53 protein-coding genes and 2 tRNA genes (1 of these 55 cut by a window edge) are annotated in these 57397 nt (G+C 72.3%); 12 read left to right on the top strand and 43 right to left on the bottom strand.

Annotated elements, in window-relative coordinates:
* From ABH931_RS08175 to ABH931_RS08235, 13 genes are all read right to left on the bottom strand, one after another.
* Window positions 1-860: LuxR C-terminal-related transcriptional regulator (locus ABH931_RS08175; protein ID WP_370111365.1), on the bottom strand; the 860-nt coding region annotated here is incomplete at its 3' end.
* A 724-nt stretch (window positions 861-1584) separates the two neighbouring features.
* Window positions 1585-2928 (bottom strand): FAD-dependent oxidoreductase, encoded by a 1344-nt coding sequence (locus ABH931_RS08180; RefSeq protein ID WP_370111366.1) that lies wholly within the window; start codon window positions 2926-2928, stop codon window positions 1585-1587.
* 138 nt (window positions 2929-3066) lie between these two features.
* Window positions 3067-4251: a galactokinase gene (gene galK / locus ABH931_RS08185; protein WP_370111367.1), complete on the bottom strand. Its 1185-nt coding sequence runs from the start codon at window positions 4249-4251 to the stop codon at window positions 3067-3069.
* Between the two features lie 81 nt (window positions 4252-4332).
* On the bottom strand, window positions 4333-5322 hold the full coding sequence (gene galE, locus ABH931_RS08190; protein WP_370111368.1) for a UDP-glucose 4-epimerase GalE: 990 nt from the start codon (window positions 5320-5322) through the stop codon (window positions 4333-4335).
* Window positions 5319-6458 (bottom strand): galactose-1-phosphate uridylyltransferase, encoded by a 1140-nt coding sequence (gene galT, locus ABH931_RS08195; protein ID WP_370111369.1) that lies wholly within the window; start codon window positions 6456-6458, stop codon window positions 5319-5321. Before galT ends, galE begins: the two co-directional genes overlap by 4 nt.
* A gap of 196 nt (window positions 6459-6654) precedes the next feature.
* The gene (locus tag ABH931_RS08200) at window positions 6655-7329 is read right to left on the bottom strand and encodes a LuxR C-terminal-related transcriptional regulator (protein WP_370111370.1); all 675 of its coding nucleotides are present in this window, start codon (window positions 7327-7329) and stop codon (window positions 6655-6657) included.
* 141 nt (window positions 7330-7470) lie between these two features.
* Window positions 7471-7543 (bottom strand) — tRNA-Thr (locus ABH931_RS08205).
* A gap of 129 nt (window positions 7544-7672) precedes the next feature.
* On the bottom strand, window positions 7673-8404 hold the full coding sequence (locus ABH931_RS08210) for a hypothetical protein (protein WP_370111371.1): 732 nt from the start codon (window positions 8402-8404) through the stop codon (window positions 7673-7675).
* 22 nt (window positions 8405-8426) lie between these two features.
* Window positions 8427-8735, bottom strand: coding sequence for a hypothetical protein (locus ABH931_RS08215; RefSeq protein ID WP_370111373.1), 309 nt, complete (start codon window positions 8733-8735; stop codon window positions 8427-8429).
* A complete protein-coding gene (locus tag ABH931_RS08220; RefSeq protein WP_370111374.1) occupies window positions 8735-9502 on the bottom strand; it encodes a hypothetical protein in 768 nt (255 codons plus the stop codon). The genes ABH931_RS08215 and ABH931_RS08220 overlap by 1 nt, the downstream gene beginning before the upstream one ends.
* A gap of 11 nt (window positions 9503-9513) precedes the next feature.
* Window positions 9514-9996 (bottom strand): hypothetical protein, encoded by a 483-nt coding sequence (locus ABH931_RS08225; RefSeq protein ID WP_370111376.1) that lies wholly within the window; start codon window positions 9994-9996, stop codon window positions 9514-9516.
* 115 nt (window positions 9997-10111) lie between these two features.
* The gene (locus ABH931_RS08230) at window positions 10112-11896 is read right to left on the bottom strand and encodes an ABC-F family ATP-binding cassette domain-containing protein (RefSeq protein ID WP_370111378.1); all 1785 of its coding nucleotides are present in this window, start codon (window positions 11894-11896) and stop codon (window positions 10112-10114) included.
* A 64-nt stretch (window positions 11897-11960) separates the two neighbouring features.
* Window positions 11961-12485, bottom strand: coding sequence for a MarR family winged helix-turn-helix transcriptional regulator (locus tag ABH931_RS08235; RefSeq protein ID WP_370111379.1), 525 nt, complete (start codon window positions 12483-12485; stop codon window positions 11961-11963).
* Window positions 12486-12554: 69 nt separating this feature from the next.
* Between ABH931_RS08235 and ABH931_RS08240 the strand changes: the two genes are divergently transcribed.
* Entirely contained in the window at window positions 12555-13268 is a 714-nt protein-coding gene (locus ABH931_RS08240) for an SDR family NAD(P)-dependent oxidoreductase (RefSeq protein WP_370111381.1), read from the top strand.
* A 74-nt stretch (window positions 13269-13342) separates the two neighbouring features.
* On the opposite strand, the gene ABH931_RS08245 is transcribed toward ABH931_RS08240, so the two are convergent.
* From ABH931_RS08245 to rsmI, 7 genes are all read right to left on the bottom strand, one after another.
* Complete coding sequence (locus ABH931_RS08245) at window positions 13343-14311, bottom strand: 4-(cytidine 5'-diphospho)-2-C-methyl-D-erythritol kinase (protein ID WP_370111383.1); 969 nt, start codon at window positions 14309-14311, stop codon at window positions 13343-13345.
* A 67-nt stretch (window positions 14312-14378) separates the two neighbouring features.
* A complete protein-coding gene (rsmA, locus tag ABH931_RS08250) occupies window positions 14379-15296 on the bottom strand; it encodes a 16S rRNA (adenine(1518)-N(6)/adenine(1519)-N(6))-dimethyltransferase RsmA (protein ID WP_370111385.1) in 918 nt (305 codons plus the stop codon).
* A gap of 68 nt (window positions 15297-15364) precedes the next feature.
* Window positions 15365-16063, bottom strand: a complete 699-nt coding sequence (locus ABH931_RS08255; RefSeq protein WP_370111387.1) for a transglycosylase family protein — start codon at window positions 16061-16063, stop codon at window positions 15365-15367.
* Window positions 16064-16181: 118 nt separating this feature from the next.
* The gene (locus tag ABH931_RS08260) at window positions 16182-17057 is read right to left on the bottom strand and encodes a TatD family hydrolase (protein ID WP_370111389.1); all 876 of its coding nucleotides are present in this window, start codon (window positions 17055-17057) and stop codon (window positions 16182-16184) included.
* Between the two features lie 147 nt (window positions 17058-17204).
* Window positions 17205-18809, bottom strand: coding sequence for a methionine--tRNA ligase (gene metG, locus ABH931_RS08265; protein ID WP_370111390.1), 1605 nt, complete (start codon window positions 18807-18809; stop codon window positions 17205-17207).
* A 129-nt stretch (window positions 18810-18938) separates the two neighbouring features.
* Window positions 18939-19364 carry a hypothetical protein gene (locus tag ABH931_RS08270; RefSeq protein ID WP_370111392.1) on the bottom strand — a complete coding sequence of 142 codons (426 nt, stop codon included), beginning with the start codon at window positions 19362-19364 and terminating at the stop codon, window positions 18939-18941.
* A 226-nt stretch (window positions 19365-19590) separates the two neighbouring features.
* Window positions 19591-20436 carry a 16S rRNA (cytidine(1402)-2'-O)-methyltransferase gene (rsmI, locus tag ABH931_RS08275; RefSeq protein ID WP_370111393.1) on the bottom strand — a complete coding sequence of 282 codons (846 nt, stop codon included), beginning with the start codon at window positions 20434-20436 and terminating at the stop codon, window positions 19591-19593.
* Window positions 20437-20562: 126 nt separating this feature from the next.
* Here rsmI and ABH931_RS08280 point away from each other — a divergent pair, with 126 nt between their 5' ends.
* Window positions 20563-22374 carry a dolichyl-phosphate-mannose--protein mannosyltransferase gene (locus ABH931_RS08280; RefSeq protein ID WP_370111394.1) on the top strand — a complete coding sequence of 604 codons (1812 nt, stop codon included), beginning with the start codon at window positions 20563-20565 and terminating at the stop codon, window positions 22372-22374.
* 100 nt (window positions 22375-22474) lie between these two features.
* The gene (locus tag ABH931_RS08285; protein ID WP_370111395.1) at window positions 22475-24124 is read left to right on the top strand and encodes a penicillin-binding transpeptidase domain-containing protein; all 1650 of its coding nucleotides are present in this window, start codon (window positions 22475-22477) and stop codon (window positions 24122-24124) included.
* A 60-nt stretch (window positions 24125-24184) separates the two neighbouring features.
* On the opposite strand, the gene ABH931_RS08290 is transcribed toward ABH931_RS08285, so the two are convergent.
* The 5 genes from ABH931_RS08290 to ABH931_RS08310 form a co-directional block, all read right to left on the bottom strand.
* Window positions 24185-25738, bottom strand: coding sequence for a N,N-dimethylformamidase beta subunit family domain-containing protein (locus tag ABH931_RS08290; protein ID WP_370111397.1), 1554 nt, complete (start codon window positions 25736-25738; stop codon window positions 24185-24187).
* A 209-nt stretch (window positions 25739-25947) separates the two neighbouring features.
* Window positions 25948-27480: a glycosyltransferase 87 family protein gene (locus ABH931_RS08295; protein ID WP_370111399.1), complete on the bottom strand. Its 1533-nt coding sequence runs from the start codon at window positions 27478-27480 to the stop codon at window positions 25948-25950.
* A gap of 118 nt (window positions 27481-27598) precedes the next feature.
* On the bottom strand, window positions 27599-28255 hold the full coding sequence (locus tag ABH931_RS08300) for a response regulator (RefSeq protein ID WP_370111670.1): 657 nt from the start codon (window positions 28253-28255) through the stop codon (window positions 27599-27601).
* Window positions 28256-28317: 62 nt separating this feature from the next.
* Window positions 28318-29739 carry a sensor histidine kinase gene (locus ABH931_RS08305; protein WP_370111403.1) on the bottom strand — a complete coding sequence of 474 codons (1422 nt, stop codon included), beginning with the start codon at window positions 29737-29739 and terminating at the stop codon, window positions 28318-28320.
* A 46-nt stretch (window positions 29740-29785) separates the two neighbouring features.
* Complete coding sequence (locus ABH931_RS08310) at window positions 29786-29956, bottom strand: hypothetical protein (RefSeq protein WP_370111405.1); 171 nt, start codon at window positions 29954-29956, stop codon at window positions 29786-29788.
* A 265-nt stretch (window positions 29957-30221) separates the two neighbouring features.
* On the opposite strand from ABH931_RS08310, the gene ABH931_RS08315 reads away from it, so the two are divergent.
* Window positions 30222-31553 (top strand): glycoside hydrolase family 18 protein, encoded by a 1332-nt coding sequence (locus tag ABH931_RS08315; RefSeq protein WP_370111406.1) that lies wholly within the window; start codon window positions 30222-30224, stop codon window positions 31551-31553.
* 34 nt (window positions 31554-31587) lie between these two features.
* On the opposite strand, the gene ABH931_RS08320 is transcribed toward ABH931_RS08315, so the two are convergent.
* From ABH931_RS08320 to ABH931_RS08350, 7 genes are all read right to left on the bottom strand, one after another.
* Window positions 31588-33078 (bottom strand): APC family permease, encoded by a 1491-nt coding sequence (locus ABH931_RS08320; protein ID WP_370111408.1) that lies wholly within the window; start codon window positions 33076-33078, stop codon window positions 31588-31590.
* A 69-nt stretch (window positions 33079-33147) separates the two neighbouring features.
* Window positions 33148-34050, bottom strand: a complete 903-nt coding sequence (rbsK, locus tag ABH931_RS08325; RefSeq protein WP_370111409.1) for a ribokinase — start codon at window positions 34048-34050, stop codon at window positions 33148-33150.
* Window positions 34051-34149: 99 nt separating this feature from the next.
* Window positions 34150-35616 carry a penicillin-binding transpeptidase domain-containing protein gene (locus ABH931_RS08330; RefSeq protein ID WP_370111672.1) on the bottom strand — a complete coding sequence of 489 codons (1467 nt, stop codon included), beginning with the start codon at window positions 35614-35616 and terminating at the stop codon, window positions 34150-34152.
* An 83-nt stretch (window positions 35617-35699) separates the two neighbouring features.
* Window positions 35700-37037, bottom strand: coding sequence for an FtsW/RodA/SpoVE family cell cycle protein (locus ABH931_RS08335; protein WP_370111674.1), 1338 nt, complete (start codon window positions 37035-37037; stop codon window positions 35700-35702).
* 148 nt (window positions 37038-37185) lie between these two features.
* Window positions 37186-37695: a DUF1269 domain-containing protein gene (locus ABH931_RS08340; protein ID WP_370111411.1), complete on the bottom strand. Its 510-nt coding sequence runs from the start codon at window positions 37693-37695 to the stop codon at window positions 37186-37188.
* Between the two features lie 45 nt (window positions 37696-37740).
* The gene (locus ABH931_RS08345; protein ID WP_370111413.1) at window positions 37741-39258 is read right to left on the bottom strand and encodes an ATP-binding protein; all 1518 of its coding nucleotides are present in this window, start codon (window positions 39256-39258) and stop codon (window positions 37741-37743) included.
* Window positions 39255-39977 (bottom strand): response regulator transcription factor, encoded by a 723-nt coding sequence (locus ABH931_RS08350; RefSeq protein ID WP_370111415.1) that lies wholly within the window; start codon window positions 39975-39977, stop codon window positions 39255-39257. The genes ABH931_RS08345 and ABH931_RS08350 overlap by 4 nt, the downstream gene beginning before the upstream one ends.
* 138 nt (window positions 39978-40115) lie before the next feature.
* Here ABH931_RS08350 and ABH931_RS08355 point away from each other — a divergent pair, with 138 nt between their 5' ends.
* From ABH931_RS08355 to ABH931_RS08365, 3 genes are all read left to right on the top strand, one after another.
* On the top strand, window positions 40116-40535 hold the full coding sequence (locus ABH931_RS08355) for a RidA family protein (RefSeq protein WP_370111416.1): 420 nt from the start codon (window positions 40116-40118) through the stop codon (window positions 40533-40535).
* A gap of 136 nt (window positions 40536-40671) precedes the next feature.
* Window positions 40672-41532 carry a sulfurtransferase gene (locus tag ABH931_RS08360; protein ID WP_370111676.1) on the top strand — a complete coding sequence of 287 codons (861 nt, stop codon included), beginning with the start codon at window positions 40672-40674 and terminating at the stop codon, window positions 41530-41532.
* A gap of 131 nt (window positions 41533-41663) precedes the next feature.
* Window positions 41664-42155, top strand: a complete 492-nt coding sequence (locus ABH931_RS08365) for a hypothetical protein (protein ID WP_370111678.1) — start codon at window positions 41664-41666, stop codon at window positions 42153-42155.
* 269 nt (window positions 42156-42424) lie between these two features.
* Here the strand turns inward: ABH931_RS08365 and ABH931_RS08370 are convergent.
* The 8 genes from ABH931_RS08370 to ABH931_RS08405 all read right to left on the bottom strand — a co-directional run bounded on the left by ABH931_RS08370 (window position 42425) and on the right by ABH931_RS08405 (window position 48838).
* Window positions 42425-42498, bottom strand: a tRNA-Ala gene (locus ABH931_RS08370).
* Window positions 42499-42544: 46 nt separating this feature from the next.
* Window positions 42545-43777, bottom strand: a complete 1233-nt coding sequence (locus ABH931_RS08375) for a hypothetical protein (RefSeq protein WP_370111418.1) — start codon at window positions 43775-43777, stop codon at window positions 42545-42547.
* A gap of 78 nt (window positions 43778-43855) precedes the next feature.
* Complete coding sequence (locus ABH931_RS08380; protein ID WP_370111420.1) at window positions 43856-44449, bottom strand: GNAT family N-acetyltransferase; 594 nt, start codon at window positions 44447-44449, stop codon at window positions 43856-43858.
* A gap of 35 nt (window positions 44450-44484) precedes the next feature.
* A complete protein-coding gene (locus tag ABH931_RS08385) occupies window positions 44485-45000 on the bottom strand; it encodes a molybdenum cofactor biosynthesis protein B (RefSeq protein WP_370111422.1) in 516 nt (171 codons plus the stop codon).
* Entirely contained in the window at window positions 44997-45458 is a 462-nt protein-coding gene (moaC, locus tag ABH931_RS08390; RefSeq protein WP_370111680.1) for a cyclic pyranopterin monophosphate synthase MoaC, read from the bottom strand. The genes ABH931_RS08385 and moaC overlap by 4 nt, the downstream gene beginning before the upstream one ends.
* A gap of 225 nt (window positions 45459-45683) precedes the next feature.
* A complete protein-coding gene (glp, locus tag ABH931_RS08395) occupies window positions 45684-47105 on the bottom strand; it encodes a gephyrin-like molybdotransferase Glp (RefSeq protein WP_370111424.1) in 1422 nt (473 codons plus the stop codon).
* An 84-nt stretch (window positions 47106-47189) separates the two neighbouring features.
* Window positions 47190-48143, bottom strand: a complete 954-nt coding sequence (gene galU / locus ABH931_RS08400; protein WP_370111426.1) for a UTP--glucose-1-phosphate uridylyltransferase GalU — start codon at window positions 48141-48143, stop codon at window positions 47190-47192.
* Window positions 48140-48838: a GGDEF domain-containing protein gene (locus ABH931_RS08405; protein WP_370111427.1), complete on the bottom strand. Its 699-nt coding sequence runs from the start codon at window positions 48836-48838 to the stop codon at window positions 48140-48142. The genes galU and ABH931_RS08405 overlap by 4 nt, the downstream gene beginning before the upstream one ends.
* A 55-nt stretch (window positions 48839-48893) precedes the next feature.
* Here ABH931_RS08405 and ABH931_RS08410 point away from each other — a divergent pair, with 55 nt between their 5' ends.
* Window positions 48894-49571: a 5-formyltetrahydrofolate cyclo-ligase gene (locus ABH931_RS08410; protein ID WP_370111428.1), complete on the top strand. Its 678-nt coding sequence runs from the start codon at window positions 48894-48896 to the stop codon at window positions 49569-49571.
* Between the two features lie 133 nt (window positions 49572-49704).
* On the opposite strand, the gene ABH931_RS08415 is transcribed toward ABH931_RS08410, so the two are convergent.
* The gene (locus tag ABH931_RS08415; RefSeq protein WP_370111430.1) at window positions 49705-52530 is read right to left on the bottom strand and encodes a penicillin acylase family protein; all 2826 of its coding nucleotides are present in this window, start codon (window positions 52528-52530) and stop codon (window positions 49705-49707) included.
* Window positions 52531-52800: 270 nt separating this feature from the next.
* On the opposite strand from ABH931_RS08415, the gene ABH931_RS08420 reads away from it, so the two are divergent.
* The 4 genes from ABH931_RS08420 (at window position 52801) to mscL (ending at window position 56561) form a co-directional block, all read left to right on the top strand.
* Entirely contained in the window at window positions 52801-54300 is a 1500-nt protein-coding gene (locus tag ABH931_RS08420) for a potassium/proton antiporter (RefSeq protein ID WP_370111432.1), read from the top strand.
* Window positions 54301-54394: 94 nt separating this feature from the next.
* Window positions 54395-54712 carry an FmdB family zinc ribbon protein gene (locus ABH931_RS08425; RefSeq protein WP_370111434.1) on the top strand — a complete coding sequence of 106 codons (318 nt, stop codon included), beginning with the start codon at window positions 54395-54397 and terminating at the stop codon, window positions 54710-54712.
* 28 nt (window positions 54713-54740) lie between these two features.
* Window positions 54741-55607 carry an S-methyl-5'-thioadenosine phosphorylase gene (locus ABH931_RS08430; protein WP_370111435.1) on the top strand — a complete coding sequence of 289 codons (867 nt, stop codon included), beginning with the start codon at window positions 54741-54743 and terminating at the stop codon, window positions 55605-55607.
* 522 nt (window positions 55608-56129) lie between these two features.
* Window positions 56130-56561 carry a large conductance mechanosensitive channel protein MscL gene (mscL, locus tag ABH931_RS08435; protein WP_370111436.1) on the top strand — a complete coding sequence of 144 codons (432 nt, stop codon included), beginning with the start codon at window positions 56130-56132 and terminating at the stop codon, window positions 56559-56561.
* A 27-nt stretch (window positions 56562-56588) separates the two neighbouring features.
* On the opposite strand, the gene ABH931_RS08440 is transcribed toward mscL, so the two are convergent.
* Entirely contained in the window at window positions 56589-56912 is a 324-nt protein-coding gene (locus tag ABH931_RS08440; RefSeq protein ID WP_370111438.1) for a hypothetical protein, read from the bottom strand.
* 28 nt (window positions 56913-56940) lie between these two features.
* Window positions 56941-57397, bottom strand: partial view of a NarK family nitrate/nitrite MFS transporter gene (locus tag ABH931_RS08445; RefSeq protein ID WP_370111439.1) — the end only. 944 nt of this gene lie beyond the right edge of the window; only the last 457 of its 1401 coding nucleotides appear in the window; the start codon falls outside the window, past its right edge — the gene reads right to left on this strand; it ends in the stop codon at window positions 56941-56943.

Genomic DNA, 57397 nt, shown 5'->3' on the forward strand with positions numbered 1-57397 from the left:
GCGCCTCCGTGCGCCCCCCGGCCCCCCGCCGCGCCGGCCCCCCCGGGCCGCCGCCGGCCCGGGGGGGCGCCCCCCCCCCCCCCGCCCCCCACCGGCCCGACACCCGCACGGCGTGCGAGCGCGACCGCTGCGAGCGTCGAGTGCACCCCGAGCTTGCCGAGGACGTTCTGCATGTGCGTGCGCACGGTGTGCGGGGAGAGGTAGAGCCGGTCCGCCACGGCCTGCCGCCCCAGCCCCGCGACCATGCAGCGCAGCACCTGTTTCTCGCGCGGCGTGAGGCTGTCGACCAGGCGCTCGCTCTCCGTCCGGTCGCGGCGCGCGGCGGTGAGCTCGCGGACGACACCCGTGAGCAGGCTCGGCGGCAGGTGCGTCTCGTCGCGCATCACGCCCCGGATGACGGCCATCAGGCGGCCGAGCGAGCTCTCCTTGGCGACCCAGCCCCCCGCGCCCGCCTGGAGCGCCCGTACCGCCCGGTGGGGGTCGTCGGCGGACGCCAGCACGATCACCCGCAGCTCGGGATGGACCGCGCGCATCCGCCCGACCAGGGCGATCCCGTCACCGACGGGCGCGTGACCGGCGACCACGCCCACCCCACCCGGCGTCCGCCGCTGCGCCGGCACCTGGGCGGCGGCGCGCCCGATCGGCGCCACGGCGCTCAGGCCGCCCGCGCCCAGATCGGCGTCGACCAGCATCACCTGAAAGGCCCGCGCCTCCGCCGCGGCCCGCTCCAGCGCGCGCTCCGCCCCGGCGGCGCTGCCCGCCGCCGCGACCTCCACATCGGGCTCTGCGGCCAGCGCGGTCGCCAACGCCTCCGCGAAGATCCGATGTCCGTCGGCCACAAGTACCCTGATCCGCCCCACGTCCGCTCCCCCTGACGCAGCACCCGCCTCCTCCACCACCCAGCGTAGGCTCGCGCCTCCCGCCACGCGCAGCTATCAGCCGAACGAGTCCTGTTACCGGCACGCACCGGCCGAATCGACAGCACCACGACGGGGCGAGCCACGGGCCTCGTACGGACGCGGGCACGGGCACCGGGGGCGCACCGAGACGAGGCGGCCCGGCACGCCGAGGCGGCGGCGCGCCGGGCGAAGAGGCGCCGGGACGGCCGAGGCTCCCGTGCGACCAGGGTCCCGCGCCCCCGCGAGCGCGGAGCGCGCCGCGCAGCGGCAACGGGCGGCGTAGCGCGACCCGCGCATGCCCACCGCGCGGCAACGCCAGGCCCGATCGCGGAGCTGCGCCGGGACGGCCGAGGCTCCCGTGCGACCAGGGTCCCGCGCCCCCGCGAGCGCGGAGCGCGCTGCGCAGCGGCAACGGGCGGCGTAGCGCGACCTGGGCATGCCCACCGCGCGGCAACGCCCGGTCGGAGCGCGGAGCTGCGCCGGGACGGCCGAGGCTCCCGTACGACCACGGCCCCGCGCCCCCGCGAGCGCGGAGCGCGCTGCGCAGCGGCGACGGGCGGCGTAGCGCGACCTTCGCGTGCCCAAGCGCGGAGCGCGCTGCGCAGCGGCGACGGGCCGGCTGGGGCGACTCGCGCGTGCCCGCCGCGCGCCGCCCGCGGGCGCGGGCGCGGTGGGTGGATGGGGGCTACGCGCCGGAGGCGTCGAGCATGGCGTCGCGGGGGACGATCTTGACGCGGTCGCGGCCCTGCGCCGCGCCCAGCTCGCGTTCGCGGGCGTCGAGGCGCTGCCAGCCCTCCCAGGTGGTGAAGCGGACGCCGCGTTCCCGCAGGAAGGCGTCCACCGCCTCCGGCTCGGGGGCGGTCGCGCCCGCGAACTCGCCGGCGGCGTGGTCGGCGAGCAGCGAGGCGACGGTCTCGTTCGCGTCGCCCTTGGTGTGGCCGATCAGGCCGACCGGGCCGCGCTTGATCCAGCCGGTGACGTACGTGCCGGGCTCGACCCTGCCCGCGTCGTGCGGGACCGTGCCGGAGTCCACGTCGAACGGGAGCTTCGGCAACTCCTCGGAGTAGTAGCCGACCGCGCGGTAGACGGACTCGACCGGCCAGTGTGTGAACCGGCCCGTCCCACGGACGTTCCCGCTACCGTCCAGCTCGGTGCGCTCCGTACGGAGGCCCACCACCCGGCCGTCCTCACCGAGCACCTCCACAGGCGACTCGAAGAAGTGCAGGTAGAGCTTGTGCGGGCGGTCGCCGACATCCCGGATCGCCCAGTTCTCGAGCGTGGCGGCGACCATGTCGGCCTGCTTGTTGCCGCGCCGGGTCGCGATCGAGCCCTCGTCGTAGTCGATGTCCTCGGGGGCGACGATGACCTCGATGTTCGGCGAGTGGTCCAGCTCGCGCAGCTCCATCGGGCTGAACTTGGCCTGCGCCGGGCCGCGGCGGCCGAAGACGTGGATCTCCTTGGCGCGGTTCTGCTTCAGGCCCTCGTACACGTTGGCGGGGATCTCCGTCGGCAGCAGCTCGTCCGCGGTCTTGGCCAGCACCCGGGCGACGTCCAGCGCGACGTTGCCGACACCCAGCACGGCCACCTTCTCGGCCGTGAGCGGCCAACTGCGCGGGACGTCGGGGTGGCCGTCGTACCAGAACACGAAGTCGGCCGCGCCGTAGGAGCCCTCCAGATCGATCCCGGGGATGCCGAGGGCGCGGTCGGCGTTGGCGCCGGTCGCGAAGACCACCGCGTCGTAGAAGTTCCTCAGCTCGTCGAGGGTGAGGTCGTTCGGGTAGTCGACGTTGCCGAAGAGGCGTACCTGCGGCTTGTCCATCACCTGGTGCAGCGCGGCGATGATGCCCTTGATCCGCGGGTGGTCGGGGGCGACGCCGTACCGGATCAGGCCGAACGGGGCAGGCATGCGCTCGAGGATGTCGATGGACACGCCCGGGTCCTGCGCGACGTCCGACTTGAGCAGGGCATCGGCGGCGTAGATGCCGGCGGGACCGGACCCGACGACGGCGATCCGCAGGGGGCGAGTCATGACGGAGTACTCCTCGGAACGACAGCAGGACGGACGAAGGCGAGGGCGAACCTTCTGGTTAGGCAACCCTCACCTGGATCACCCTGCCACAGTAGTCAGTCGTTCTTTATGACCCCATAAGCTCGACTTATGAGTTGGTCACCCCAGCCGCCGCGCGCCGGGGGCGGGGGTCGCGGTGAAGAAGGCCGGGGCGTTCCAGCCGTCCTCGGCGGCGTAGGCCGCCTCGATCGCCGCCGAGATCCCCGCCACCCGGACCGGCTCGGTCAGCACGATCACGCAGCCGCCGAATCCGCCGCCCGTCTGGCGCGCGCCGAGCGCGCCGTGGGCGAGAGCGGTGTCCACCGCCGTGTCGGACTGCGGGCACGAGATCGCGAAGTCGTCCCGCTGGGAGGCATGACCGGCCGTGAGGACGGGCCCGAGGGCTCGCAGCTCACCGGCGGCCAGCAGCCGCTCGGCCGCCAGCACGCGGGCGTTCTCGGTGACCACGTGCCGAGTGAGCCGCCGCAGCTCCTCCTCCGGCAGCCGCGCGAGCAGCGCGTCCAGCGCGGCGCCGTCCGCCGCCTCGACATCGACGTCGCGCAGCGCCTTGACGCCCAGCAAGTCCGCGGAGCGCTCGCAGCCGGCCCGGCGGTGACGATAGGCGCCATCCGCGTGGCCGTGCTCCACCCGGGTGTCGACGACGAGGAGGACCAGGCCACCCGCGGCCAGATCGAGCGGAACCTGGCGCTGCGACATGTCACGGGTGTCCAGGAAGAGCGCGGCCCCCTCGGTGCAGCAGAGCGAGGCCGTCTGGTCCATCACGCCGACCGGCGCGCCCACGTAGTCGTTCTCCGCCCGCTGTGCGAGCCGCGCCAGCCGCGGCCGCTCGATGCCGAGGCCGAGCAGCTCGTCACAGGCCAGCAGCACCGCGCACTGCAGCGCCGCCGAGGAGGAGAGCCCGGCTCCGAACGGCACCTCGCTGTCCAGGTGCAGGTCGATCCCGGGCACCGCGTGCCCCTCTTCGCGCAGCACCCACAACGCGCCCGCCGGATAGGCGGCCCAGCCCTCGACGGACCCCGGCGCCATCGAGTCGACCGTGAACTCGACCACGACCCCGTCGCCCTGTGAACTGTGCACCCGCACCCGGCCGTCGTCCCGACGGGCCACCGCGACACGGGCGGCGTGCGGCAGGGCCACCGGCAGCACGAAGCCGTCGTTGTAGTCGGTGTGCTCGCCGATCAGGTTGATCCGGCCGGGCGCCTGCCAGACGCCCTCCGGCTCCCGCCCGTACAGAGCGACGAACTCCTCGGCGACCAGGACGGCGGACTCGTGCGGCGTGTTCACGGGCGGGATCTCCTAGGGCTGCGGAGTCGCACCGCACCGGGCCCCGGCAGCTGGACCGGGGCTCGCGGCGGGGGCGGGGTGTCAGGGATGCTGCGGTACGGCGGACGCGTTCTCGCCGGCGAGGGAGAGCGCGAACTCCCAGGCGTCGGCGACGATGCCGTCCAGATCGGCCCGGCGCGGACGCCAGCCGAGGGCCTGGTGCGCGCGGTCGGCGGAGGCCACCAGCACGGCCGGATCACCGGGACGGCGCTCGGCGACGACCGCCTTGATCTCACGGCCCGTCACCCGGCGCACGGCCTCGATGACCTCGCGCACCGAGAAGCCGTTGCCGTTGCCGAGGTTGCAGATCAGGTGCTCGCCGGACCTGGCGGCGCCAAGGGCCAGCAGGTGGGCCTCCGCCAGGTCGGCGACGTGGATGTAGTCGCGTACGCAGGTGCCGTCGGGCGTCGGGTAGTCCTCGCCGAAGACGGAGATGTGCGGGCGACTGCCCAGCGCGGCCTGGATGACCAGCGGGATCAGGTGCGACTCCGGGTCGTGGCGCTCGCCCTGGCGGCCGTAGGCCCCGGCGACGTTGAAGTAGCGCAGCGACACCGCGGCCAGGCCGTGGGCGTTCGCCTCACTGGTGATCATGTGGTCGACGGCCAGCTTGCTGGCGCCGTACGGGTTGGTCGGGCTGGTCGGCGCGGTCTCGACGATCGGCGTCGTCTCCGGCTCGCCGTAGACGGCGGCCGTGGAGGAGAAGACCAGGCGGCGCACGCCCGTCTTGCGCATCGCTGTCAGCAGCTCCAGCGAGCCCGCCACGTTGTTGCGCCAGTACTTCTCCGGGTCCACCACGGACTCGCCCACCTGGGAGCTGGCGGCGAAGTGCAGCACCCCGTCGAAGGAGCCGTCCAGCACCTCGGCGGCGTCCTGGACCCGGCCCTGCACGAAGGTCGCCCCGTCGGGCACCGACTCGCGGAAGCCCGTCGACAGGTCGTCGAGAACGACCACCTGGTGCCCCGCCTCCAGCAGGTGCGCCGCAACGACACCCCCGACGTAGCCGGCGCCACCGGTGACCAGGTACTGACTCATGGCTTGACCTCCCGCAGGCGTCGCGCGGCGTTCTCGGGCGCGACGTCGTTGATGAACACGTCCATGCCGGACTCCGAGCCGGCCAGGAACTTGAGCTTCCCTACGGTACGACGGATGGTGAAGAGCTCCATGTGAAGCGCCAGCTCATCGGCTCCCTCCCGGGCACCGGCGCCGTGCCGCACGGGGGCCTGGTGCCAGGCGGCGATGTACGGCGTCCTGTTGACCGCGCCCCCCGTGCTCCCCTCCTGCCCCGGCTCCTCCGCTGTGAACAGCAGGTCGAAGCGCCGCAGCAGGTCGAGGTACACGTGTGTGAACTCGGCGCGCTCGTCGTCGTTGAGCGCGAGCAGGTCACGGACCCGGCGGTTGGGATACAGATGCACTTCATAGGGCCAGTGGGCCGCGAACGGCACGAAGGCGGTCCAGTGCTCCCCCGCGACGACGATCCGCTCGCCGGACACGCGCTCCGCCGCCAGCTGGTCCTCGAAGAGGTTGCGTCCGGTCTCGCGCCGGTGCGCGGCGGCCGCGGCGGTCATCCGCTCCGTGCGCGGGGTCACGAACGGGTAGGCGTAGATCTGCCCGTGCGGGTGGCCCAGGGTGACCCCGATCTCCGCTCCACGGTTCTCGAAGCAGAAGACCTGCTCGACTCCGGGCAGCGCGGACAGCTCGGCGGTGCGGTCCGTCCAGGCCTCCAGCACCGTGGCGACCTGGCGTGGCGTGAGGTCGGCGAAGGAGGCGTCGTGGTCGGGGGTGAAGCAGACCACCTCGCAGCGCCCGGCCGCCGGCCTGATCACGTGTGGCGGCGTCGCCCGGACCTGCTCGGGGTGCGGGTGGGTGGCCAGAGAGGGGAAGCGGTTCTCGAAGACCACGACCTCGTAGTCGGGCTCGGGGATCTCGCTCAGGCGCCCGTCCCGGGAGGGACAGAGCGGGCACTCGTCCGCCGGCGGGTGGTAGATCCGGCCCTGCCGATGGGCGGCGACGACCACCCACTCGTCGAGTACGGGGTCGTGGCGCAGTTCGGAGAGGGTCTCACCGTGCGGCAGCGGCCGGCGGTCCTCGGCGTCGCGGACGGCGTCGTCACGGGAGTCGTAGTAGATCAACTCACGGCCGTCGGCCAGTCGCGTGCTGGTCTTCTTCACTACGGGGTTCTCCAAGGTCGGCCTCGCAGACGTTCTCGCTCGCTCGGTTCAACATAATCGAACATAAACAAGCAGCAGTCAACAGGCCGGGGGGAGACTCCTCGCCCAAGTGAGCAGCGGGCATCGAGAACCCTCCGAGATTCGGAAGGAACTGTTCGGAACTGTTCGTTTTCACATCGACATGTCGAACATCCGCTCAGTCGGCGGAGCCGCCGACCTGCTCCAGCAACCCGGTCCGCGCCGCGACGGCGGCCGCCTCCAGGCGGGTGCGCGCGCCGAGCTTCACCAGAACCCGCTGCACATGGGTCCGCGCGGTGCTCGGCGCGATCCGCATGCCTTCGGCGATCTCGTGCGTGTCCTGGCCTTCGGCGATCCTGGCCAGCACCTCCGCCTCGCGCCGGGTCAGCAGCCGCAGCAGGCGCAGCGCCTCGTCGTCCGGCTCCGAGGCCGGTCGCAACAGCTGGTCGAACGCGACCCGCAGCAGCTCCGGCGAGACCGCGGCCTCCCCCGCCCGCACCCGTCCGAGCGCGCGCTCGACGACCTCGATCCGCTCGTCCTGCCGGACGTACCCGGCCGCCCCGGCCGCGAACGCCGCGGCCACTCCGGCGAGGTGGTCCACATTGCCCATCACCACGACCGCGACCTCCGGCCGCTCCCGCCGGATCCGCCGGATCGCGTCGAGCGCGGCCCCGTCCTGCGGCCGGGCCACCCCCAGCAGGCACGCCTCCGGCCTCCGGCTCGCCACCAGATCGGCGGCGACGCCCGTCGGCGTCCCGACAGCGAGCACCCGGTGCCCACGCAACTGCAAGGCCGCGGCCAGCGCCTCCGCGAGCAACCGGTGGTCGTCCACGACCACGAGCCGAACACCCACGGCGCCCTCCGCCCTCCCCTGGCACGATGTGTGACGACCCATCACAGCGCATTGTGCCCGAGGTCCGCCACAACACCGCCCGAACGGGGGATCAGAACGCCGAAGGCCCGCATCCGGATCGGATGCGGGCCTTCGTTGCGGAGCCCCCATGCGGAATCGAACCGCAGACCTTCTCCTTACCATGGAGACGCTCTACCGACTGAGCTATAGGGGCGAACGAGGAAGACATTACCTGGCCAGCGGCCAGATGTGAAATCCGGGATCTTCCCCGCCCTCCGGGGCCGCGAGCGCTCCACCGATCACCGCGTGGAGCGCCACGCCGCCGGCACCCGCCCGGGTGCCCTCAGATGTTCGTCGCGACGGGCCAACGACCGCTCGGGAAGGCGGTACTGTCCACGGCCAGGCCGTGCAGGGTCGACACCTGGCTGGCCTCGGTACCGATCAGGGTGCCGATCGCCGCGACCAGGCCGACGAAGACACCGACCGCCGTGGCGGCCGCAGCCAGCCCGGCCGCGAGGCCGGCGGGCGCAGCCACGACGCTCGCGTCACCCGCGGCGGCGGTGATCTCCGCGGCGATGAACTGGGCCACGACGAGCGCCACCGCAATGTAGAAGGCGAGCCCCGCCTCCGCACAGGACCGCAGCGAACTGGCCGTGGAGTCGGCGATCGTGGCGAGCTGTGCGGCCGCGGTCGACTGAGGGCCGATGGCGTTCGTGTACGCCGTCGCGGCATCGCCGGTCCACTGCCCGGTGGAACCCAGCGAGGACGGGTTCACGTCAGCGGCGACGCTGGTGGCGATGCCACGCACGGTCTCCCACTTGTAGGCGTCCTCCCACATGGTGATCGGCGCCTCGATGCCTTCCATGACCTGCGTCATCATGTTCATCAGCTCTTCGACGAGCTTGATCAGCTCGTCCTTCAGCCAGATGATCAGCCGGGCGACCGGCTCGGGGATGAACCACTCGTTGGCCAGCTTGACCGAGGCGATGTCGATCTGCGAAGCCTTGTGCTGCACGTCCGGGACCTTGGTGTTGATCCGCTGGACGGTCTCGTGGAACTGCGAGGGGTTGAACACTGCGATCCTCCGATGCGTCCGGTCAGCCGTGCAGGGTGTTGAACGACTGGGCCGTCGCGGTCTCGTGGGTCTCGTAGCCGTTGGCCGTCATGCGCAGGGCCCCCGCGATCCTGTACATCTCGTCACTCCCTTCCGACGCACGGTCCGCCATCGACTGCACCAAGGCGTCGATCGACGACGCGAGGGGTTCGAAGATGCCCGCCGGGACGCCACCCATCCGCAGCGGCATCACGTCCGCCTTGATGGTGGACAGCTTGTAGCCCTCGTCGTTCCAGGTGCCCGCCTCCTTGTAGAGCGTGTCCACGGTGACGGTGTAGCCCTGACCACTCATCAGAACGCTCCTTCGCGGGTCGAGGTGGGCCGGCTCCCCTGGGATACACCCGCGATCCTGGCCATCAGCTCGGCGACCAGCGCGCCGCTGCGGTCGCGGAAGTCCGGGCCCCGAGTGGCGGCGGCCTGCCTCGCCTCGTGCAGGGCCGAACGCAGGGCGGCCTCGATCCGGCCGTCGTCCTGGGTCTCCGCCCACCGCGAGTCGACGACGCAGCTCCGGATGGCGTGCTCGGTCAGCACGATGGAGACGCTCTCGGTGCTGCCCCCCGCGTGCGTACCGGTGGCCAGGCCACCGCCGCCCGGACCGCCGTCGAACGCGTCGAGCAGTGAGAACGCGTCCTCGACGATGGCCGAGAGCTCCCTCGGCGGCTCCTGCGCGGCGTACGCCGCGGCCTGGAAGGGGCTGCGCTCCTGGCCGGCGTGGCCCGCCGCGGGAGCCGCTGCCGGCTGGTCCACCGTCGCCACCATCTCGGTGACACCCGAGTCGTCCAACGCCTTTGCCCACGAGGCCATGCGGCGGGCCATGGCCTGCTGCGCCGCCTCGAGGACGGCCCCGGACAGCCCCCCGGTCCCACACTTGCCGCGCCATCCCGACAGCAGCCGGATGCTCTCGGGCAATCCGTCCTCGGCCAGGCGGACCCGGACCGAACCCGAACGGTCCTGGTCCTCGAAGGCGCCGACCGGCACCTCGCTCGCCCTCCTGGCTATGTCGACGAGCCGGGACAGCCGGCCCTGGGCTTGGGCCAACCGCTCGAACGGTTGCTGCACTCTTTCCCCCATCATGTCGTGTACGGGCGGTCCATCGGCGCGGGAAGGGACACCTCGGGAATCTGGACGTCCGGCCGCCCGCGCTTGGGCCTGCGCCCGAACTCCCAGGTGATCCGCTCTTCCATCCTGGCCAGCGCCACCTGGGCGTCCGGTGTCGGATACGCCCGCGCCTCCTGCGGCCAGCCAGGCGGATGGAACCCGATACCGCCGTTCACATGCCAGTGCACGGGCGGCGGCAGCGCCTGGTCGGCGGCCGGATTGCGCATCCACGCGGCGGTGCGCCGCGCGAGCGGATCCTCGCTGCGCCGGAAGCGCAACTGACCTACGAAACGCCGCCGTTGATCCGGGAACATCGGGCCCTCGTAGCTGAATCCGTAGAGCCCGGCCACCCATACGGCGAGCGCCGCCAGATGCATGTCGGCGCCCGCACTGAACCCGATGGCCGGCGGCTCCGTCCACAGACGGTTCGCGAACCCCTCCAGGGCGTCAACCATCAGACTCCTCGTCTCCGAACCAGCCATCGACTGTACACACCGGTACCGACGCGCCGTCAGTTGGCCCGGAGGTTCGGACATCTCCCCGGAGGGGCGGGAGCCGGCCCCGGGACGCTCACGCGTCTTCGGCGAGCTCCAGCCACTGCATCTCCAGCTCGTCGCGCTCGTCCTTGACGGCGCGCAGCTGGGTGTCCAGCTCGGCGATCCTGCCGAAGTCCGCGGCGTGCTCGGCCATCTGGGCGTGGAGCTTGGTCTCCTTCTCCTCCAGCTTGGCGAGCTGGCGCTCGATCCGCTGGAGCTCCTTCTTCGCCGCACGGGTGTCGCCGCCGGCCTTCTTGGCGACCGGGGCCGGGGCCGTGGCCTCGACCAGGGCGGCGCGGCGCTCCAGGTACTCGTCGATGCCGCGCGGCAGCATCCGCAGACGGCGGTCGCCGAGCAGCGCCCAGACGTTGTCCGTGGTGCGCTCGATAAAGAACCGGTCGTGCGAGATCACCACGAGCGACCCCGGCCAGCCGTCGAGGAGGTCCTCCAGCTGGTTGAGGGTCTCGATGTCGAGGTCGTTGGTGGGCTCGTCCATGAACAGCACGTTGGGCTCGTCCATGAGCAGGCGCAGCAGCTGCAGCCGGCGCCGCTCACCACCGGAGAGATCGGCGACGGGCGTCCACTGCTTCTCCTTTGTGAACCCGAACGTCTCGCAGAGCTGGCTCGCGGACAGTTCACGGCCCTTGCCCAGGTCGACGCGGCCGCGCACCTGCTCCACCGCCTCCAGCACGCGCAGCGTGCCGGGCAGTTCGGCGACCTCCTGGGAGAGGTAGGCGAGCTTGACGGTCTTGCCGACCGCGACCTTGCCGCCGGCCGGCTGCTGCTCGCCGTCGCTGGCCCAGGCCTGCTGCATCGCGCGCATGAGGGAGGTCTTGCCGGCGCCGTTCACACCGACCAGGCCGACGCGGTCGCCAGGGCCGAGCTGCCAGGTGAGACGTTCCAGCAGCAGCTTGTCACCGGCCTGGACGGTCACGTCCTCCAGGTCGAAGACCGTCCGGCCGAGCCGTGAGTTGGCGAACTTCATCAGCTCGACCCGGTCGCGCGGCGGCGGCACGTCCGCGATCAGCTCGTTCGCAGCCTCGACGCGGTAGCGCGGCTTCGAGGTACGGGCGGGGGCACCGCGGCGCAGCCAGGCCAGCTCCTTGCGGACCAGGTTCTGCCGCTTGGTCTCCTCCGTCGCCGCGATCCTGGAGCGCTCGGCGCGGGCGAAGACGTAGTCGGAGTAGCCGCCCTCGTACTCGTGGACGGCGCCGGACTCCACGTCCCACATCCGGGTGCAGACCTGGTCGAGGAACCAGCGGTCGTGGGTGACGACGACGAGCGCGCTACGGCGCGCCTGGAGGTGCCCGGCGAGCCAGGCGATGCCCTCGACGTCGAGGTGGTTGGTCGGCTCGTCCAGGACCAGCAGGTCGTGGTCCTCGATCAGCAGCTTCGCCAGCGCGATCCGGCGTCGCTCACCGCCGGAGAGCGGGCCGATGACGGTGTCCAGGCCCTGCGGGAAGCCGGACAGGTCCAGGCCGTCGAACAGGCCGGTGAGCACGTCGCGGATGCGGGCGTCGCCCGCCCACTCGTGGTCGGCCTTGTCGCCGACCACCTCGTGGCGGATGGTCGCCTTCGGGTCCAGCGCGTCGCCCTGGGCCAGCACGCCGATGGCGAGGCCGGTCACGTGCGTCACACGGCCGGTGTCCGGCTCCTGGCTCTTGGCCATGATCTGCGTGAGCGTCGACTTGCCGTCTCCGTTGCGGCCGACCACGCCGATCCGGTCACCCTCACTGACGCCGACGGACACGCCGTCGAGCACGGCTCGGGTGCCGAAGACCTTGGTGACGGCTTCGACGGTGACGAGGTTGACTGCCACGAGTGCTGCGCTCCTGCGGGGGCTCGGATGAGGTGCCGACCTACCAGGGTAGTGGGCCGGGCGTTCAGCTCGGTTCGCCGATCCGGGATCGGGCGTCGGCCAGCAGTCGATCGAGCAGCCCGGACAGCGCCGCACGCTGCTCCGGATCGAGGCCGCCGACCAGTTGCGCCTCCCGGCCGAGCACGGCGTCGACGGACCGCTCGACGAGCGCGTGCCCCGCCTGCGTGAGGGAGACCAGTACGGCGCGCGAACCCGGCTCCGGGGTGCCACGGCGCTCCACCAGGCCCTCCCGCTCGGCGCGGGCGACGCGCTGCGAGATCGCGCCGGCGGTGACCAGGGTCCGGCGGGTGAGCTCCCGGGTGGTCAGCGCGTAGGGGGCCCCGGCGCGGCGCAGCACCGAGAGCAGGTCCAAGGTCGCGGAGTCGAGACCAGCCGCCCGCAGGACCCGCGCGCGGTCGTCGGCGAACAGCTTGGCCAGCCGCAGGATCGGCGTGACGATCTCGATCGACCCGGTCGGTGTCCCCGGCCGCTCGCGCTGCCAGGCGGCGGCGATCTCCGCCGCCTCGATCTGCGGCCCGAACTCCGTCACTGCGCCTTCCCCTCGTCGCACTGCTACGTTTAGCTCTAAACATACAGCTGTCGGGGAGGGCGGAAGTCGATGACGGACCTGCGCACGGTGGTGGTGACCGGCGGGAGCAGCGGGATCGGACGGGCGGTGGCCGCGCGGTTCGCCGCCGACGAGCGGGCCCGGGTGTTCGTCACCGGGCGGCGGAAGGACCGGCTGGACGCGGTGGCCGCCGGGTCCGGCGTGACGGGCGTGGTCTGCGACGGCACCGACCCGCAGGCCGTGGCCCGGCTCGCGGAGCAGGTCGGGGACCGGGTCGACGTCCTGGTGAACGCGGCCGGCGGACTCGCCCCCACGCCGGAGGGCGGCGGCCTGCTGGAGCAGTGGGAGGCGATGTACCGCCTCAACGTGCTGACAGCCGTGCTCACCACCGACGCCCTGCGCGACCGGTTCACACCCGGAGGCAGCGTGATCAGCATCGGCTCCATCGGCGCGGAGCGCCGTGGGGGCTCCTACGGCGCGGCGAAGGCCGCTTTGCAGGCGTGGAACGGCTTTCTCTCCGCGGAGCTCGGCCCGCACGGGGTCAGCGCCAACGTGGTCTCGTGCGGCTACATCGCCGACACCGGGTTCTTCCAGGGCGCGATGACGCCCGAACGCCACGCCTCCCTGGTCGCCGAGACGCACGACGGCCGCCCCGGCACGCCTTTCGACGTCGCCGAGACGGTCTTCTTCCTCGCCTCCCCGGGCGCCCGCCATCTCACTGGCCAGACCATCCACGTGAACGGCGGCGCGTTCACCACCCGCTGACCCGCGCGACCGGGCCGGCCGCTCAGGCGGGACGCCCGGACCGGCCACTCGGACCGGCCGCTCGGGCCCGCGGATCAGGCCAGGGTCGCGCCCGGGACCGGGCCTTCCGTGAGCCGGACCTCGCGGCAGGTGCCGGACTTGACCAGCGCGGCCGCGACCGCCGCGGCCGCGCCGGCGTCCTTGGCCAGGAACGCGCAGGTGGGGCCGGAGCCGGAGACCAGGGCCCCGATCGCGCCCGCCTCGGTTCCCGCCCGCAGCGTCCGTGCCAGGGCGGGGCGCAGCGAGAGCGCGGCCGGCTGGAGGTCGTTGCCGAGGGCCGCCCCGAGCGCGGCGGCGTCGCCGGACGCGAGGGCGTCCAACAGGGCGGCATCCGCGCTCGGCTGCGGCACGCGGGACTCGTCCGCGCCGCCGGGGCCGCCGGCCTCCTCGCGCAGGCGGTCGCACTCGCCGTAGACGGCGGGTGTGGACAGGCCGCCGTCGGCGACGGCGAAGACCCAGTGGAACGTGCCGCCGACCGGCACCGGCGTCAGCCGCTCGCCGCGGCCCTCACCGAGCGCCACCCCGCCGTGCATCGAGAACGGCACGTCGCTGCCGAGGTCGGCCGCGAGGCCGAAGAGCGTCTCGCGGTCCGTGCCCAGTCCCCACAGCACGTCGCAGGCGAGCAGCGCCGCCGCCGCGTCCGCGCTGCCGCCGGCCATGCCGCCCGCGACGGGGATGTCCTTGTCGATGTGCAGCGCGACGTTCGCCTCCACGCCGTGGTGCGCGGCGAGCGCCAGCGCCGCGCGGGCGGCCAGGTTGCTGTCGTCCGTCGGCACGACGTCGGCGTCCCGGCCGGAGACGGTCAGCGTGACGCCCCGGCCCGGACGCGCGGTGACGGTGTCCCACAGGCCGACCGCGAAGAAGACGGTCGCCAGCGCGTGGAACCCGTCCGCCCGGCGGCCGCCCACCGCCAGCTGCACGTTGACCTTGGCCGGGACGCGGACGGTGACGCTGTCGGGCAGGGACGCGGAAGCCGGTTCGAGGACGGACTCGGACGCGTTCATCGGCGGAAGGCTCCTGGTGACTGACTGTGTGCTGAGGCGGACGCAGGCCTGACGGGAGGGAAGACGCTCAGCCCTGCGGCGTGGGCGGCTTGTTCTCGGCGATGGCGATGAACTGCTCCACCGTCAGCGCCTCGCCGCGCAGCCGGTGGTCGAGCCCGGCGGCGGCGAGCGCGGCCTCGGCGGCGGCCGGGCTGCCCGCCCAGCCCGCGAGCGCGGCGCGCAGGGTCTTGCGCCGCTGGGCGAACGCCGCGTCGACCACGGCGAAGACCTCCTGCCGCGTGGCGGTCGTCTTCAGCGGCTCGTCACGGCGCACCAGCGAGACCAGACCGGAGTCGACGTTCGGCGCGGGCCAGAACACGTTGCGGCCGATCGCCCCGGCGCGCTTGACCCGCGCGTACCACTGGGCCTTGACCGAGGGCACCCCGTAGACCTTGTTGCCCGGCTGCGCGGCGAGCCGGTCGGCGACCTCCGACTGGACCATGACCAGCGTGCGCTCGATGCTGGGGAACATCTCCAGCATGTGCAGCAGCACCGGGACCGCCACGTTGTACGGCAGGTTGGCCACCAGCGCGGTGGGCGCCGGGCCCGGCAGCTCGGTGACGGTCATCGCGTCCGCGTGCACCAGCGCGAACCGGTCCGCCTTCGCCGGCATCCGCGCGGCGACGGTGGTCGGCAGGTGCTGCGCCAGCAGCGGGTCGATCTCGATCGCGGTGACCCGGTCCACGGCCTCCAGCAGCCCGAGCGTCAGCGAGCCGAGCCCCGGTCCGACCTCCACGACGACGTCGTCGGGCCGCACCTCCGCCGCGCGCACGATCCGCCGGACGGTGTTCGCGTCGATGACGAAGTTCTGCCCGCGCTGCTTGGTCGGCCGTACGCCGAGCCGTCCGGCCAGTTCACGGACGTCAGCGGGGCCCAGCAGCGCGGAGTCGGACGGCGCCGTGCCGGACTCTGCGGAAGGGGCGGATTCGGGATCGGTGGTGCTCACCCGGCAAGGATACGGGCCCGGGGGCCCCGCCCAGAGCTGCGGCCGCGCGGCGCGGACCGGCGGCCGGATCAGTGCTCCGCGCGGTGACCGCAGACGGGCCAGGGCGCGGAGCCGCGCTCGTGGAAGAGGGCGACGGCACGGGAGGTCTGTTCGGAGGCGGAGGCGTTCTGCGGGAGGCCGCGGCCGCCGAGACTGTGCCAGGTGTGGGCGTCGAACTGGTAGAGCCCGCCGTAGCGCCCGGACGGGTCGGTGATGTGCGGGTTGCCGCCCGACTCGCAGCGGGCGAGGGCGGACCAGTCGAGCGCGCCCGTCCCGAAGTGCACGAGCGGAGAGGACGCACGGTGCCGGCCACGGTTCGCGGCCTGCTCGGCGAGGCCGGCCGGGCGGACCTCCTCCGCCGCGCGGTGGCGGGGCCGGGCGTGCCGCGGCCGGGAGGGCAGCTGCGGGGCGGCGGGCGCTCCCGGCGCGTGCGGCAGCACCAGTGTCTCCACCGTGCGCGGAGCCGACAGCGCCACGGCCGCGGCACGCGCGTCTGCCGCCTCGACGGCGCCACCGGGCGCGGCGTCCCCGGCCCGGCTCGCCTGCGGGACACCCGCGAGGGCGCCGTCCGGCAGCACGTCCGCCGCCTCGGCGACCCGCTCCGCGTCCGCGCTCCGCGCCTCCTCGGCCAGGAACGCGCCGGTGCCGCCGACCAGCAGGGCCAGGATCAGCGCCTGCGGCACGGTACGCTGCGCCCCGCCGGAGGCTCCGCCCGAAGAAACGTTCACGCGTGCTCCCACCTGGTCGTTCGTCCACCTGCGGCCCCTCGACCGCGGACTGTTCAACGACCTCCGGGGGCGACCGTCACGTCCCCCGGAGGGTGGAACCGCGAGCGGACGCCGCGTGTCAGTAATCGAACGCGCGCGCCGTGTTCGCCGCGACCGCCGCCGCCATCTCGTCCTCCCCGACGCCCTTGACCTGCGCCATCGCGCGCAGCGTGAGGGGGATCAGGTACGGCGCGTTCGGCCGCCCCCGGAACGGCGCCGGCGTCAGGAACGGCGCGTCCGTCTCCACCAGGATGCGGTCCATCGGAGTGACGGCCAGCGCCGCCCGCAGGTGGTGGTTGGCCGGGAAGGTGACGGGCCCCGCGAACGACAGGTAGTACCCCGCCTCCGCACAGACCTTGGCCATCTCCTCGTCACCGGAGTAGCAGTGGAAGACGGTCCGATCGGGCGCGCCCTCCTCGACCAGGATGCGCAGCACGTCCCCGTGGGCGTCGCGGTCGTGGATCACCAGCGCCTTGCCGTGCTTCTTCGCCAGCGCGATGTGACGGCGGAACGACTCCTGCTGGATCTCCACGCCCTCGGGCCCGGTGCGGAAGTAGTCCAGCCCGGTCTCCCCCACGCCCCGCACCTGCGGCAGCCCGGCCAGCGCGTCGATCTCCGCGATCGCGGCGTCCAGCGCCGCCATCCCGCCCGGGCCGCGCTTCTGACCGCTCCAGCCGTCCGGGTCGCCGAGCACGATCCGCGGCGCCTCGTTCGGATGCAGGGACACCGTGGCGTGCACGTTCGCGTGTACCGCCGCGAGCTCCGCGGCCCAGCGTGAACCGGGAATGTCGCACCCGACCTGGACGACCGTGTTCACACCGACGGACGCGGCCTTGGCGAGGATCTCCTCGGGGGTCGCGTCCTGCATGTCCAGATGCGTGTGCGAGTCCGCGACGGGCACCCGCAGCGGCTCCGGCGCCGGAGGCGCCGTGTTGTCACCCTTGGAGCGGGCCACGTTGAAAACCTTTCTCAGCCACGTGAGGGGCGCGAGGAACCGCGCGACAAGCCACCCTCGGCGGAAGAACCCCGAACGTGCAGGGCCATCCGCTCATCAGTGGTTCTCGCGCAGTTCCCCGCGCCCCTGGGGACGTGCGACTGCCTCTTAGTCCTTCTTCTCCTCAAGGCGCGGGAAGAGGATCTCACCCTTGGTGACCGTGACGCCCGCCGGAAGCGTGCCCCACTGCGCCGCCTCGCCGATCCGCTGGTCGGCCAGCGCGCCGAGCACGGCCTCCGCGCCGAGGGAGTCCCACAGCAGGCCCGAGACCCGCGGCATGACCGAGTTCAGCAGGACCGCCACGCCGCGCAGCGACTCCGCCGCCGCGTAGAGGATCGTCGCGAGGCGGGCCTGGCCCTCCGCGGACTCGTCCTTGGCGACCTTCCACGGCTCCTGCTCGGTGAGGTAGCCGTTGACCTGCTTGACGAACTCGAAGATCGCCGCGATGCCGCCGGCGAAGTCCAGCTTCTCGCCGATCTTGTCGTCCGACTCGGCGACAGCCTTCGCCAGACCCGCGGCCAGCGCCTCCTCGGCCGGGCCGGACGCCGTCGCGGCCGGCAGCACGCCGTCGAAGTACTTGCCGACCATGGCCGCCACCCGCGAGGCGAGGTTGCCGAAGTCGTTGGCGAGCTCGGAGGTGTAGCGGGCGGAGAAGTCCTCCCACGAGAACGAGCCGTCGGTGCCGAACGGGATCGCGCGCAGGAAGTAGTACCGGTACGCGTCCACGCCGAAGTGCTGGGTCAGGTCCTGCGGGGCGATGCCGGTCAGGTTGGACTTGCTCATCTTCTCGCCGCCGACCATCAGCCAGCCGTTGGCGACCACGCGCTTGGGCAGCGGCAGGCCGTTGGCCATCAGCATCGCCGGCCAGATCACCGCGTGGAAGCGGAGGATGTCCTTGCCCACCAGGTGCACGTCGGCCGGGAAGGTCGACTCGAACTTCTCCTGGTCGGATCCGTAGCCGACGGCGGTGGCGTAGTTGAGCAGCGCGTCCACCCACACGTAGATGACGTGCTTCGGGTCCCACGGGATCTGCACGCCCCAGTCGAAGGTGGACCGGGAGATGGAGAGGTCCTGCAGGCCCTGCTCGACGAAGCGGACCACCTCGTTACGCGCCGACTCCGGCTGGATGAAGCCGGGGTTGGCCGCGTAGAACTCCAGCAGCTTGGGGCCGTACTCGGAGAGCTTGAAGAAGTAGTTCTCCTCCTTGAGCATCTCGACCGGCTTCTTGTGGATGGCGCAGATCTTGTGACCCGCGAACTCACCCTCGCCGTCGAGCAGCTCGCCCGGGGCCTTGTACTCCTCGCAACCCACGCAGTACGGGCCCTCGTAGCCGCCCTGGTAGATCTCGCCCTTGTCGTACAGGTCCTGGACGAACTCCTGCACCCGGGCCGTGTGCCGGTCCTCGGTGGTGCGGATGAAGTCGTCGTTGGCGATCTCCAGGTGCTCCCAGAGGGGCTTCCATGCCTCCTCGACGAGCTTGTCGCACCACTCCTGCGGCGTGACGCCGTTGGCCTCGGCGGTGCGCATGATCTTCTGGCCGTGCTCGTCCGTCCCGGTGAGGTACCACACCTGCTCGCCCCGCTGGCGGTGCCAGCGGGTCAGCACGTCGCCTGCGACGGTGGTGTACGCGTGACCGAGGTGCGGGCGGTCGTTGACGTAGTAGATCGGCGTCGAGACGTAGTAGCTCTTACCGGTGTTCTGGACGGCGGTCATGCCGTAATGGTATCGGCCGCCGACGGTGGCCCCGCCCGGGTGACCACGCCTCGGTCGGCGACACTCCCGCCACCGCGAACGGCACCGGCAACGGCACCGAGAACGGCGTTGGTAACACCACCGGGATCGTCACCGGGGGCGGCGGCTCCACCAGTGGCGCCGCGGCGCTTGGGGCGCGGTCGGCCGCACCTCTCCCTGGTCCTCCACGCGGCCCCCCGTGCTCTCGGCCATGTGTTCCGCCAGCAGGCGTGCCTCGCGCGTGTCCGGGTCGTAGAAGTGGCCGGCGTTCGCGTGGGCCACCCGCCCCGACTGCATGATCCGGACATGCGGGCCGCCGCACCCCGGGCAGGCCGGGTGCGTCAACGGCGACGCGACGGGGACGCCGTTGGCCTTGTAGCGGTAGACCATCTGGCCGTTGTAGTCGACGACGTGCTCGATCTCGTATGCCTGTTCCCAGACGAATCCGCAGTTCAGGCAGGCGAAGGAGTAGGCCTCGTGGGCCGGCTCCAGGGTCGGTCGGTTCGGTCGACGCGCGGGCGCGGAGGTTTCGCTCATGACGTGCTCCCAGTGCCCGGCGGGCGTCCGCCCGGAGCGGGACTTTCTCGTCCCCATGATTTCCCCGCCGCCCGCCCGGTCAGCGCGGCGACGGCATTTCTTTGGGGAGAGTTGGTTCTTCTTGGCGTCCCCGAGAGATGGCATGGGGATCACGAGGGCGCCTCTTTGTCCCTTATTTGCCTGTCCCGCCACCGTACGCCCCATTCGGCGGAAAGGTAAGCGCAGGTCAGGGTGCCGACTTCGCCGCCACCACCGCGTCGAAGACCTCGCGCTTGGGCAGGCCCGCCTCGACCGCAACCGCCGCGATCGCCTCCTTGCGGTGCTCTCCCGCGTCCACGCGCAGCGCGACCCGGCGGGCCAGCTCGGCCGCGTCCACGGCGGTCGGCGCGGCGGGCGGCGCCCCGGCGACCACGACGGTGATCTCCCCGCGCACGCCGTCCGCGGCCCAGGCGGCCAGCTCGCCCAGGGGCCCGCGCTTGACCTCCTCGTACGTCTTGGTCAGCTCACGGCAGACGGCGGCGTCCCGCTCGGCGCCGAAGGCCTCGGCCATCGCCTTGAGGGACTCCTCGATCCGGTGCGGGGACTCGAAGAAGACCATCGTGCGCGGCTCGGCGGCCAGCTCCCGCAGCCGGGCGCCGCGCTCGCCGCCCTTGCGCGGCAGGAAGCCCTCGAAGCAGAAACGGTCCACCGGCAGCCCCGACAGGGCCAGCGCGGTCAGCACGGCGGAGGGCCCCGGCACGGCCGTGATCCGCACGCCCGCCTCGACGGCCGCGGCGACCAGCCGGTACCCGGGGTCAGAGACGGACGGCATGCCCGCGTCCGTCACCAGCAGCACCCGGGCCCCGCCGAGCAGCGCCTCGACCAGTTCGGGGGTGCGGCCGACCTCGTTGCCCTCGAAGTAGGAGACGATCCGCCCGGTCGGCGCCACCCCCAGCGCCTGGGTGAGACGCCGCAGACGGCGCGTGTCCTCCGCGGCGATGACGTCCGCCTCGGCGAGCTCCTTCGCCAGCCTCGGCGGCGCGTCCTCGACGTCACCGATGGGGGTTCCAGCCAGCACGAGTAGACCTGTCACCCGCCCATTGTTCCGCACCGGGCCGGTCGCACGATCCAGGGGCGCGGGCCGACCCGGCCGAACTCACCGAGCGGAAGATCCTGTGGATCCTCTGGTGTGAACAGGATCGGCCCCTACGATGCTCGCGTGCATGAACACAGGACCGAGACGCTGACCGTCGACGCCACCGGGACCGGGACCGGCGCGAGCCGGACCGCGCGTGAACCGGTCTCGCCGTGGGCGCGCAGACTCGGCCGGTACGGGTACCGGCCGAGCGGGCACACGCCGCTCCGGGAGCGCCTGGTGCCGCCGATGCCGGACGGGCCCGGCGTGCCCACGGGCGCGCCCTCGCCGGTGCTCGCGCGGCTCGGCGTGCGGGTCCCGGACGGCCTGTGGCAGTTCGCCTGCCGCTGGGCGGGCTGGATCGGCCCGTTGTTCATCACGCTCTTCGCCGGTGTGCTGACGTTCTGGAAGCTCGGCACGCCGAACGCGATCATCTTCGACGAGACGTACTACGCCAAGGACGCCTGGTCGATCTGGCACTTCGGTTACGAGCGGAACTGGGCGGACAACGCCAACACGCTCATCATGCAGTCGCCGCAGCACATCCCCACCCCGACCGGTCCGGAGTTCATCGCGCACCCGCCGGCCGGCAAGTGGGTGATCGGACTGGGCGAGCAGATCTTCGGCCTGAACCCGTTCGGCTGGCGGTTCATGGTCGCGGTGCTGGGTACCCTCGCGGTGCTGATGGTCTGCCGGATCGGGCGCCGCCTGTTCCGCTCCACGCTGCTGGGCTGCGTCGCGGGTCTGCTGCTGAGCGTGGACGGCCTGCACTACGTGATGAGTCGCACCGGCCTGCTCGACCAGATGGTGATGTTCTGGGCCCTGTGCGCGTTCGGTCTGCTGCTGATCGACCGGGACCGCAGCCGGGCCCGCCTGGCCGACCTGGTCGGGGCCACCGCAGACAACCCCGACGCGCCCCCGGACCACGCCCGCGCCACCGCGGCGCGCCTGGGCTGGCGGCCGTACCGGCTGCTGGCGGGCGTGTGCCTGGGTCTGGACTGCGCGACCAAGTGGAACGGCTTGTGGTTCGTCGCCTTCTTCGGTGTCATGACGGTGCTCTGGGACGCGGCCGCCCGCAAGACGGCGGGCTCCCGGCGCCCCTACCTGACGGCGCTGCTGCACGACGCGCCGTGGGCGACCTTCTCGATGGTCGTCGTGGCGCTGCTGACGTACGTCGCCTCCTGGTCCGGCTGGCTGGCGACCTCCGGTGGGTACGACCGCAACTGGGCGGCCGGCCGCAAGGGCCTCTCCCCGGACTCGATCGGACCGCTGCACAACCTGCCGCAGTTCGACATGACGTGGGTGCCCGAGTCGTTGCGCAGCCTGTGGCACTACCACTCGGAGATCTGGGACTTCAACACCAACCTGCACACCCCGCACACCTACATGTCCAACCCGTGGAGCTGGTTGGTCAACGCGCGGCCGGTGTCCTTCTACTACGAGTCGCCGACGCTGGGGAAGAGCGGCTGCACGGTCGCGCAGTGCTCCAGCGAGGTGCTGGGCATCGGCACACCGCTGCTGTGGTGGACCGCGACCTTCGCGCTGCTGTACTGCCTGTACCGGTGGTTCTTCCGCCGGGACTGGCGCGCGGCGGCAATCTGCGTCGGTGTCGCGGCCGGGTACCTGCCGTGGTTCCAGTGGCAGCAGCGGACGATCTTCCTCTTCTACACGATCGACTTCGAGCCCTACCTCGCCCTCGCGGTGGCACTGATGATCGGTGCGATCCTCGGTCACGCCAGGGCGCGCGGGGACCGGCGCCTGCTCGGCGCGATCGGGGCGGGTGTCCTGATTCTCGCGATCATGGCGAATTTCCTCTATTTCCTCCCGCTCTACGACGCCCAGGTGATTCCGATCGACAGCTGGCGGGCCCGCATGTGGTGGCCCACCTGGATCTGATTCCGATAACGGATCCCTGAAATCCCTTCCTGCTCTGTGAACGCACACGTACCATCCGTGCGACGGACAGCTGGACTGAGCACTTCTCGGGGGCCGGAGCATGAACAAGGGCGCGAAGATCGCCGTCGCCGTGGTGGCGACGGCGATGGTGGCGGGCGGCGGGTACGCCGCTTTCAACATCGGCAGCGCGGTGCTGGGCGGCGGGCCGAGCGCGCCGCCGACGTTCAGCGCCGCACAGCTCTCGCCGACCCCGCCCAGCGCGACCGTCGCGCAGCAGCAGGCCACGATGTTCCTCCAGGCCTGGCAGGCCGGGCCCACCCACTACGCCGACGCGGGCAAGGCCTCCGACTCGCCGCTGAACACGCAGGCCGCGCTGCAGAAGTACCACGACGGCCTGGGCCTGACGGGCATCACCTTCTCGAACATCACCGCGGCCGGCGCCTCCAGCAACGACACGGCGGCCGAGCTCGTCAGCTACGACGTCTCGGCCCAGGTCAAGGGCGGCACCTGGACCTACAAGGGCTCCCTGACGGTGGTCCAGAGCACGAACGGCAAGACGGCCGTCAAGTGGGCGCCCACGGTGCTCTACCCCACTCTGCAGGACGGCCAGTCCCTCCAGGCGGGCCCGGTCCCGGCCGACGCCACGAGCGTCCAGGTGGTCGACGACAAGGGCAAGCCGCTGACGGCCGCCCAGTTCCCCTCGCTCGCGGACATCCTGAGCCAGCTGCGGACCAAGGGCGCGGGCCAGTCGAGCGGGACGACCGGCAGCGGCGTCGCGGTGCTCGACGCCTCCGGCATGGCGGTCAGCGCGGCCAAGGTGTTCACCGCCGGAACGCCGACCACGCTCAAGACCACCCTCGACGCGACGCTGCAGGCGGCGGCCGAGAAGGCGGTGCACGACCCCCACGCCCTCAACGCGTCCGGCGTCGTGGCCATCGACCACCACACCGGGCAGATCCGCGCGATCGCCTACAACGGGGACGCCGACCTGGCCATCAACGGGTACTCACCGCCCGGCTCCACCATGAAGATCATCACGGCGGCGACACTGATGGACCAGGCCGGACTGGGGCCGAGGACCTCGGCGAACTGCACGCCCACCGTCCAGATCTTCGGGCAGATCTTCCACAACGTGGACGGCGAGCAGGCGTCCGGCTCGGACATGCAGGACGCCTTCGCGATGTCCTGCAACACCGCCTTCATCCGCCTGCTCGACAACGCCTGGGGCAAGAACACCCAGCCGCACCTGGACTCGCTCAGCCAGGAGGCCGCGAACGTCTTCGGCATCGGCTCCTGGCACATCGGCGTCGCCACCCAGGACCCCGCGATCCCGGCCGCCGCCGACCGCAACCACCTCGCCGCGGACGCGATCGGCCAGGGCGACGTCCTGGTCAGCCCCCTGGTGATGGCCTCCGTCGGCGCGACCGTCGCGCATGGCGGCTTCCTGCAGCCGATCCTCGTCCCGGGCCTGCCCCAGCAGCCGGCCGCCCAGGCCATCAGCCCCCAGACCGCGAGCAACCTGCGGCAGATGATGGTCGACACGGCCCAGAGCGGCACCGCCGCGCCGCGCACCGGCGGCATGAGCGGCGTCGGCGCCAAGACCGGCACCGCCGAGGTGCAGGACGGCACCAACGGCTGGTTCGTCGCCTTCGATGACAACATCTCCGTCGCTGCCGAGGTCGTCGGCGGCACCAAGGGCGTCGACTCGGCCGGCTACGTCGTCGCGGACCTGCTCAACGCGGACCGCTGACGCCGGCTGCTGACCGCTGACGCCGCCTGGTGACCGCCGCCACCGCCTGGTGGGCCCGGCTCAGCCGTAGACCGCCTGCACGTTGTCCTTCGGCCCCGGCCGGTGGTTCGCCACCGGTCCGAGGGCGAAGGCGTTCAGCAGGTTCTCCGTCGTCCGGGTGACGAAGGCGGCCGTGCGGGCGTCCATGCCGTGGTCGCCGCCGTCGTCGCGGCCTCCGGCCATCAGGCCCTCGACCCAGCGCATCGTGCCGGAGGCGAAGACCCCGGCGCCGCTGCGGGCGGTGTAGTAGGCCGTGTCGGAGTGGCTGTGGTTGCCGTTGCAGACCAGCGGCGAGTGGGCCAGGATCTCGATCGGCCGCGGCGTCGGCGCACCCGGGGTGACCCGGTCGTACTCGACGCCGACCAGGTGCGCGAACGAGTCGCCCGCGCGCACGCCTGTGCCCTCGAAAAGCCAGTGGTCGGGTGTGTGCACGACGTACGGCGCGTCGGTCGGGTAGCCCTCGTAGAAGACCCCCGTCATCGACGACTCCGGGTCCGCCGCCGGGCCGGAACGGAAGTCCGTGGTGGTCAGCGCCCGGTCCTGCATGTAGGCGGGGTCGTCGCGGTAGTCCGTCTTGTAGCAGACCACGGTGCGGCCGTCGTCCTCGACCCGGATCCGGCGGAAGCAGGTGTTCGCACCCAGGAAGGCGATGTTGGTGCCCGTGTCGCGGGCCTTGGTGACGGACTTGCGCTGCTGCGGGGTCCAGTACTCGTCGTGCCCGAGCGACATCACGGCGGTCGCGCCGCCGAGCACGGACGGGTCGGTGTGCACGTCGATCCCCGTCGTGTAGGCCAGCGGCAGGCCGAGCCGCTCGGCGAGGACCACCAGGGCGCGCTCGTAGACGAGGAACTTCTCCGCCCCCTCGTCGGCGTAGGGCCGGTCGAAGGAGACCTTCAGCGCCCTGCTGCCGTAGCTGCCGTTCACACCCTGGTAGAGGCTGGTGCCGCCCCAGGTGTTGTAGGCCTGCCAGGTCGCCGTGCCGTGCATCACCAGCACCCGCCCACCCGCCTGCTGTGAACGCAGGATCAGCGGCACCCACCGCTGACTGCCGTTCACAGCGTCGAGGCGCAGCAGGTACGCGCCCTCGGGCCAGTCGCGGGTGTCGAGCGCGAGCGTCGGCCGCCAGCCCGTCCGCACGGTCCGCGTGGACGGCTCGATCACCGCGGCGGCCTGCCGCGTGCCGGTGACCCGCTGCGAGCGCCACACGAGGCGGGCCTGCGCGCCGCCGTACCAGCCGACCCGGTAGGCGGAGACCGTGAACGCCGGGGCCGTCGTCGAGACGTGCAGGGCGAGCGGCTCGCCAGGCCGGGCGGAGGCGCGGTCGGTGTAGCCCTCGATGTCCTCCGGCGCGCCCAGCCTGGTGATCCGCCAGTCGGTGGCGCCCGGCTTGGCGTTCTCGGCGAGCGTGGCGGCGGACTGGACGCCGGTCGGCGCGGGCGTGGCGCCGGTCCCGTCGGCGCGATGCGTGCCGGCGGGGGTGGCGACCCCACCCGACTCGCACCCGGCCAGGCCGGACCCCACGCCGACGACGGCTCCTGCGACCGCCGCCGCGCCCAGGACCCCACGACGTGTCACCCCGCGTCCCGTGCCGCGCTCCACCCGTACCGCCCTCCTCCGCCGTCCCCCCGTGGGTCGTCATCGAACGACATTACGCGCAGGCAACGGCACGGCCACCCGGGGCCGGGCAGCCGGGGCAGGGCGCACGGGAAGCGCGGACGCGCAGGCGGGCGCCCCTGCCGCCGCACGCGCGGCAGGGCGTCACGGTGCATCACCGTCACACGGTGTCAGTGCGCCGCCCCGCTCGGGGCCCGACCGGCCTGGTCAGCGAGGTCCTCGGCGTCGAGGCCGTCCAGCGCGGCCAGCTCGTCCAGCTCGTCGCCCACCGCCGGTTGGTGGGACCCGTCGTCCCGGCCGGCCTGGTCCGCCCCGTCCGCCCCGTCTGGCCCCTCGGGGGCGGCGGCCGGTGGCACCGGGAGTGCGGGGCCGGCCTGGCCGTGCGTTCCCGCGGGCGCCGGATCCTCGACCGCGCTGCTCGCGACGAGCACCGGCGCGGCCGTCGACCGTTCGGCCCGCAGGGCCAGCCGCGGCCACAGCACGAGCAGCACCGGCAGCTGCAGGTAGCCGAACCGCCCGGCCGGAGCGAGCAGGAAGGCGAGCGCGACGCCCAGCGCGAGCCGGTCGCAGGCCGCGCGCGCGTCGCGCGGCGGGCGGGCCACCAGCCAGACGCAGACGGCCAGCCCGCTCAGCGCGAACAGCACCAGCGAGGCCGTCCGCCCGGCGGGACCCAGCTGGGCGAGGATGTGACCGGGGAGTGGGCTGCCGGCGGGTGTCTTCACCGTCGAGAGCCCGAGCGGGAAGCGGACCACCTGCTCCAGCATCGCCTGCGGGGCCGCCAGAGCGAACGGCACCACCAGCGCCCCACCGACCAGTCCCGACCAGAGCAGTCCGCGCAGGGCCGCACGGCGGCCGCCGATCTGAAGGAGCAGCAGCAGCGCGACGGGCACAGCCGGCCACGCCGTCCACTTGAGCGCGCAGACGAGCCCCAGCACGATCCCCGCCCGCGCGGCATTGCCCCGACCGGCGAGCGCCAGGGCCAGGATGCAGCCGCCGATCATCGGCAGGTCCACCCCGCTCACCGCCGCGGGCAACGCGACCAGCGGCGACGCCACGACCGCCGCCAGCGGCACGGCCAGCGGGCCACCGCGCAGCAGGCGCCAGGCCAGGACGAGGCAGACCAGGAACGCCAGCAGGAACCAGATGCGCGCGTCGCCGAGGACGGCCGGCAGCACCAGGTGCGGGAAGCCGAACAGCGTCATCCCCGGCAGATACGGTGTGTACCCGGTCCAGTTGACGGGGTGCGGCACGTAGGGGCTGCCCGTGTGAACGAGCCGCACCGCCGACTGCTGCACGACGAAGACCTCGGACTGCGCCTGCCCCTGCACCAGCAGCAGCACCAACGGCACCAGCACGGCTCCGAGCAGCGCTACGGCCACCGCCACGCGCATCGGGCGGGCCAGGGCCCGTGCGTCACCGGCGCGTCCACGTGGGAGCAGCCCCGCCGCGAGCGCGGCCAGCAGGTACCCCGCGGCCGCCGACCACCCCCAGGCGCGCTGCGAGGCGAGGTTCGAGATCAGCGGAAAACCGAAGGCCCACCCGGCGCAGCCGAGTGCCCCGAGCACCCAGGGCGCACGCCGGTGTTCGCCGGCCACGCCCGGTCCGAGCAGCCCCGCACCGAGCTGCTCGACACGCTGGCGCGGCAGCAGCAGACGCGCGGCGGCTCGCCGTGCCTCCCCCGAACGGGCATGAGTCGTCGTCACGCTGCCACATTAGGAACAGCCACCCCGGCCTGTCGTCACACTCCAGGGTTGTTCACCCATCCTTCCCCGGTAGGGGGCACACGCATGGTCGGGCACGCTGGGTGACCGGCGGCTCGCCTCACTCGCCCCCGGCGAGCCCGTGCTCGTAGGCGAAGACGACGGCCTGGGTGCGGTCGCGCAGCTCCAGCTTGGCCAGGATGCGGCCGACGTGCGTCTTGATGGTCTGCTCGGACAGGACCAGCTCGTCGGCGATCTCCGAGTTCGACAGCCCGCGGGCCACCTGCCGCAGCACGTCCAGCTCGCGTGCGGTCAGGCTGCCCACCGCCTCGGGCCGCAGGTTTCCGGCGCGCCGGCGGCGGGCCACGTCGGCGATCAGGCGCCGGGTCACCGAGGGTGCCAGCAGCGCCTGCCCCGCCGCGATCACGCGGACCGCGTTGATCAGGTCCCGGGCGGGGGCGTCCTTGAGCAGGAAGCCACTGGCCCCCCGCGCGAGCGCCTCGTACACGTATTCGTCGAGGTCGAAGGTGGTCAGGATGAGGACGCGCGGCCCCAGCTCGCCACCGGCGTCCACGATCGCGCCCGTCGCGGTGAGCCCGTCCATGCCCGGCATCCGGACGTCCATCACCACCACGTCCGGCGTGAGCTCCCGGGCCAGCTGGATGGCCTTGACCCCGTCGCCGGCCTCACCGACCAGCGCGATGTCGGGTGCGCTGGACAGCAGTGCGCCGAGCCCGTCGCGGACCATCTCCTGGTCGTCCACCAGGAGCACCCGGATCGTCTCCTGCGTGAGCGCGCCCTGTGCAGGTTCGGCCGCTCCGGCCGGCTCCGCCGCCTGTGTCACCCTTCCCCCTGTCCCTTCGGCTGCCCGTCGGCCGACCCGATCGGCCGGTCGTCCGGCGACACGGTCGGGGCGCCGAGTGCGCCGGGCCCGCTCATGCCGATCGTGGTCGATTCTCCCTGTGCTTCGCGCGTTCGGACACGCGGCCCGTCCGTCGGCAGCCAGGCTGTCACCGTGAAGCCCCCGCCCTGGCTCAGCCCGGCCCGCAGGGTGCCGCCCAGCAGCGCGGCGCGTTCACGCATCCCGGTGAGCCCGTGTCCGCCGGTCCCGCCGGGCGGCAGCGGCACCCGGCGGCTGCCCGGGCTGCCGTCGTCGACGACCTCCACCCGCACCCCGCCCGCGGAGCGCTCCACCTCGATGGCGACGTGGGCGCCCGGCGCGTGGCGGCCGGCGTTGCTCAGCGCCTCCTGGACGATCCGGTAGACGGAGACGTCCACGACCGAGGGGACCCGCTCGGGTCCGCCGGTCAGTGTCAGGTCCACCTGCATCCCGGCGCTGCGCGCGGCCCGCACCATGTCCGGGATCCTGTCGATTCCGGGCTGCGGCGCGCGTTCGGGGCCCTCGTCCTCCTCGCGCAGCAGCCCGATGACGCGGCGCATCTCGGTGAGCGCGGTCGTCGAGGCCTCACGGATCGCCGTGAACGTGCGGCGGGTCTGCTCGGGCAGGCCCGGCTCCTTGTACGGGGCGGCCTCGGCCTGGATCGCGATCATCGACATGTGGTGGGCGACGACGTCGTGGAGTTCACGGGCGATCCGGCTGCGCTCCTCCAGCACTGCCTGCCGGGCGAGCCCGGCCCGGCGCTGCTGCTCGGCCTCCTCCAGATGCCGCTCGGCCTCCAGGCGGGAGTGGATCGACTCGCCGAGCACCAGCACCAGCGTCACCGCCACGACGCCGACCCCGAGCACGACGGGCGGCAGGGCGACGAGCAGCAGTGCGGGAAGGAACACGGCGCCCGCGGTCAGCAGGTCGACGCCGATGGCGATGTCCCGGCCGTAGCGTTGCGCGGTCACGAAGACCAGCAGCACGAACGCGATGCAGGAGCTGACCGGCCAGGGCCAGAACGGCGTCGGAGCATGGCCGACCTCGGCGAACGTCGCCAGGGTCAGGCCGAGCGCGCTGAGCCGCCAGGCGGCCAGCGGCCGCGAGACGACCAGCAGCAGCGGCAGCGCCTGGAGCGCGGCGAGGGCCCAGGCCAGGCTGCCCGGCACCAGCTGCACGAGCTGCTGGTCGGCTGTGGCCGCGAGCACCAGCACGGCGACGAGTCCGATCACGCCGAGCAGCACCTGGGCGGGCCGCCCGAGCCTCGGCGCGAACGGCACGTGCCGGTCCGGCGCCGCCCAGGCGGCATCCCACAGCAGCCGCGCGACGCGGCAGGCCCGCTCCCACGCGCGGCTCACAGCGTTTCGCAGTGCGCTCCCCATGACGGGGCCAGCGTAGTGCGCCCACAGCCTGTGGACATCCGGGACATCAGGGGGTGGGCCCGGCGAGGTCCCCGCTGTGAACTCGGTTCAGCACGATCGAGGCCGTGTGCCCGGCCTGGCTCGCGTCCCAGGGGTTGCTGGGCACGCCGCCCTTCGGGTCGCTCGGCAACGTGCCGGGCCAGAGCTTGCCGAGGCCGTGGCCGACGGACGTGTCCACGCGCACCTGCAAGGCGAACCGGGCCGCCCGGCCGGGCGCCATCACCGCAGGAGTACCGCACTCGTAGCGCGCGGGCCACACGGTCCCCGTCGACGGGCGCCCGGCCCGCAAGGCACCGCAGGGCCATTGACCCTTCGGCAGATTGGCCTATACCTTCCCTCTCATTGGTCTATGCCAATGCTCAGACCTCCCCCGCGCCAGTGAGATGCCCGCGTCCGCGCCGGGCGTCCCGGTACCGCCCGAGGCATTCCGTCGAGGAGAGTCCATGCCAGCGTTCCGCCGTGCCGCCCTTCGCCGTACCGCCGTCGCCGCGGCGACGGCGGCCTGCGCCGCCGCACTGATCGGCAGCACGCCCGCCCACGCCGCCGCCCCCGCCTTCGACGGCGGCGGCCACGGTCACAACCAGAAGCAGCTCATCGGCTACTTCACCCAGTGGGGCATCTACTCCGGCAACTTCGAGAAGAACCTGATCAGCACCGGAGAGATCAGCCACCTCACCGAGCTGGACTACGCGTTCAGCAACATCTCCGCCGACGGCCTCTGCGCCAGCGGCGACAGCTGGGCCGACTACCAGCGCCCCTTCGCCGCCACCGAGTCCGTGAACGGACAGGCCGACGCCGCCGGCCAGGCGCTGCTCGGCAACTTCAACCAGCTGCGCGAACTGAAGGCCCAGTACCCGCACCTGAAGATCGTGATGTCCATCGGCGGCTGGTCCTGGTCCGGCCAGTTCTCCCAGGTCGCCTCGACCGACGCGGCCCGGCAGAAGTTCGTCGCCTCCTGCGTGGACCAGTACCTCAAGGGCGACCTCCCCGGCCTGCCCGCGGGCGCCGCCGCCGGGATCTTCGACGGCTTCGCCATCGACTGGGAGTACCCGGGCATGCCCGGCAACGGCAACCCCTACGGCCCCCAGGACACGCCCAACTACACGGCGCTGATGCGGGAGTTCCGCAAGCAGCTGGACGCGGCGGGCGACGCGAGCGGCGAGCGCTACCTGCTCACCGCCAACACCTCGGCCAGCCCGGTCGCCGCCGCCAAGCTCCAGCTGGCTCAGCTGGCCAAGGTCGTGGACTGGTTCAACGTCATGACCTTCGACTACCACGGCAGCTGGGAAGCGGCCGGTCCGACCGACCTCTCCTCGGCGCTGCACCAGGACCCGCGCGACCCCAACCCGGCCGACAACCAGTTCAGCATCGACCAGGCCGTGCGGTACTACGAGCAGCACGGCGTGAAGCCGAGCAAGATCGGCCTGGCGGTGCCCTACTACGCCCACACGTGGACCGGTGTCGCGCCCGGCCCGCGCGGCGACGGCCTGTTCCAGACGGCGACCGCGGGCGGCGGCACGCCGAACTACAACCAGGTCGTCACCGCCCCCGGCCAGACGTACTGGGACCCGATCGCCAAGGAGCCCTACAAGTACGACGCGGCCAGCGGCACGTTCTACACCTACGACAACCCGCTGTCCCTCTGGTACAAGGGCCAGTACATCAAGGAGCAGGGGCTGCGCGGCACCTTCGTGTGGTCGATGGACGGGGACACCTCCGACGGCAGCCTGACCGCCGCGCTCGGCGACGCCCTCGGCACCGGCCCGAACGGCTGATCCGCCCCCTCCCACGGATCTGCGAGCACATGCCTCACGGCCGCGCGCGGCGCGGATCGGCCTCGGGCCGTTCCGCGCCGCGCAGGCGTGAGTGCCGCAGGCTGTAACCGAAGTAGACGAAGGCCGCCCCGGTCAGCCAGGCGGCGAAGAAGCCGAACGTCAGCGGGTGCAGACCGGAGATGACGTACCCGCAGGCCGCGATCGACAGCAGCGGCGTGACCGGGAAGCCGGGCACCTTGAAGCCGCGCGGCATGTCCGGGTGGGTGCGGCGCAGCACCATCACCCCGACGGACACCACCGAGAAGGCCACCAGGGTGCCGAGGCTGGTCAGGTCGGCCAGCACGTCCAGCGGCACGAAGCCCGCGAGCAGCGCCACGCCGACGCTGACGACCACCGTGTTCCAGATGGGCGTCCCGGTCCGCTCCGAGACCGTGGCGAAGGCCGGCGGCAGCATGCCGTCGCGGCCCATCGTGTAGAGGATGCGGGTCTGGCCGTAGATGACGACCAGGGTCACGCTGAAGATGGAGACGATCGCCCCCAGCGCGAACATGATGGAGGGCCAGGTCTGGCCGGTCACGTCGCGCAGGATCTGCGCGAGCCCGGCCTGCTGCCCGGCGAACTTCGTCCACGACTGCGCGCCGACCGCGGCCAGGGCGACGGCGATGTACAGCGCGGTCACCACCACCAGCGCGATGAGGATCGCCCGCGGCAGGGTGCGGTGGGGGTCGCGCACCTCCTCACCGGCCGTCGACACCGCGTCCAGGCCGATGAAGGAGAAGAAGATGCTGGACGCCGCGGTGCCGATGCCGGAGAAGCCGAGCGGCGCGAACGGCTTGAGGTTGTCCGCCTGGAACCCTGTGAACGCGATACACACGAAGAGCACCAGGACGACGATCTTCACACCCACCATGACCGCGTTGAGCGTGGCCGACTCCTTCGTGCCGCGCACCAGCAGCAGGCAGCACAGCGTCACCAGGACCATGGCGGGGACGTTCACATAGCCGCCGTCACCGGGCGGCTGGGCGATGGCGTTCGGGAGTGTGAACCCGAAGGCGTCGCTGAAGAACTCGTTGAGGTACTGCCCCCAGCCGACGGAGACCGCGGACGCCGAGACGCCGTACTCCAGCAGCAGGCAGGCGCCGACACCGAACGCCACGATCTCGCCGAGCGTGGCGTAGGCGTAGGAGTACGAGGAACCGGAGACCGGGATGGCCGAGGCCAGTTCGGCGTAGCAGAGCGCGGTGAGCCCCGCCGTGACCGCCGCGATCACGAAGGAGACCACGACCGCGGGACCGGCCTCCGGCACGGAGGTGTTGAGGACGAAGAAGATGCCGGTGCCGACCGTCGCGCCGATGCCGATCGCCGAGAGCTGGACCAGCCCGATCGAGCGCTTGAGGTGCAGGCCGCTCGCCACGGGCGTGCCCGGCGGCGGCGCCTCGATGTCCCCGCTGCTCTCGGCGATGAGCCGGGCGACGGGCTTGCGGCGCAGCAGCTGCCGCACGAGCGGGGCGTCGGGGGCGGTCATGTGACGTATCGTCGCATGCGAAATGGGCAAATCGGACTATTTGCCGACGGCCTCGCCTCGTCCCCGGTGTCACTCCCCCAGGGCCCGGGCGACCTCCGCGCGCGTCGGGAGGGAGGGCTGGGCCCCGGGCAGGGTCGTGCTGAGCGCGGCGGCGACGTTCGCCCGCCGGACCGCCTCGTGCAGGCCGTGCCCGTCGACGAGGCCGAAGGCCAGGGCGCCGCAGAAGGCGTCGCCCGCCGCCGTCGTGTCGAGCGGCGTGACCCGGTGCGGCGGGACGAGGACGACCGCCCCGTCCTCGCACAGCAGCGCCCCGTCCGCGCCGAGGGTGACCACGACGGCCCCCGGGCCGCGCAACTGCCGGGTCGCGTCCGCGACGGCGTGCAGGTCGGGGAGCGGGTGGCCGACGAGGCTCGCGAGCTCCTCACGATTGGGCACCAGCAGGTCGACCATGTGCAGCAGGTCGAGGGTGAGCTCGCGGGCGGGAGCGGGATTGAGCAGCACCGTGCCGCCGGCGAGCCGTGCGGCGGCCGCGACGGTCTCGGCCGGCACCTCGTGCTGGAGCATGGTGACGTCCGCGTCGCGGAGCAGCGCTCCCTCCGAGGCGCAGTGCTCCGGGGAGAGAGCGGTGTTCGCGCCGGGGCTCACGATGATCGAGTTCTCGCCGGTGGTGTGGTCGACCGCGATCAGCGCCCGCCCCGTCGGCAGGCCGTCGACGGGCAGGACGCGCGTGGCGTCCACACCCTCCAGTTCCAGCACCCGTCGCAGCCGGGCGCCCGCGTCGTCCGCGCCGACCCGGCCCAGCATCGCCACCGAGGCACCCAGCCGTGCCGCGGCGACCGCCTGGTTGGCCCCCTTGCCGCCGGGATGCTCGGCCAGGTCCCCGCCCAGCACGGTCTCGCCCGGTCGCGGATGCTTCGGCACCGGCACGACCAGATCGAGGTTGATGCTCCCGACGACTGCGATCTTCGGCATGCCGTCCACCCTAGGGCCTGATCGCGGCCTCCGGCCTGTTCACGGACGAGGTTCCTGACGGTGCACGGACAGACACCGCGCGACCGGCCAGACCCCGTCTCAGCCCGACAGCACGGCCTGCATGACCGCCTTCGCGATCGGGGCCGCCAGCCCTCCACCGCTGATGTCGGCCCGGTTGGCGTTGCTGTCCTCGATCACGACGGCGACCGCCACCGGCGCGACCGCCGACGCACTGGGCTTGGCATAGGAGATGAACCACGCGTAGGGCGTACCGCTGTTGCCGACGCCGTTCTGCGCGGTGCCGGTCTTCCCGCCGACGACCGCGCCGGGGATCTGCGCGTTCGTGCCCGTCCCGCTGCCGACCACGTTCACCATGGCCTGCTGGATCTGCGCGGCCACCGCGCCCGACACCGGCCGGCCGAAGGTCGCGTTCCCGAAGCTCTGCACCGTCGTTCCGTCGCTGCGGGTCACCTTGTCGACCAGACGCGGCTCCATCAGCGTGCCGTCGTTGGCGACGGCGGCCGCGACCTCCGCCATCTCCAGCGGCGTGGCGGCGGTGTCGTACTGCCCGATGGACGAGAGCGCGAGGAAGGCCTGGCTGGTCAGGCCGGTGTCGAAGTTGCTCTTGGCCACGCCGACGGGGATGGTCTGGCCGCTCTGGTTGAAGCCGAACGCCTCCGCCATCTTCACCATGTTCGCTGCGCCCACGTCCACACCGGCCTTGCCGAAGACGGTGTTGCACGAGACCTGGAGGGCGTAGTCGAGGGTCGCATTGGTGCAGGCGTCGCTCGCCGACTCGTTGGTGAGTGCGTGGTCGGTGTCCTTCGGCGTGTACGGGTCCGGGGAGTTCGTCGGGACGTCGATGCCGCTGTAGAGCCCGTACTGCAACGCGGCCGCCAGGGTGACGACCTTGAACGTCGACCCCGGCGGATAGGTCTGGCGCAGAGCCCGGTTCAGCATCGGCTGGGTGGTGTCCGCGTTGAGCCGGGTCCAGTCGGAGACGGCAGCCTGCCCGGTGCCGGTGATGCCGTTCGGGTCGTAGGAGGGGGTACTGGCCAGGGCGAGGATCCGCCCGGTGGCGGGCTCGATGGCGGCGACCGCGCCGCGCTTGCCGCCGAGCCCCTGGAAGGCGGCGCGCTGCGCCTTGGGGTTGATGGTGGTCAGCACGTTCCCGCCGGGAACCCGGGCGCGGGAGATCTCGTCCCAGACCGCGTTGGTCGACAGGCGGCTGTCCTGGCCGGCCAGGATCTTGTCCTCGACACCTTCGATCAGGGTGTTGCCGTAGGTCTGCGAGGAGAAGCCGGTGACCGGTGCATACAGGGCGCCGTCGGTGTAGGTCCGCTGGTAGGCCAGGGTGCCGCCGGTCCTCCTGGAGCCGGTGACCGCCTTGCCGGCCACCAGGATGTCGCCGCGGGGCTGGTCGTAGCGGGCGATCACCGCGCGCTGGTTGGCCGTGTTGTCGTCCAGCGACTTGGCCTGGAAGACCTGCAACCGGGTGGCGTTGGCCAGCAGCACCAGGATCAGCGCCAGGCAGAACAGCCCGGCACGGCGGCCGGTCCGGCTCAGCGAGAGCCGCACCGCTCCGGGCGGCGGGCCGGCCGGAGCGCCCGAGCCACCCGCGCCGGGCTTGGACGTCGCTCCCTTGCGCCTCATCTGTCCTCCTGCTCCGGATCACCGCTGTCATCACCCTCGTCCGCGCCGGGCGTCGGGGTGATCAGCTGCGGCACCGGAGGATCGGGGCGGCGCGCGGCGTCGCTCAGCTTCACCAGCAGTGCGATCAGGATCCAGTTGGTCACCAGTGAGGAACCGCCCTGGGCCAGGAACGGCATCGTCATCCCGGTCAGCGGGATCAGGTCGGTGACTCCCCCGGCGACCACGAAGACCTGCAGCGCCAGCAGCACGGCGAGCCCGATCGCGAGCAGCCGCCCGAACGGGTCGCGCAGCTGGCGGCCGATCCGGAACCCCCGCACCACGACGATCGCGTAGAGCAGGAACAGCGCCGCGAGCCCGACCAGGCCGATCTCCTCGCCAAACGTCGCCAGGATCCAGTCCGACTTCATCGCGAAGCCGATCAGGTACGAGTGGCCGAGCCCGAGGCCGGTGCCGAGCAGGCCGCCGGCGGCGAAGGCGAACATCGACTGGGCGAGCTGGCTCGGGCCCAGTCCGAGCCGGATGGTCCGCATCGGGTCGAGCCAGTCGACGAAGCGGACGTGCACGTGCGGCTCCCACAGCGCGACCGGCACGACCGCCACGCCGACCAGCACCAGGCCGACCGCGATCCAGCCGATCCGGCCGGTCGCCACGTACAGCATGACCACGAAGAGGCCGAAGAAGATCAGCAGCGTGCCGAGGTCCTGCTCCAGAAACAGAACGGCCGCGCTGACCAGCCAGATCAGCACGATCGGCCCGAGGTTGCGGCCGCGCGGCAGCTCCAGCCGCCAGACCCGGCGTCCGGTCAGCGCGAGGGCGTCACGATGGCGGGCGAGGTAGGAGGCGAAGAAGATCGCGAGAGCGATCTTGGCGATCTCGCCGGGCTGGAAGGACAGCGGGCCGATCTTGATCCAGATCTTGGCCCCGTAGACGGCCGGCAGGAAGATCGGCACGATCATCAGCAGCAGGGCGGACAGGGCCAGCACGTAGGCGTAGCGCTGCAGCACCCGGTAGTCGCGCAGCGCCCAGACCACGATGATGAAGAGCCCGACCCCGATCGTCGACCAGAGCAGCTGGGTCGGCGCGGTGCTGCTGTTGGGCGTCGCCCGGTCCAGCCGGTAGATGACCACCAGGCCCAGACCGTTGAGCAGCACGGCGATCGGCAGCAGCAGTGGGTCGGCGTAACGGGCCCGCGCCCTGACGCTCAGGTGGGCGAGCAGCGCGAGACCGCCGAGGCCCAGGCCGTAACGCAGCGCGTCCGACGGCACCTTGCCGTCGATGTCGGCACCGACGTCCACGTAGCCGTAGGCCGCGATGGCGACGGCGAGGACCACCAGCGCCAGCTCGACCCAGCGCCGCGTCGGTGGCTGTGCCGGTAGCGCGACGGCCCCGGCCGCACCGTGGGCGGCCGGGGTCGCCGGTTCGTCGCTCCCCCGCGATCGCCGGGCGGCGCGCCAGGGGCGCCCGCTCCGGGACCGGTCGGGGTCAGGCGCCGTGGGCGGCACCCGCGCGCAGGGTGGCGACCGCCTCGCGGAGGTGCTCCTCGTCGGCCTCGCTCAGCGAGGTCTGGATGATCTGACCGCCGAAGGGGGCCAGCTCCGGCAGGACCTTCTCGGTCACCGCGTCGCTGACCAGGGCGAAGACGGCCGCCGCGCCCGGCGTCAGGCCCGCGCCGACCTTGCGCATGAAGTCGTCGTCGACGCCGAAGTCGTTGGCCGAGCCGACCGCCGCGCCCGTCGCGCCGCCCACGGCCATGCCGAGGAACGGCATGAAGAAGAGCAGCCCGATCAGGCCGCCCCACAGCGCGCCACCGGCCGCGCCCGCACCGACGGTGCTCATGGCCTGGTGCAGCTTGACCTTACCGTCGGGACGGCGCTCGACGACGACGGCGTCCTCGATGTTGATCAGCTTCTGCTTCTGGAGCTCGACGAGCTTGGCCCGGACCTGCTCGGCGGTGGCCACGTCGGGGTAGGCGACGGCGATGAGGTTGCTCATGAAGATTCCCTTCGAGTCTCTTCGAGACGTCGGTCACTCGGGAATCTACCCAGATACTCCAGATTTGTCCGATTTGTTCTCCGCGTGTCGCGGCCACGGCGCGGCCTTGCCCAACGACCGCGACGGGTGCGGGAGAAGCTCCCCGCGCGCGTCCGACGCGCCCGGGTCCGCGTCCGCCTTCAGGGTGAAGCCGATCTCCGCACCGCCCCCGACGCGGTTGCGGGCGAACACCTCACCGCCGTGCTCCTCGGCGACCTCGCGCACGATCGACAGCCCGAGGCCCGACCCCGGCAGGCTGCGCGCAGCCGTCGCCCGGTAGAAACGGTCGAAGATCCGGTCCAGGTCCCCCGGCTCGATGCCCGGTCCCCGATCCAGCACGGTGATCCGGTCGGACCGCACGACCACCCGGATCTCCTCCGGCCCCGTGGAGAACTTGGCGGCGTTCTCGACCAGATTGGTCAGCGCACGTTGCAGCGCCTGCGGCCGGACCGTCGCCTCCACCGGGTCGGCCTCGACCACGATCTCCCGGCCGGTACGCCGACGCGTCAGGTCCGCGACCCGCTCGGCGAGCTCGTCGAGCTCCGTCGAGGTCGGAGCCTCGGTGCTGCGCCGGTCGTTCGCCAGCTCCACCAACTCGTTGACCAGGACCGTCAGCTCACGCGTCTCGGTCTCCAGGTCGTCCAGCAGGGCGCCGCGCGAGGCGGCTGAGAGCCGGTCCATCCGGCGCAGTGCCGCGATGTTGGTCCGCAACGAGGTCAGCGGTGTGCGCAGCTCGTGCCCGGCGTCCTGGACCAGCCGCCGCTGGTCCTCCTTGGACCGGGCGAGCCGGCCGAGCATGTCGTCGAAGGCGCGGGCCAGCCGGCCGATCTCGTCCCGGCCGCGCTGCGGCACGTCCAAGGTCAGCTCACCGGTCGCGGCGACCTGCTCCGCGGTCGCGGTCAGCCGCACCAGCCGGCGGGTGATCCGACCCGCGACCCACCAGCCCGCCGCACCGGCGACCACCATCACCAGTCCGGCGGTCAGCGCGATGCGCGTCATCAGCGAGCCGAGCAGTTCGTCGGTCGCGCTCAGGCGCTCGGAGAGCATCACCGCGCCGCGCCCGCCGCCGAGGGAGACGGTCACCACCTGGTAGCGGTCCCCGCCGGTGTCGACGTAGACGTTCCGGGTGTGGCCTGCGGCCTGGGTGCGGGCCAGCTGCCGGTCCCCGGGGTCGGTCGGCAACGGGTCCATCTGGCTGTTCTGCTTGTCCGCGTACTGCAGGACCTTGCCGTCCGGGCCGAGTACCTGGACACCGATGTCCCCGGAGTGGGTCAGCTGGTCCACCAGGTGCTCCTGGCTCTCCTGAGTGGAGACGAAGTCCTGGGCATTCAGCTCCAGCGTCTGCGCGTCCCCGACCAGGGTGCTCAGCGACGCCTGGAAGTCCCTGGCCCGGTCCTGCCGGATCAGCGACGCCGCCGAGGTGTAGCCGAGCGCGCCCACCAGCACCGTGACCAGCGCGGCGAGCCCGGCGAAGGCGATGGCGAAGCGGAGCCGCAGGCCTATGTTGGCCCGGAGCCGACTCACGGCTCACGCAGCGTGTACCCCACGCCCCGGACGGTGTGGATCAACGGCGTGCGGCCCGGCGTGTCCAGCTTGCGGCGCAGGTAGCCGATGTAGACGGCCAGGTTCTTCGAACCGGGCCCGAAGTCGTAGCCCCAGATCCGGTCGTAGACCGTGCTGTGGTCGAGCACGATGCCCGCGTTGCGGGCGAGCAGTTCGAGCAGGTCGTACTCGGTGCGGGAGAGCTGGATCTCCTCGCCGCCGCGCCAGACCCGCCGTGCCGTCGAGTCGATCCGCAGGTCGTCGACCTCGATCAGGTCGTGCCCGGCCGTGACCGAGTCCGCCTCCACGGCGGCCTCCGCCGACATGGAAGGCACCGCGGCACGACGCAGCAGCGCCCGCAGCCGGGCCAGCAGTTCCTCCGCCTCGAAGGGCTTGAGCATGTAGTCGTCCGCGCCCGCGTCCAGTCCGGCCACCCGGTCCGAGGTCTCCACACGCGCCGTCAGCATCAGGATCGGCACGTTGTCGCCCTCGGCCCGCAGCACCCGGCAGACGGCGAGCCCGTCGATCCCGGGCATCATCACATCCAGGACGAGCACGTCCGGGCGTTGCTTGTGCACGGAGGCCAGGGCCTCGATGCCGTCGGACACCGGAGTCACCTGATAACCCTCCAGGGTCAGCAGGCGGTCCAGCGAATCACGGATGGCACGGTCATCCTCGGCCAGCAGCACAGTCGGGGTCACGACATCGATTCTCCACGACTCGATGAGGAACCGGTAAGAGACCTTCTCCCACCGGCCCGGCCCGGGGCCCCCGGACGGCTCCGGATCTGGCAGCCTGCACGGTGATCACGTACCGCCCACCAGAACGGGACCACGCACATGACGAACCTCCGTCACCACCTCCGGCCCGCCGGGCTGCCTCCGGTCAACGGCTACAGCCACGCCGTGGCGGGGTCCGGCTCCCTGGTCGCGGTCTCCGGCCAGGTCCCGCTCGACGGCGACGGCCGCCTGGTCGGCGCCGCGGGCCCGGACGGTGCGGCCCCGAACCCGGAGGCGCAGCTGCGGCAGGTCTTCACCAACGTCGGCGCCGCCCTGGCCGCCGCCGGGGCCGACTGGTCGGACGTGGCCAAGCTGACCGTCTTCCTCACCGACCTGGCCGACCTTCCGCTCTTCCGCTCGGTCCGGGACGAGTTCGTCGACACCACCCGTCCGCCCGCCTGCTCGCTGGTCCAGGTCGCCGCCCTGGTCCATCCGGAATTCCGGGTCGAGGTGGACGCGCTGGCGATAGTGTCCGGTTGATCGTCGACCACCGCAGGGATCGGCTCCGGAAAGGCGTGCCCCCGTGACCGTCAGCGAACCGCCCGCTCCCCCCGCCACCGCTCCGCTCGCCACAGGTCCGCTCGCCGTCGCTCCGCTCGCCACCGCTCCGCTCTGCCTGCCCGGGCCGCTCGTGGACGTCGCCTGGCTCGCGGCCCACCTCGGCGCACCGGGCCTGCTGGTGTGCGACGCGAGCGTCGGCGCGCACCGGCACGACTTCGCGGCGATCCCCGGCGCCCGGCTCTTCGACCTGGACGGCCCCCTCTCGGCGCCGGACAGCCCGCTGCCCCACACCATGCCCACACCTGAGCAGTTCCAGCGCGAACTGCGCGGGCTCGGCCTGGGCGGGACCGGCACCGTCGTGCTCTACGACAACGCCGGCCTCTACTCGGCCGCACGCGGGTGGTGGATGCTGCGGGCGATGGGCTTCGAGCGGGTGGCCGTCCTCGACGGCGGCCTCCCTGCCTGGACGGCGGCCGGCCTGCCCGAGCAGAGCTCCCCGCCCGGCCCGGCGGAACCCGGGGACTTCACGGCCCGCCCCCGCCCCGGGATGCTCGTCGACAGTTCGGTGGTACTCGCGGCGCTGACGGACCCCGAGGCGGCGGTGCTCGACGCCCGCGCCGCCGAGCGGTTCGAGGGCCTCGTCCCCGAGCCGCGCCCCGGGCTGCGCGCGGGCCACATGCCGGGCGCGGTCAATCTGCCCTTCACCACCCTCCAGGACGCCTCGGGCCTGCTGCTCCGGCCCGAGGCACTGCAGGCCCGCTTCGCGGAGGCGCTGCGCACCCGGTCGACGGCGCCGCCACCCGGTGCGGCCGACGCAGCGGGCGGCACCGCGCCCCGGCTGCTGTTCAGCTGCGGCTCGGGCGTCACCGCCTGCGTGCTGGCGCTCGGCGCAACGGTGGCGGGCTACCGCGATCTCGCGGTCTACGACGGCTCGTGGAGCGAGTGGGGCCTGCCGTCCGCGCTCCCCGTCGCGTGAGCGACCGGGAGCGGCCTTCGTCCGCTGCGGGCCCGGGCCCCGACGCCGCCGCCGGCCGCACCCCGGCGCCGGACCGCGCACGTCCGCTGCTGCTGCTCGACGTCGACGGCCCGCTCAACGCCTTCGGCGGGATGCCGGACGGCCGGCCGGACGGATTCGCCGAGCACTTCCTGATGCCGCCGAGCTGGGCCGCCCTGGAGGAACTGCGGATCGCCGCGTCACCACGTCCGCGCGAGCCCCTCCCGCTGCCGGTCTGGCTCAACCCGGACCACGGCGCCCGGCTCCTGGCCCTCCCCTTCGACCTGGCCTGGGCGACGACCTGGGAAGCCGAGGCGAACGACTGGATCGCCCCGCTGGTCGGCCTGCCCGAGCTGCCCTTCATCGCCTGGCAGCGGCCACGTCCGGTACCGCGCGGACGCGGCTGCTGGAAGACCCCGGAGATCGTCGCGTGGGCGGCGGGACGGCCGTTCGCCTGGGTCGACGACGAGATCGCGCGGGCCGACCAGGACTGGGTGCGCCGCAACCATCCGGCCCCGGCCCTCCTCCTGCCCGTCGACGCGAGCACCGGCCTCACCGCGGCGGACCTCGCCACCCTGTCGGCCTGGGCGGAGTCCCTCACCTGACCCCCGGCCCTGACGTCGGGGCGGACCACTCCCGGCTCGCTGATCCGCCGGGCCTCCGCAGGCCGAGGCCCGGCGTCGCGCCCTGACGCATCGCCATCGGCCGCGTCGTGGCCGCCGGCTCGCCGGAAAACATCCTGTTCCCCTCAGGCGCGGCCCCCTCAGGCACGGCACTCATGTGACTCACGTCACCGCACCGAAGACGCACCGACGGCGCCCTGAAGAACGACAGAGGGCCTGTCCGATTTCTCGGACAGGCCCTCTGTGTTGGGTGGAGCTGAGGGGATTCGAACCCCTGACCCCCTCGATGCGAACGAGGTGCGCTACCGGACTGCGCCACAGCCCCAACGAGAAGAAACTCTAGCAGGTCCGGAGGGGTGCTTGCGCACGGGTTACTCGTTGGCCGCACGGGGGGTGTCGTCGGCGAACTGGTCGAAGAGCGGTGTGGCCGGCTTCGGCGCCTGACGACGGGGAGGCGCGGTCGGCGCCTGCGGCGCCCGGGCCGGGGTCGTCGGCTGGGCGGGTGCGGGCGCCTGCCCGGCCGCGCGGGGCTTGCCGGTGCGGCCGGCGGAGTAGGTGTCCGGGGCGGACAGGTCCAGCCCGAAGGTCGCCCGCGGCGCGACCGGCGCCGTGACGTAGGTCGGGAGCGGGACAGGAACGGGATCCCAGCCGCCGTCCCCCTGCGCGACGGCCGGGGCGACCGGCCCGGCGTGCTCCGGCAGATCGTGGTCCGCCCAGGGATCGGCCCGGCCGACGCCCTGTGGTGCACCGCCCCGCTGTGTACCGCCCTGCTCCGCACCGCCTGGCTTCACGGCGCCCGGCGTTCCGGCGCCGGAGGCGGTCCGCGCGACGCGGTGGACCTGGTCGTCTGCCGCGCGTGCCGTCGCTTCGGTGGAGCGGGGCGCCGACGCCTCCCGGGGGGCCTGCCGTGTTCCGGCCGCCGTCGCGGCCTCCCGACGTTCCGCCGCCTGCCGACGGACGTGCTGGGCCGCCTCGACCGCGCGGCGACGGTCGATCTTCACCTCGTAGCGGCGCCGTTCCTGACGGCGCATCTGGGCGATGTACAGCGAGAAGAGGACGGCGGGGACGGCGGGGATCCAGAGCAGGGCGACGCCCCCCACCGCCGCGACCACCATGCCGACCGTGAAGGCGACGAAGAGCAGCACCACCATTCGCCGACGCCGCGCGAGCAGCGCCGCACGGCGGCGGGACGCGACGGCGGGCGACAGCGCGCCCTGGTGGGCCCCTGAGGCCACCTGGGGCGCGTGCGGAGCCCGGGGCACGTACGCCGGACGCGCGAACGCCTCGTCCTCGCCCTCGTTGCCGCCCTCGTTGCCGCCCTCGTCGTCGCGCGGGTCGGTGTCCTCGGCCGCGCCTCGGCCCTGGACCGGGGCCGGGCCCTCGGCGTCCGGGGCGTTCGGCGCCGCAAGCGGCTGGGTCTCCTCCAGTTGCCGGGAGATCTTCCGCTCCATCGCGGCGCGCCCGGACAACAGCCGGATCGCCGTGCTGAATCGCTCCGTCGGACGCGCTTCGTTGAGCTCGTCCTGACGGCGGAGCCACATGGGGACCAGATACGCAGCCCAGGCCCCGACGATGACCGCGTAAATGAGGCCGCTACTGCTCACGCTTCACACCGTACGGGCGTGAGGGACGGCCCGGCGGCTATTTCGGCCGGTGTGTCGCTGAATCATGTTCATATCGACCTATTTGTGGTGATGGTGACTCTGGATTCCACTGTTTCCGCGCCATCGCGCGAGCAATCCCTCCGGAACCTCGTCCGCCGTCAGCGCGTAGACGAGATGGTCCCGCCAGCCGCCGTCGATGTGAAGATAGCGTGGACGAAGACCCTCCTCGCGAAATCCGAGTTTCTCGACCACGCGACGGCTGGGGACGTTCTCGGGGCGGATACAGATCTCGATCCGGTGCAGCCCCATCGTGCGGAAGCAGTAGTCGGTCGCGAGGGCTACGGCGGTCGGAATGATTCCGCGCCCGGCATGCCCCTCGTCGACCCAGTAGCCGATATTCGCGGAGCACATCGAACCCCAGGTGACACCGCCTACCGTGAGCTGGCCGACGAGGTTCCCCTCGTACGTCACCACGAACGGCAGCATCCGTCCCGCGTTCGCCTCCCGCCGCAGGAACCTGACCATCTGACGGTAGGTCGGACGCGGGCTCTGCGGATGGCCGGGCGGGGGCGGGGGCACGGTGGCCTCCCAGCGGCGCAGCCAGTCCCGGTTGCGCCGGCTGACCTCCTGCCAGGCGCGCTGGTCCCGCACCCGGATCGGACGCAGCGTCACCGGGCCCTCCCGCAGTTCGGCCGGCCAGAAGGCGTTCAGCGCGGGCCCCCTCTCGCGTCGGCGCCGCCGGACGCCTGTGGGTGGTCGCCACCACGCACCTGGTCGACGGCGTGGGCCAGCAGCGGCTTGAGAACCGCCAGGCCGTCCTTGACGCCCCCCGGAGAGCCCGGAAGGTTGACGATCAGGGTGCGTCCGGCCAGTCCGGACAGTCCGCGCGACAGGGCAGCGGTGGGTACGCCGTTCTCCCGCCCGTAGGCGCGGATCGCCTCCGCGATGCCCGGCACGGGCCGCGTGATGACCTGCTCGGTCATCTCGGGGGTGAGATCCAGCGGGGTCAGGCCGGTGCCTCCGGTGCTGACGACCACGTCGTAGCCGTCCGCGACGGCCTTGCGCAGCGCGACGAGGACCGGGTCCCCGTCCGGCACCACGACGGGTCCGACCACCATGCAGCCGACCTCGGCCAGGCCGGCGGCCAGGATCGGCCCGCCCCGGTCCTCGTAGACCCCGGCGTGGGCGCGGTTCGAGACGGTCAGCACGAAGGCGCGGATCATCGCCCCACCCCTTCCTCGGGCGCGGCGAGGTCCGCGCGGTGCCAGTCGCCGCTCTTGCCGCCGGTCTTCTCCTCCACCTGGACCGCGTCGATCCTGGCGCCCTTGTCGACGGCCTTGACCATGTCGATCACGGTCAGGCCCGCGACCGCGACCGCCGTGAGCGCCTCCATCTCGACGCCGGTCCGGTCCGCGGTGCGCACGGTGGCAGAGATCTCGACAGCGTCGTCGGCGACGACGAGATCCACGGTCACACCGGAGACGGCGATCGGGTGGCAGAGCGGGATCAGATCGGGCGTGCGCTTGGCTCCCATGATCCCCGCGATCCGCGCCACGGACAGCGCGTCGCCCTTGGGCACGCCCTCGCCGCGCAGCAACTCGACGACACGTGGCGACACCAGCACGCGACCGGACGCGCGGGCCGTACGGGCCGTCGTCGCTTTCTCGGAGACGTCGACCATCCGGGCGGCGCCGGAGGCGTCGACGTGGGTCAACCCGGACCCGGACGGAACGGGGCTGGTGCTGTGCACTTGGCGCTCCTGCGATCGTGACGGCGGGGTGCGGCGCCAGGGTATCGCTGCCCGGCCGACGCGTCCCATCGGCGGCGACGCCGGCGCCCGGCCGTCGCCCCCGCTCGCTCCCGCCGCTCCTGCTCGCCCCCGGGGGCGGAGCTCGGCGGCGCCCGCTCAGTCGAGCAGGATCACGCGCACCTCGGCGTCGGCGGCGACGGCCGTGGCGTCCTCGTCGACCACCAGGAAGGCGTTGGCCTGGGCCAGCGCTCCGAGCAGGTGCGAGCCCGCCCCGCCGACCGGGGTCACCGTGCCCGTCCCGGCGTCGTAGGCGGCCCGCAGGAACTGGCGGCGGCCCGCCGGAGAGGACCCGATCGCCCGGGTGAGGCGCGCCGTGACCTGCGGCCGGTGGAGCTCGGTCGCACCCAGCATGGCCTGGATCGCGGGGCGCACGAAGAGCTCGAAGGAGATGTAGGCGCTGACCGGGTTGCCCGGCAGGGCCAGGAGCGGCACCGGGCCGTCCGAGCCGTCCAGCACGCCGAAGCCCTGCGGCTTGCCCGGCTGCATCCGGAGCTTGCGGAAGGAGATCTGCTCGCCGAGCGCCTCCTTGACCACGTCGTACGCACCGACGCTGACGCCGCCGCTGGTGACGATCAGGTCGGCACGGATCAGCTGGTCGTCGATGACCTCGCGGAGCCGCTCCGCCTCGTCGGGGACGCCGCCGACGCGGTAGGCGAGCGCACCGGCGTCACGGGCCGCGGCGGTGAGGGCGAAGCTGTTCGAGTCCGGGATCTGGCCGGGGCCGATGGGAGCGCCCGGCTGGACGAGCTCGCTGCCCGTCGACAGCACGACCACACGCGGGCGCGGACGGACCAGCACCCGGTCGTGGCCGGTGGCGGCGAGCAGGCCGATCTGCGTCGGGCCGAGCAAGGTCCCGGCGGGCAGCAGCGCCTGCCCCGCCGAGATGTCCTCGCCGCGCCGCCGGACGAAGGCGCCGGGCTCGGCCGACTGGAAGATCCTGACCTCGCCGGTGGCGACCGGCTCCGTGCCCTGCGGGGCCATCGCCGTAGCGGGCTCTCCCGAGCCCGTCCCGGCGTCGGTCCACTCCACCGGGACGACCGCCTCGGCGCCGGGCGGCAGCGGCGCGCCCGTCATGATCCGGGCGCACTGGCCGGGCCCGATGACCGGCAGTGAGGCCGCGCCGGCGGCCACGTCGCCGACCACGGTCAGCACCGAGGGGTAGTCCTTGGTCGCGCCCGCGAGGTCGGCCACGCGGACCGCGTACCCGTCCATCGAGCTGTTGTCGAAGGGCGGCAGGGCGACGGCGGACACGATCTCCTCCACCGTGAGGCAGCCCTGCGCCTCCAGCAGCTGCAGCTCCAGCGGACGCAGCGGGGAGACCGCGGCCAGCACGTCGGCGAGGTGCTCCTCGACCGTCCACTGCCGGTCCGTCCCCGGCTGCGCGGCGCACGGGTCCGCCAGACCGGCGCCATGACCGTGCTCGTGCGCATGCCCCTGGCCCTCACCCGCGCCGGAACCGTGTCCGGTGCCGTGCTCGTGGCCGTGGTCGTGCCCGTGCTGGTGCTGCAGGTCGGTCATGGTGCCTTCCCCCATGGTCGTGCGGTGCGGACGCCGCTGGAGCGCCGCGATCCCGGTGCGGTGGCCGTGCCGATCAGGTACCGATCAGAAGGGCTCGATCGGACCGTCCAGCTCGCCGCTGACGACGAACTCCTTCAGCCAGGCCCGGAACTCCGGGCCCAGATCCTCACGCTCGCACGCGAGCCGGACGATCGCACGCAGGTAGTCGCCCTTGTCGCCGGTGTCGTACCGGCGGCCGCGGAAGATCACACCGTGCACGGGGCCGCCGCGCCCCGGCGTGCGCTGGGAGAGCACGCGCAGCGCGTCGGTCAGCTGGATCTCGCCGTTCTTGCCGGGCGGGGTCTCGCGCAGCACGTCGAAGACGCTGGGGTCGAGGACGTACCGGCCGATGACGGCGTAGTTGCTCGGCGCCTCGCCGGGGGCGGGCTTCTCGACCAGGTCGGTGATCCGGACCACGTCCTCGTCGACCCCGTGCGGGCCCGGGTACTCGGCGGGGCGCACCGAAGCGCAGCCGTAGAGGTGGGCCAGGGCCGGGTCGACCTCGATGAGCGCGACGACGCTGCCGCCGAGCTCGTTCTGGATCTCGATCATCTTGGCCAGCAGCGGGTCCCGCGGATCGATCAGGTCGTCGCCCAGCAGCACGGCGAACGGCTGGTCGGCGACGTGCGGCTCCGCGCACAGCACCGCGTGCCCGAGGCCCTTGGGGTCGCCCTGGCGGACGTAGTGCATCGTGGCCAGCTCGCTGGACTCACGGACCCGGTCGAGCTTGGCCTGGTCGCCCTTGCGTGCGAGCTGCTCCTCCAGCTCGTAGGCCCGGTCGAAGTGGTCCTCCAGGGGCCGCTTGTTCCTGCCGGTGATCATCAGCACATCGGTCAGCCCCGCTGAGGCCGCCTCCTCCACGACGTACTGGATCGCCGGCTTGTCGACGACCGGAAGCATCTCCTTCGGGGTCGCCTTGGTGGCCGGCAGGAAGCGGGTGCCGAGTCCGGCGGCGGGAATGACCGCCTTGGAGATCTGGCGCGCACGAGCTTTCGTCATACCGACGACTTTAGCTGCCCCTGCGTGTCCGCCGGATGTCTCTCCGCTGTCAGAGACTTGTCAGCGGCCCGCAGCAGGAGTGCCGCATGCGAACCGTCCTGCGGCAGCAAGCCGAGGCCCACCCGGGCAGACAACCCGTTACCTGGGAGAGCACCGCTCTCGTCCGGAAGCACCGGAACGGACGGCAGCGCGAGCGGGTGCCGGCGGACCGTCCAGGCCAGCCGGTCGGCCACCGTCCGCGCGCCCGCCTCGTCGGTGTCCGGCAGCAGCACGAGGAACTCCTCGCCCCCATAGCGGCCGAAGACGTCCTCCTCACGGACCTCCATGGCCAGCCGCTGGGCGAGGTCCCGCAGGACCGCGCCGGCGCGCTGGTAACCGTGCTCGCGGCGGATCTCGACAAAGCCCTCGATCTCCAGCAGCAGCACCCCCAGCACCCGCTCCGCCGGGCGCCGCTTGCAGCGGGCGATCTCCCGGTCGAGGGCCAGCTGCAGGTAGCGGTAGTTCCACACGCCCGTCAGCGCGTCCGTGCACGAGGTGCGCTCCAGCTCCGTCCGCCCGGCACGGAGCTCGGCCAGCTCCGCCGCCTGGGCGGCCACCCGCGCCCCCACCCGGGACCGCCCGCGTAGGAGCAGCCCGGTGGCAAGCAGCGCGGGAAGGCAGAGAGCAGCGAGGATGTCAGCGAGGACGGGCGGCATGTCGTCCCTCCGCACAGTGCTGGCCGGTTAACGAGACGGAAGGCCGTCCCATCTGATGGAGAACGAGAAGAAGGCCCTTCGGTCACGGCTGCTCGCCGAACGGTCGGACATGTCACCCGTCGAGCGGGAGGCTGCGTCGAACGCACTTGCCGAGGCGGCGCGCGTGCTCGTCACCGCCGCGAGGGCAGGGACTGTGGCCTGCTACGTCTCGATGGGGTCCGAGCCCGGCACCCGCCCGCTCCTCGACACGCTCCGGGCGGACGGCGTCGAGGTGCTGCTTCCCGTGCTGCTGCCCGACAACGACCTCGACTGGGCCGTCTACGACGGCCCCACTGGCCTGGCTCCGGCCCGGCTCGGCCTGCTGGAGCCGACCGGGCCGCGCCTCGGCCCCGACGCCGTCGTCGGGGCGGATCTCGTCCTGCTGCCGGGCCTGGCCGTCGACCCGGCCACAGGCGTGCGCCTGGGCCGCGGCGGCGGCAGCTACGACCGCGTGCTCGCCCGGCTGGCGGCGGCCGCCTCGTCGGCGCGGCTGGTGACCCTCCTGTTCGACGGTGAGCTGGTCGCGGCTCTGCCGGCGGAACCCCATGACCGGCCGGTGGACGCCGTCATCACCCCGCACCGCACGCTGCGCTTCGCGCGGGACGAGCGGGACGAGCGGGACGAGCGGGACGAGCGGGATCTCAACCACAACCACGACCACGACCACGACCACGACCACGAGGAGCGTGGCTGACGACCCACCGTCGATCGGGCGCGACCTCGGCAAGGCCGTCGAAGGCCTTGCCCGTGAACGCCCGAGGCGCGGGGAACCGTCCGGTTCCCCGCGCCTCGAAGGCGTGGCGGCGCGCGCGCCGCGTCGCTCCCGCCTACGGCGTCAGTGCCAGCTTGTCCTTCGCCGTCGCGTTGACGGCCTGCTGGGAGAACGGCCAGGTCAGCAGCTCTCCGTCGACCCACATCTGCATCTGGTCGTCGTAGTGCTGGTCGAAGGCGTGCCCCGAGGCCCCCCCGATGTTGATCCAGTGCGAGGAGTCGAAGTCGGACAGGTCGACCACCATCCGCATCGACGGCGCCTCGTCGACGGTGAACCCGTTGGCAGCGTTCCAGCTGGCCGCGTCGACCGCCGCGCTGCCGCCGTTGAGCTTGTACGGGCCGCGGTTGAGCAGCCAGTGCACGGCGCCGGAGGCGATCGAGGAGTTGTCGGTGCCGAGCGTGCGCTCCTGGAGCTCCAGGGTGTGGATCCGGCCCCAGCTCCAGCCGCTGATGTCCTTGCCCATGAGCGAGGTCAGCTGCTTGCGGGCGTCGATCATGGCCTCCTTGAGCAGGCTGTCGCGGCCCTGCACCTGGTTGCCGTTGTCGTCCGTCCAGTTCCACCACGCGTCGGTGGCGTGGGGCAGCAGCTTGCCGACCACGGTGGTCCACTGGTCGCTGCCGTCCGGCTGCGCAGTCGCGTCGTCGCGCAGACCGCAGGTGCGCACCCGCTGGGCCTTGCCGTTGACGTCGTCCTGCGGAATGCCGGCCTTGTCGGCCGGGATCACCATGATGCAGTCCGTGGTGCTGCGGACCTCGGCCGGGAACTTCTCGTCGAAGGCGAGGTGCAGCAGGTTCGACCAGACCGCGTTGTAGTACGCGGCGGCCGCCGAACCGGAGTCCTGCTCGTAGTTCCAGCCCCGCAGCAGATCCTGCGCCTGCTTGTAGTAGGGCTCGTTGATCGGGATGTTGAGCAGGTAGGGCACGAGGGTCTTGGCGAAGACGCTGGTGTCGTCCAGTTGGATCGAGGCCATGTCCTCCGGCGAGATCTTGCCACCGCCGGCCAGCTTGCCCTGGATCAGCGTGGTGATCTGCTTCGCGCGGGTGCCGTAGTCCCAGTCCTTGGTGATCAGGTAGGGGTAGTTCGCCGAGTCCACTGCCGCCTGGTTGGCCGTCACGATATAGCCCGAGCTCGGGTTCTCCTCCCAGGGCAGGGACGGGAACGGCACGAAGTTCTTCTGCCACATGTAGTGGGAGTCCCAGCCGGGCTGGGGGTAGGTGCCGTCGGACGCGGTCCCGTTCACCGTGGGGCGGATCGGGATGTCGCCGGGCATCTGGTAGCCGATGTTGCCCTGGGTGTCGGCGTAGATGAGGTTCTGCGCCGGGACGGAGAAGTCACGGGCGGCGCCGCGGAACTCGGCGAAGTTGCTCGCCTTGTCCAGCGCGAAGACCGCGTCCATGGTCTTGTTCGGAATCAGCGCCGTCCACTTGAGCGCGATGGCGTAGCCGCCGCCACGGGGCGGCGCCGAGCCGTCGACCGGCGCGCTCGCGCCGACGCTCTGCTCCTGGGTGCTGTGGTCGGAGATGATCGGCATGCCGTCGTGCGTGGTGCGGACCGTGACCGTCTGGTCCGAGCCGCCCGCCACCTTGATGGTCTCCTGGCGGGTATTGAACGCGACGTTCTTGCCGTCGAGCAGGTACGTGCCGTCGCTGTTGACCTGCTCCAGGTAGAGGTCCTGGACGTCGGCCCCGAGGTTGGTGAAGCCCCAGGCGATGTTCTGGTTGTGACCGATGATCACGCCGGGCATGCCCGGGAAGGTGAAGCCGGTGACGTCGAAGGGGCACTGCGCGCTGACGGTGTTGCAGTGCAGGCCCATCTGGTACCAGATGGACGGGATGCCCGGCGCCAGGTGCGGGTCGTTGGCCAGCAGCGGCTTGCCCGTGGTGGTGTGGCTGCCGTCGACGACCCAGGAGTTGGAGCCGATACCGGCCGCACCGGGCCGGCCGAGCATGGTCGGCAGCACGGAGATGTTGTCGGCGAGCGCCTGCGCCGCCTGCTGCGCGCCCTCGGCCGCCGGCTTGCCGCCGACCGTCCGGTAGGCGGCCGGCACGGTCGCGGAGCCGTTGCCGGACCCGGTCGACGTGGCCTTCGCACCCGTGCCGGGGCTGATCGCGGACGTCTTCACGCCGTCGCCGGGAACGTAGGTGCCGTCCTTCGCGACCTTGCCGGTCCTCGCGATGATGGTGCCGTTGGTGGACTCGGGGTAGGACGGGTAGAGGTCGGCGATCTGCTGGGTGGACAGGCTCCCCGCCAGCAGCGAACGGTCGATCTCCTGCTGCATGTTGCCGCTCAGGTCCCAGGCCATCGCCTTGAGCCACGAGATCGAGTCGACCGGCGTCCACTGTGCGGGCTTGTAGCCGCCGTAGACCGTGCCGAGCAGGGCGTACTCGAGTGAGGCCCCGGCGCCACCGGGGTGGTCCTTCAGCCAGGCGTTGACGCCGTCGCTGTACGCCTGCAGGTACGCCTTGGTAGTCGCCGAGAGCTGGTGGTCCCACTCGGCCTGCGCGACCCCGCGCCAGTTCATGGTGCGGATGAAGGCGTCCGTCTGCACCTGACCGGAGCCGAACATCGACGCCAGCGTGCCGGAGGTGATGTGACGGTTCACGTCCATCTGCCAGAACCGGTCCTGCGCCTGCACATACCCCTGGGCCATGAACAGGTCCTGCGCGCTGGAGGCGTAGACCTGGGGGATGCCCTTGTCGTCCCGGACGACGTCGACCGGGCCGGACAGGCCCTGGAGGTGGATGCTGCCGGTGGTCTGCGGGTAGGAGGCGTGCACCTGGCGCACGCCGTACCAGCCGCCGGCCGAGACACCGGCCACCAGTAGCAGCACGACCAGCACCACCATGATGCGCAGGCGGCGGAACTTCTTGGAGCGGGGCATCAGGGTCCTTGTGAGGGGCAGTGACTTTACCGCGAGGGGCCACCGGGCAAGGCGGCGGTGCTGACGCTAACACCCGAAGCGGAACCGGTGGCGCGCGGGCGTTGGCCGGGACGCCCGGGAGGCGCCCTCGTCACCGGGACGCGTGTGGCCCGTTGGACCCCGAGCACGATGCCCAGTCCGTGGACGAGTCGGGAGTCTCAAGGGCCAGAACGGTAAAATCTTGCTCCAAACAAGTGGAAGCAACGATTCTGCTGCGCGAGGTGCCCCTGCGTGTCCGTCCACCGGCTCGACCTGCTGCTCCTGCTGTTCTCGCTGGTACTGCTGGTGGCCGTGGCGGCAGTCCGGCTCTCCTCCCGCAGCGGGCTCCCCAGCCTGCTCATCTATCTGGGGATCGGCGTCCTGCTCGGACAGGACGGCATCGGTGACATCACCTTCAACGACGCACAACTCGCCCAGGTGCTGGGCTACGCGGCCCTGGTCGTGATCCTCGCCGAGGGCGGGCTCGGCACCCGCTGGCACGACATCAGACCCGCCGTCCCCGCCGCAGCCGTCCTGGCCACCGCCGGCACGGCGATCAGCGTCGGCGTGGTGGCCGTCGGGGCGCACCTGCTGACCGGGAGCGACTGGCGGATCTCCCTGCTGATGGGCGCCGTCGTCTCCTCCACGGACGCGGCCGCGGTCTTCTCGGTGCTGCGCCGTGTGCCGCTGCCGGCCCGGCTGAGCGGCCTGCTGGAGGCCGAGTCCGGATTCAACGACGCCCCCGTGGTGATCCTCGCCGTGGCCTTCGCGACGGCCGGACCCATCGACGCGTGGTGGGTCCTGGTCGGCACCGTGCTGCTGGAGCTCGCCATCGGCTCGGCGGTGGGGCTGGCGGTGGGGCGGCTGGGCGCGCTGGCCCTGCGCCATGTGGCGCTGCCGTCCTCCGGCCTCTACCCGATCGCCGTCATGGCGCTGACGCTCCTCGCCTACGCCGGCGGGGCGCTGCTGCACGGCTCGGGCTTCCTGGCCGTGTACGTGTGCGCCCTCGTCCTGGGCAACGCCAGGCTGCCGCACGGCCCGGCCACTCGGGGCTTCGCAGAGGGGCTTGCCTGGATCGCGCAGATCAGCATGTTCGTGATGCTGGGCCTGCTGGTGAACCCACGCACGATGGCGGACGCGGTCGTGCCGGCTCTCGTCGTCGGCTTGGTGCTGGTGCTGGTGGCCCGGCCGCTGTCGGTGCTGCTGACGCTGACCCCGTTCCGGGTGACATGGCGCGAGCAGACCCTGCTGAGCTGGGCGGGGCTGCGCGGGGCGGTCCCGATCGTGCTGGCGACCATCCCGGTCGTTCACGTGGTGCCCGGCGCGGACCAACTGTTCAACACGGTGTTCCTGCTGGTCGTGGTGTTCACGTTGATCCAGGGCCCGACCCTGCCGCTGGTGGCCCGAGCGCTGCGGATCTCCGATGCCGCGCACGCCGACGACCTGGAGGTCGAGTCCGCTCCGCTCGAGCGGTTGCACGGGCACCTGCTCTCGGTCTCGATCGGCCCCGAGTCCCGGCTGGCCGGTGTCGAGGTGAGCGAGCTGCGGCTGCCGAAGGGCGCGGCCGTGACTCTGGTGGTGCGGGAGGGTGCGAGTTTCGTGCCCGGCCCGGCGACCGTCCTACGGCATGGCGACGACCTCCTCGTGGTCGCCACCGACCAGGTCCGCGACCGGACCGAGAGGCGCCTGCGGGCCGTCGACCGGGGCGGCAAGCTGGCAGGCTGGCTGAGCGGGACGCGTGGAGAGTACTGAGCCTCACATCCGGATCAGTGGACTTATCCACCGGGAATGCCGCATCATTGAGGATCGTTAGCACTCACAGCCTTAGAGTGCCAGGAGGAAACAAGTGCCGACGTACCAGTACCAGTGCACCGCGTGCGGCAACGGTCTCGAGGCCGTCCAGAAGTTCACGGACGCCGCGCTGACCGAGTGCCCCGAGTGCGGCGGCAAGCTGCGCAAGATCTTCTCCGCGGTGGGCGTGGTCTTCAAGGGTTCCGGCTTCTACCGGACCGACAGCCGCTCGTCGTCCAGCAGCAGCATCTCGTCGACGAACTCGTCCTCGACGTCGTCTTCCCCGTCGTCCACGTCGGGTTCCTCCGGCTCGTCGAGCTCCTCCTCGACCTCGTCGACGTCCTCTTCCGGCTCGTCCGGTTCCGCCGCCTGACCCCAGCCACCGGGCTACGCTGCGGCGCATGACAGACCAGTCAGCAATCGCGGCCACGGCCGAGATCGGCATCATCGGCGGCACGGGGCTGTACGCCCTCGTGGACGACCTCGATGAGGTCGCAGTCGACACCCCTTACGGCGCTCCGAGCGACTCCCTCCTGGTGGGCGAGTTCGCAGGGCGCCGTGTGGCGTTTCTCCCGCGCCACGGTCGGGCGCACCGGATTCCGCCTCACGCGATCAACTACCGGGCGAACCTCTGGGCCCTGCGCTCGCTCGGGGTACGGCAGGTGCTGGGCCCCTGCGCGACGGGCGGCCTGCGCCCGCAGTACGGCCCTGGCACCCTGCTCGTCCCCGATCAGTTCGTGGACCGGACCTCCGGCCGGGTCCAGACGTTCTACGACGGCCGGACCCGAGGCGACGGGATCACCCCTGAGGTGGTCCATGTCTCCGCGGCCGATCCCTATTGCCCGCGCGGCCGGGCGGCGGCTCTCGCCGGCGCCCGCACCTCGGGCTGGCCGCCCGTCGACGGCGGCACCATGGTGGTGATCGAGGGCCCCCGGTTCTCCACCCGGGCCGAGTCGCGCTGGTACAGCTCCCAGGGCTGGTCGGTGGTGGGGATGACCGGACACCCCGAGGCCGTCCTCGCTCGCGAGCTGTCGCTGTGTTACACCTCGCTCGCGCTGGTCACGGACCTCGACGCGGGTGTGGAGACGGGCCAGGGCGTGACACACGCAGAGGTCCTGGCCGAGTTCGGCCGCAACATCGACCGCTTGCGTACGGTCCTGGCGGCCACGGTGGCGGCCCTGCCGGCCACGGAGGAACGCGAGTGCCTCTGCGTTCACGCGCTCGACGGGATGACCACCGGCCTGGGAGTGGAACCGACCTCCCGCTGAGCAGCCTAGGAGGCCCCGAAGCCGGTGCGGAAGACCCTCCGCCCGGCTTCACTCGACCGTGGAAGGGTTTTCCACAGGGCCGGTTTGTCCACAGGTTCCGGGGGGGCGCGCTTGGCGATGACCCCGGGCAGCGGCAGCGTGGTGGTCACAGCGGATCCCCGGCTCGCAGGGGGTCCCCGACCTGGAGGTCACCGTGTCCCTCTCCGTGCCGCCCACGTACAGCGTCGCCCTCTTCCCGCCGATCCGGGCCGGCCGCGGCCGGCACCGGCTACCCACACCGGTGCGGCGGCGCCCGGGGCCGATCACGGCCGGGTTCCTCGTCGCGGCGACCACCCTGGCCGTCGGGTCACTGCGGCAGTTCCCCGGATCGGGTGAAAAGGGTGCGACAGCCAGCGCGCGCCCCCAGACCCCGTCCGGAACGTTTCCTCAGGTGGCGGGGGGCGCCGACGCCACCACGGCTCCGCACGGGTGAATTCCAGGTGCTCCCAGGCACCCCCGGAACTGCCGTAGTTTCCGGTGCCCATGAAGGGCTTCAAGGCATTCCTGCTCCGCGGCAACGTCGTGGACCTCGCGGTGGCCGTGGTCATCGGCGCCGCGTTCACCAAGGTGATCAACTCCATCGTCGACGGCGTCATCAACCCGGTGGTCGGCGCGTTCGGCACTCAGGACCTCAACGCCTACTCGACCTGCCTCAAGGGCACCTGTCTGGTGGACAAGGCAACGGGCAAGGTCGACGGCATCCTGATCCAGTGGGGCTCGGTCCTCGGCGCCGTGCTCAGCTTCCTGATCACCGCCGCCGTCGTCTACTTCTGCCTCGTCCTGCCCATGAACGCGATGCTGAAGCGCTACATGGCCAAGAAGGAGGTGCCGGCCCAGGAGGCCAAGTCTCCCGAGGTCAGCGAGGTGCAGATCCTGGGCGAGATCCGCGATCTGCTCGTCTCCCAGCGCGGCTGAGGCCGAGACGGCCCCGGCACTCCCCCGTCACTTCTCCCCGTGATGCGGCGGGGTCTCGCTCAGGTACCAGTCCCTGTCCCGCGAGCTCCCGCCGCCCTCCCTGCCCCAGCCGGCGTCCGAGTCGTCGCGACTGCGACCACTCATCGGATCGTCGAAGACGATCCTGCGCCTGGCCTTCTCACCGGCCCTCGATACGTCGGCCTTCGCTGCGTCGGCCTTCGAACTCCCGGCCTTCGAACCCCCGGCCTTCGAACCCCCGGCCTTGGAAACCTCGGCCCTCTCGCCGCTCACGGCGTCCCGCGCATCGCCGCGCCGCGCGTCCTGCTCGTCCCGTTGCTCGCCACCACTCACGCGTCCAGGGTAGGCGAGTACGCACCGGTCAGCTCGGGGCCTCCGCCCCCGGCCGGGCGTAGAACCACCAGCACACCCCCAGGCACACCGCGTAGTACACGACGAAGACCCACAACGAGGCCGTGACTGCGAAGCTCGCGAACATCGCGGGGATGAAGAAGAAGCCGAAGGCGGCGATGGCGGCGCTGAAGCCGATCACCGCACCGGATTCCATCTCCGCCTGCTTCTGGGCTTCCGCCAGCGCCGCCTCGCCCTTCCCGGCAGCCTCCGCCCGATGCTGGTTGAGGAAGATCACCGGAATCTGGCGGAAGGTCGAGCCGTTGCCGATTCCCGAGAACACGAACGCGCACAGGAAGCCGATGTAGAACACCCAGAAATTGCCCTTGTCGCTTCCCGAGGGCACCGCGTTGATGACCACGATCAGCGAGGCGGCCATGCCGATGAAAGAAATGATCGTGCAGCGCGCTCCGCCCACCTTGTCGGAG

The sequence above is a fragment of the Streptacidiphilus sp. MAP12-33 genome (assembly GCF_041261265.1).
In the GTDB taxonomy this organism is placed as follows: Bacteria; Actinomycetota; Actinomycetes; order Streptomycetales; family Streptomycetaceae; genus Streptacidiphilus.

Coding starts and splice junctions, on each gene's coding strand:
- galE (WP_370111368.1), bottom strand. CDS start 5,322: ATGAGTCAGTACCTGGTCACCGGTGGCGCCGGCTACGTCGGGGGTGTC.
- ABH931_RS08415 (WP_370111430.1), bottom strand. CDS start 52,530: ATGCCCCGCTCCAAGAAGTTCCGCCGCCTGCGCATCATGGTGGTGCTG.
- ABH931_RS08315 (WP_370111406.1), top strand. CDS start 30,222: ATGCCAGCGTTCCGCCGTGCCGCCCTTCGCCGTACCGCCGTCGCCGCG.
- ABH931_RS08285 (WP_370111395.1), top strand. CDS start 22,475: ATGAACAAGGGCGCGAAGATCGCCGTCGCCGTGGTGGCGACGGCGATG.
- ABH931_RS08410 (WP_370111428.1), top strand. CDS start 48,894: ATGGAGAACGAGAAGAAGGCCCTTCGGTCACGGCTGCTCGCCGAACGG.
- ABH931_RS08215 (WP_370111373.1), bottom strand. CDS start 8,735: ATGAGTGGTCAGGGCTACACCGTCACCGTGGACACGCTCTACAAGGAG.
- ABH931_RS08385 (WP_370111422.1), bottom strand. CDS start 45,000: ATGATCCGCGCCTTCGTGCTGACCGTCTCGAACCGCGCCCACGCCGGG.
- ABH931_RS08245 (WP_370111383.1), bottom strand. CDS start 14,311: ATGAACGCGTCCGAGTCCGTCCTCGAACCGGCTTCCGCGTCCCTGCCC.
- ABH931_RS08320 (WP_370111408.1), bottom strand. CDS start 33,078: ATGACCGCCCCCGACGCCCCGCTCGTGCGGCAGCTGCTGCGCCGCAAG.
- ABH931_RS08240 (WP_370111381.1), top strand. CDS start 12,555: ATGACGGACCTGCGCACGGTGGTGGTGACCGGCGGGAGCAGCGGGATC.
- glp (WP_370111424.1), bottom strand. CDS start 47,105: ATGACCGACCTGCAGCACCAGCACGGGCACGACCACGGCCACGAGCAC.
- ABH931_RS08180 (WP_370111366.1), bottom strand. CDS start 2,928: ATGACTCGCCCCCTGCGGATCGCCGTCGTCGGGTCCGGTCCCGCCGGC.
- mscL (WP_370111436.1), top strand. CDS start 56,130: ATGAAGGGCTTCAAGGCATTCCTGCTCCGCGGCAACGTCGTGGACCTC.
- galU (WP_370111426.1), bottom strand. CDS start 48,143: ATGACGAAAGCTCGTGCGCGCCAGATCTCCAAGGCGGTCATTCCCGCC.
- ABH931_RS08365 (WP_370111678.1), top strand. CDS start 41,664: ATGCCGGACGGCCGGCCGGACGGATTCGCCGAGCACTTCCTGATGCCG.
- ABH931_RS08405 (WP_370111427.1), bottom strand. CDS start 48,838: ATGCCGCCCGTCCTCGCTGACATCCTCGCTGCTCTCTGCCTTCCCGCG.
- ABH931_RS08305 (WP_370111403.1), bottom strand. CDS start 29,739: ATGGGGAGCGCACTGCGAAACGCTGTGAGCCGCGCGTGGGAGCGGGCC.
- ABH931_RS08430 (WP_370111435.1), top strand. CDS start 54,741: ATGACAGACCAGTCAGCAATCGCGGCCACGGCCGAGATCGGCATCATC.
- moaC (WP_370111680.1), bottom strand. CDS start 45,458: ATGGTCGACGTCTCCGAGAAAGCGACGACGGCCCGTACGGCCCGCGCG.
- metG (WP_370111390.1), bottom strand. CDS start 18,809: ATGACCGCCGTCCAGAACACCGGTAAGAGCTACTACGTCTCGACGCCG.
- ABH931_RS08225 (WP_370111376.1), bottom strand. CDS start 9,996: ATGGTTGACGCCCTGGAGGGGTTCGCGAACCGTCTGTGGACGGAGCCG.
- ABH931_RS08270 (WP_370111392.1), bottom strand. CDS start 19,364: ATGAGCGAAACCTCCGCGCCCGCGCGTCGACCGAACCGACCGACCCTG.
- rbsK (WP_370111409.1), bottom strand. CDS start 34,050: ATGCCGAAGATCGCAGTCGTCGGGAGCATCAACCTCGATCTGGTCGTG.
- ABH931_RS08340 (WP_370111411.1), bottom strand. CDS start 37,695: ATGAGCAACCTCATCGCCGTCGCCTACCCCGACGTGGCCACCGCCGAG.
- ABH931_RS08355 (WP_370111416.1), top strand. CDS start 40,116: ATGACGAACCTCCGTCACCACCTCCGGCCCGCCGGGCTGCCTCCGGTC.